This window comes from Vibrio rhodolitus, from assembly GCF_003350325.1.
GTDB classification, from domain to species: Bacteria; Pseudomonadota; Gammaproteobacteria; order Enterobacterales; family Vibrionaceae; genus Vibrio; species Vibrio rhodolitus.
In genome coordinates this window covers 230,187-271,749 of record NZ_QLYZ01000005.1, presented here as the reverse complement: position 1 = coordinate 271,749, position 41,563 = coordinate 230,187, and the positions used below count along the sequence as shown (strand labels likewise).

Here is a 41,563-nt window from a genome sequence, read left to right as displayed (position 1 = left end):
GGGTTTTGCGTCCAATCCATTTTTCCGTGCTTTCTCAGCCAAGTTAAAACAGTTGAGCGACCTTGGATACCATAAATGGCTTGTGCTTGCTTGTAGGTCATTTCTCCTTTTTCTACGGCATCAACGACCTGCAATTTAAAGCCTAGTGTGTAATCACGCTGAGTGCGCTTAATGTAGAGTTTATTTGAAGTGGTCATAATTCGTCCTCAATGTGTAAACACATTTCAGGACGGGACATCAGATAGCAAAAAGCCCGCTAGATGTTAGCGGGCTTTTTTGAATGTGGCGGAGAGATAGGGATTTGAAAACTATCTACACTGAGACCTATAAAAATCAAAGTCTTTGACTCAATGGAGGTTTTTCCGTTGAAAATAGAAAAATCAGATATACGTCAATGAATCACACTAGATCTTACAGAGTAGAGCGTAAATTGCAATTATTTTATTGGTCATTTATGCGCTGCTAAGTTCTAAAATACCCAAAACACAACAATCACCTGAATTATCCAACAAATCATTAATGTAATTTTTGTAATTTAGCGATTACAAAAATTAACTCTTATGTAATTCCGCCTCAATATTGATCTATATCACATGCTTGGGCCAGTCAATACATAAACTGCATCGATTTTTTACAACTAAACTATTTGGTGCATATGAAAGCTAAATTACTAGCAACACTTGGTCTAATCCTTTCTCTTTCTCTAACGGGATGTGCGAATATTCAGCACTATGAAAACATCAGCGTAAACCAAAACGTAAGTCTACAGACCTCTATCGGTGGTAGCGTATTTCGCTTACAGAAGACTAAAGATCTCCCTAACGCTTTCGGAGGTGCTGATATTTATGGCGGCAAAGTTAATACGGGTTACTCTGATTTAAGATTCATGGGTATGTCTGACAATAATGAAGTGGTTTTTCGATTCACAGATGTTGTCGTTGAAAGTAATGAGACAACGATGTCTCGCTATGGCTCGGATCGTACTTACATGAGTGCTGATGCTTGGGGGAACGTATCAGCGACTACATACCGTAAGCAAGATGCTCAATCGACTCAATTACCACCAAATACAGTTGAGTTTAAAGTACCTATGACGACGAAGTCCTTCCCTATTGGTGGTTACAATATCGTGATTGAGCAAGCGACAAGTTACAGTCTGCAATACGTAGTAACTAAGTAAGGCTGATTGAATTAATGTTTAAGAAAATCATATTAGCGACTGCCTTACTTGTTATTTCTGGCTGTGCGAATGTTGGGCAGCCTGAAAAGATGCGTTCTAATGCGACTTTGGAGTGGGCAGATGGTTTCACTGAGCGTGCACTAGTCTCTGGCTCAAAGCGCTCTATTACTGTGCCATTTGGAGATCAAGTATTTGTTTTCCTCATCGATGAGCAAAGTATTGGTAAAGACTGCCTAGTTTACAGCTATAAACACGTTAGTGGTGGTGTAGCACAAGCAGATATCTGCTTTGGTAGTGAAATGACTCTATTTTTAAATGGTCAGGTGCTTAATAGTGGTCACATTTATCTAGATAACGGACAGACTTTTACTGAGGTTGCTCAGACTCGTGAATACGCTGCGAAATTAAAAGTTCAAGAACAGTTAAAACAAGAACAGGATGAGAAGCAAAAGGAACAAGCTGCGAAAGCTCTAGAGCAAGACTTAAAAGCTAAAGAGTTAGAGTTATTCATCATTGAGCAACAAAAAAAGCGTGTAATTGCTGAGACGAAGGCAATTGAAACTCATAGTGATAAAACTGACGAAAAAATTGATGCTACAAATGATCTAATCCGAAGTGTTGGAAAAGGTATTGAAAATCACGGTGTCAAATAGTTAATAAAAGTTAACGAGTAGAGCCTCATCAAAAGATGAGGCTCAAAAATTTAAATCGAGTTAATTTCTACAATTAGAATTTCATATTCTATTTCGATAGCACTAATCTAATGCATGTCCCATCTAACCAAGCATTAATGCGGAAATCTGTATGGCTAAGATCTATCCTTCCTGGAGCAATATTGAAAGGCTAACTGTTAAACCAACTGAAGGTGAACTGTATCTCCTGAAAAAAATAGATGAAAGTCTTGATGAATCATATGAGGTGTTTTTTAACGCATTTCTTGATGGAGACAGACCTGACATAGTTATCGTAAAAAGAGATTACGGGGCTATTATTATAGAGGTTAAAGATTGGTCAGTTAATAACTATGTAGTAACAAAGGACAACAAGTGGTTAATCAAAGATCGCGTCATTCGCTCACCTCAAACACAAGTTTTCAGATACAAACAGAATATGTTTGAATTGCACCTCCCTATTTTAGGTTTAAAAGAGCTAGTAAATAGAAACTTTTATAATGTAATTGGTACGTATGTATATTTTAACTGCGCAAGCAAGTTAGAGATTAAGGAGCTATACCAAACTCCAGAAAATGAAGTAAGAATGGAGTTGAATTTATTAAATTCTTCTATAAAGAACAGAGAGATAGAACATTTTGAGTATGATAAAAAACAAAAGTATTTAAGTAATAAGATAAAACAAATTTCTCGCGACGCTTACATCTCTTATGGTAAAGATAATATTAATGATCTTGTATCTAAAATAAAGGGAATGAGGAAGAACAATCTTTTTACGAATGACATATATCTTGACTTCATCCGTAGGCTATCTCCTCCTACTCACATTTTAGACCAAGGTTTACCTATAGTATTTGATAGAAAGCAAGAATCTTTAATTAATAGCGTATCTGAAAAACGTAAGGTAAAAGGGGTGGCTGGTTGTGGAAAAACTTCAATTCTCGCAAAACGAGCGATAAGTGCCTTTGAACGGCATGATAGTGAAGTTTTAATTCTCACATACAACATTACTTTGAGGCACTACATTCGCGATAAGATTTCGCAGATTCAATGCAAAGGAGCAGGTAATCAGTTTGAAATCATGCATTACCATGGTTTTATCAATAATAAACTAAATGAGTATGGTTTAGATGTAGCTCCGTTGTTAGAAAAATACCAAGGCACAGATAAAGAGAAGCTTGAAAAACTGTATAAGGATCGAAACTTATTTGAGTCTCTGCCTATAACTGAAAAATATAAAACAATATTTATTGATGAGGTACAAGATTATGAACCAGATTGGATAAAGATTATTCGAGATTGTTTCCTTGAACCTAATGGTGAAATGATTTTATTTGGTGATCAATCTCAAAATATTTATGAGCGTGATGATAATAAAAGAGAGTCAGCGTTAGTACAAGGCTTCGGACGTTGGGTTAAGTTGAGTAAATCGTATCGATCAGAAATTGATACGCCTTTAATTCAGCTCTTCAAAAGCTTCCAGGAAGAGTTTCTGGTAAGTAAATATAGTGATAGTGATGTATTTGAATCGAATTATATCCAAGGAAGTATGAACTTTGACTTACTAGCATATGAATCTTATGGCTCGAGTATTAATACAGAGAATGTTATTGACTTGATCAACTCTTATGTAAAAGAGAAAAGTATAAATCCAAATGACATAGCAATAATATGTTCTAAGGTTGAACCTCTTATTTCCATCGAAAAGAAAATACGTAGTGTTGAAAAAACTAAAATTATGTTTGAGGATGAAGATGATTTAAGGCAGATAGAACATATTACAGGAAAGGAACGTGTCAATAGAATAGAAAAAATCAGACGAAGGAAGAAATGCTTTTTCATGCAGAACTCTGGCGTTATAAAAATGTCTACTACCCATAGTTTCAAGGGGTTGGAGTCAGACACAGTATTTTGCATTTTGTTAAATGATGATCACGAAGAAATGGTATATACAGGTATAACTAGAGCAAGGAAAAATTTGGTTATTTTTGATTGCTATGATAGTAGATATAAAGGATTTTTCAGTAGTAATATAAAACAGTGATAACCAATATTACTAATTACTATTAATTGTGAGTATAAACATGAAAAGAAAAAGTATAAATCAATTTAAGAAAGATTTTGTTATATTTCCTTTCCCTGGAATGGGGAAAACTGATTTCACTGATTTTAATTTTGACATTTGCTATACTGCTATAGGAAAGTTTAAAGCTATAATTGCAAATCTGCCGATAATCATTATAAATTATTGGCACGTTACCTTATTAGGTAGGGAATACCTTAAACCATTAAAGGAGTTGGAGCTTTCAATTAGTTCAGTTCGGGATTCAATAGGTGAAGCAGTAATAAAATCGAACTATATTCGTAACAATAATAAATTTGTTTGGTTAATATTCATAACCTTCGCGTCACTTATGATTCTGTTAGCAAGTCCGATTTTATTTGCTCACTTTCTTTTCTCAGTTATCAAAGTGTTCACTGCAATCATTAAACAGTTGATAAAGGGCATTTTTGTTGAAAAACATGTGCTTGGCCATGTATCTCCTGTTAAGGGGAATCTAATCTTTATAAATAATAAAGGCAGCAAGCGTGAAGAAAGAACAATTTCTCACGAGCATATGCATTTGGTTCAGTATTCAAAGAGCGATTTGGCTGAAGTTATATATGAAAATAGAACTAATCTTGAGAGATTATTATTGTCGAATAATCCTTCTTCTCATGAGTCATATCTCTTCTCGAGATTAGAATTAGAAGTTAGGCTTCATGAGTTTATTAGATTTAATTACCATAACAATGGTAAAGTACCTATGTCTCGTGATGAATTCTATAATGAGATTCGTTGTTTCATGAATAATGAACACGACGAAGATGTATTAGGAAGTGATATTATAAAAATGTCTAATGTAATTAGTCTTTCGGCATACGAATTTTGTCGTAATGAAAATGGTTACATAGAATTAGATGAGCGGACGTTTAAAGAGTTTCTTGATATTGAGAATAAACTGTTAGATAAGTTTGTGCTTGAGATACTTTTTGTAAGTTATATAAAGCTAATGCGGTATTATGGTTATGGTGATTTATCCAAAAAACTTGGTAGCGAGGTGATGTTTCCAAATTTATATAACTTTACTTACGGCTCCTAACTTTGAACTGCATTAAGTGATTTATTAGTAAGATTGTTATAGATTACTTACTCTTGGCTATTGTCACTAAGTCAAATAGCAAATTTTTACTGATATTGGTACCACTTATTCACCAATCCAGCTTAGAAATTTCGTGCTTATAGCTCTCACCCTTAGCTAGTTTCGGCAACAGGTGAAGCTCTAATTGATAGACTCTAGCTATGCGCAGCAAGGTTTCGATCGAGCAAGATGCTGGGTCATTTTCGATTTTAGATATCGTTGCTTGCCTTAGCCCACTTAACTCTGAAGCCTGCTTTTGTGTCAATCCACTGTTTTGCCTTGCTTCTCGCATCCAGTTTGCCAACGCTAATGGATCACTCACATACATCTTCTATCTTCCTTTTACCCAGTAATTCAAATCCTCATATACTCTATGGCGTATATTTTCTGTTTATACGTTAAAGAGTATATTTGAGCCGTCAGCCTTGGGCGGATAGGTACTTGTAATACGTTGCTCTACCTACACCCTGTGCTTTACATGCAGCACTGACGGTTTCACCGTCAGAAACTAGCAAATGAACAGTTCGGCACTTTTGTGCGGTCTCTGCGTTAACAGGTCGTCCTTTATAGCGCCCTTCTCTCTTTGCTTTTGCTATACCTTGCTGAGCACGTTTTTGGCGCGTTTCGTAGTCATCACGAGCCATAGCTGCGCCCAGATCCAACATGAAGTTGGTTAACGCCTGCTGAATTGCCGATACTGACACATCTACATCAGATAGAGACTGGTGGGTCATAGGTTGATCGACAACAACGATTGATATCCCTTTAGCTTTGATTCGTGCTTTCAGTGTTTCCCAGACTTGAAATGGCAAGCGTGTCAATCGATCCATTTTTTCAATCAATAGAACATCACCATCTTCAGAGTCTTCAATGAGCCGATCTAGCTCAGGACGATCGGCTGCTGTACCAGAGATATTCTCCTGGTAGAAAGACGCAATCTGTAGATTATGGGATTTTACGAATTCTCGTAACTCTTGTTTTGCGCGAGAGGAGTCTTGCTCATCCGTCGAGGCTCTTAAGTAAGCTCTTATCATTTTACACGTTCCTGAAATGGCTATTTGTCTACTTTAAACTGTCCATAATGTAGTGTCTATTTTAAACTGTTTTTTAAATGGAGATTTGTGAGGAGTGACCTGTCTCTTTTAGGTATGGTTAAAAAAGACAGGTTTTTGTTAGGAAAGTTCGTTCTCTGAGATAGAAGCTCGAAAGACTTTCTCCGCTTTCTCGCTGGTCATTAGAGATTGAGCAGAAAGTGCTAGTGGCTGCAAAAAACCTGGTAGGTTTTCATTAAGGTTGTCGATAAACATACTGGTGAACTTTTCAACCAATACAGGTCTCTTGTTTGCTTTCATCACTAGCCGCATAAAACTAGCTTCAACCAACGCCACTATCGTTGTTTTAACTTTGGCAGTGACCTCTGCCAACTGGCTCCTCATGAGTCCCAGAGCAGCTTTAACCTGCGCAAGCTCCTCAGTTTTGGTGTTGATTTCAGTATCCAAGAAAGATAGCTTGTCGTTTCTCTGTTTTGTCTCAATATCAAATCGAACCAACTCTTCAGCATGTTTCATTTGCACCATGAGTAACGCATCTTGCTTCTTCGCTAATTGATTCTCTGTCGAAGACAGTAATTGCTGAATCTTAGCTAACGCCTTTCGTTCGTTTGCGACTTCTTCTTTAACCATACTCTCAAGGTTAAAGCTGCGTTGTGCCTTGGGTAGCGTCGATTGAATATTCATGGCTCTACGCTGCTGTGAACGTCGCTCAGCTTCAGGGCAAAATTCTGCCGATATGCCGAGGCTATTCAGATAGCGAGCATTCACAAACGAGTAAAACATCCTATCAAATTCAAATTGCGAGTTAGATACCTGCCAGCCTTGCAATTTTCCATCAAAAGGCAGTAACTCAGTCCTATGCACTGGGCCGAACGAACGTTGAAATTTCGCTGTTTCGATACGCTGCTGTTTTAGTAAATCACGTTTCCTGGTTTGTTCATTTAGCGTAGAGACATACACATGACAATGAGCACCAGTATCCGTATTAAGTAACCTTTCGTCATGATGACTTAAGACTAGGATGACATCATAATCGGGAAAATATTCCCTATAGAATGCCGTTACCATTTCGGAGTATTGTTCCAGTGGAACAATACTAGTATCAACTTTCCACCTATGTGGAATTTTGAAAACGACCTCTTGCAGATAACCTTGGTTGCTTCGAGGCTCGGCCGAACATAACTCGTTGTGCAGATCAAAATACTCAGTGAGCATTGACATACGCTGCTTAACTCTCGCCATAGCTGGTGGGTTATCACGAAGCTTGCGCCACCAGCTTGGCGGAATCGCTTGATCATCACGCACTTCATGCCAACGTTTCATTAAGTTAGCAGCATCGTGATTACCAAGGTTCAGCTCTGATGCAATTGCATTTTTTAGTCTGCGTTTAGATTGCGCCCGTTTCTTTAATTTAACCTCACGGTTAGCGACCCTTGGTTCTGGTAGGAGATTATATAAAATCTCCTCCTTTTCTTCATCGTTGAGCTGAGACAGCTTTTCCGTTTTCTCATAGCGAGTAATCAGGTTACAACCAGCAAGTTCATCACGCCATTCCAAAGTCTTCACCTGCAAAAGGGGTATACGCAAAGAGTGAGCAAGTGAGTTTTTAAGGGCTTTTCTGTCTATTGAACTATAAGTAAAGTTAGCGATACTAAAGAATAAGCGTATAGGCTGCATAGCTCCTCCTAGCACAAATAGCCCTCAACGCAAATTCAAAACCACCATGCTTTATAAACAGGTATTGATACGATGTAGGTTTCTGATTTCTACTACCAGCCATTATGCCACCTCATCAAATAGATCTTTACCGTTCGTGTTAGCGGCTTTCTTCTTAAAATGCAGATCTAGTATGTTGGTTTGGTCTTCTGCATCTTCGACTATCCACTTCGCATAAACTTTATCAATCATTTCTGTATCAGCATGCCCCATGACTTTCGCCAACCAATCCTTGTTCACTCCCGCTGTCAACGCGTGACTAGCGAATGTGTGACGCATCTGTGAAATACCCCTTGCTTCGATCGACTCACAGTATGTTTTCAGATGCAATTGATCCGCGTCTTTAATGAACTTCTTCCAGAATTTTTGAGTGACATCTTTTACATCTCTAAAATGATTTCCATTTTGATCAGTAAACAGAAAAATACATTTCTCTTGAGTGCGAGTTTTACCATCGCGGCCTACGCGATTTAATTTCACTTCGCTATGGTTAGCTGCACGTTTGAGTTGCTCTCTTAAAATAGTATGTAAACTACTATTGATTGGGATCTTGCGTTGTGAATGTACGGTTTTTGTACATTTCAGTTCACCCATTACCATAGAGTTTTGAACTGTAAGGGTCTTATTTTTCAGATCTACATCTGAAGTTCTTAAGGCGATAGCTTCACATGTTCGCAGACCGCTATATGCCATAACAAGGCAAAGGGCTTTACCACTATCGATAGCCGTCAACGTTTTTTCAAAAGTTCTTAGCTCTTTTAAGGTAAATGGGAATGCAGAGTCATACTCATCTAAGCTCCTATTTTTAATTCCTGCCATTGGTGACTCGGTTATGTTTTTATTGTGTAAAGCAACATTGAAAACAGCTCTTAGCAGGCGAAAATACTCATTCAATGTTTTGTTTTTATAACGTTTTTTTTCTTCCACATCATACATCCACTCTAGGATATCTACATGCTGTATATCTGCGATATCGTACTCACCGAAGACCTGGTTCAACTGATTTAGCTTCGAATCGTCCGCATTTTTCGTAGACTTCTGGTGGGCGTTTCGAACACTTCGTTTGAAGACTTCGACAAAGTCAGAGAAAGTAATGTAACGCTGTTTTGATTTTAGTTTCTGATTTAACACGATTTTATCCTCAGTAGGGAGTTGACTTGAGCGCACTCTAACCAACACGGGAAAAACTGTAAATCTGAAAAATTCACAGAAATCAGCCACTTGCAAAAAAGCACATAATAAATCAAATGGATTCACATCAATAATATTTTATTATTATATAGTTGAAATTTAATAACTAAATGTTATTTATCGATATTTACACATATAAATGAAGTGTTTATACAAAAAGAACTAAATCACCCAAAATCCAAGCTGATCCTGTTTGTAAAACTGAAAGCTATGGTAGCAGTTAACCTAGATCCACCTATTGGCAGACGAAATGTCAAAACTGGCACTCAACGTGCCAAGACTGGCAGTTGATGTGCCAAAGTTGGCAGAAGAACTGCCAACAAGCCCGAATCCGTTCTATATAGGACTTCTTGTTGTTCATGGTTGTAAAAGAGATACCTCAATCAATATTTGTAGAACTGGAGCGCGGCAAAAGCGTGTGGAAGTTGAAGAGTGTATTGCGAGAGAAAGGCAGCCCCGCTGATGCGAGGATACATAACCTACAAGCAATCAAAGACAAGACGGCTGAGAAGCTACAAGATAGAATGCAGAGAATTCTAATAGATTAGAACCTTAACAGAACGTTCCAGCCATAAAGCCTGGCACGTCGTCAGTTTAATGGCTTTGAATTGATTTTGTGCAGAAACGTACTGGGACTTTTGCACTAACAAGTTTCCTCTTGATGAGAAAAGGCATCTTGAAACCTAAAATACTTGCTATGTGATATTTACAAAGTAAGGAACTATCACAGTGAAGAGAACACTAGCGACAAGATGTAGTAGAGATATAGCTATTAGCGAAAGTGCCTTTGCCTTTTTCTTAATAAGACCATTAAACTCTGCAATCACGTACCAACACCTTAGCATCCAAACTACTATTAACATCGACGCTATAAATGTAATGAATCGATTGCCACCTTGTTCAAGGTAAATTTGAAATGGAAGTCCAATAAAACTATTAAGCAGGTAAAGCATGCCAACAAACAGAAACGTCAACTTTAGGTTAGCTAAGTAACTTCTTGTTGAACCTAAAATATGGAAACTTAGCTGAAACATCGCAGCCAAAACAAACACATAAATAGTTTGAAATAGCCCCATTGAAAATAAGGTAGGCTCACCTTCAATTAGGTGAAACCGTACGATAAGCGAGTAAATATATAGAGACATTGATAACAATGAGAAATAGATTCCCATCGTGGTTGACCAAGTCGGCAAGTTGTTACCCATCATTTGCGTGATCGCTTGATGTCTAAGTAAGATAAGACCATACATTGGTACAAATTGAGCCTTAAAATAATGTATCAAATTTTTCAAAGATACTCCTTTTCACATAACGTCGCCTTCTTACGAATCACCTAATAATTTCAATATAAAACCATGAGTAGGCGCACATCACTCATTTCGATCTAATGAATTTCGCCAAATAAATGGACTTAATAAGAATACCTAACGATGCGCGATGTTCAAATACTACAGCAAACTATCGAAAAACAGTGCCTAAACCTTCACAAAAACGACGTAGATCTCTGATGCAGGCTTTAGGAATACATGGTTTCATCAAGTTGCCGATAAGGGTTAGCAGCGGCGAGACCGCGATAAGAGATCTTCAATATGTGTTTATCGTAAGCAATACTTAATGACCGAAATGACAAAGCGAAGTAGATAGCTTTGTTGTTCGAAGAGCATTGGCTACTCACGTAGCCAAAAAGATGTTATTGCCTATTGACAGGCAGAAGGCTCATATGTGTTATAAATAATTTACAAAAGTGTGTGGAGATACTTTTCTAGCCATTCACAAAACTCGTCTTTTATATGCTTACTTGTTAACCCAACAATATCGGGGTTGTTTATATTTACTTCTAATGTATGCCAATCTAGACATTTCGGGAGTGTATGAGAACTCCAGTCTGTCTTATCTAGGCGTTCATATGAATAATGTACTACACACTTTTTGTTTGAATATATAGAGACCAAAAATAGAGAAACAGGTGGAGATAAATCATTATTTGGTTCAAATTTTATTCTAAGCATTTGTTTATCTGCATTGTGAGTGTACTCAAATCCAGATATCACATTTCTGTACTTAGTGACCGTCTCCAACTTGTACTCTGTATCGTCATAATCACCGAAAGCAGCCATACTTGCTGCAAGACTAGCAATACCTAAGCCAGAACGACTGGGATTTTTAGGCAAAGCTTTATACTCTTGCTCTTCATAACTAACACTATCATAATCTGGACGTACAAAATAGCCGACATTATTATTGTCCTTAATCCATGAACCTATTCGCTTAGCATTTGGGACGTTCCAAGCCACACTCAATTCTGATATATCAACAGAATATAACTTGATGACATCTTGTTCCCATTGAGAGAAATCATCAAAAATTCCACTTAAGAAAGTCTGAATTGAATCTTCACTGAAGCAACTATTACTAGCTTTTTCCAATATTAATCTTGATAAATTTTGGGGATCTTTTTGTGTTTGTACAACATCATCGGTTTCAGTTTCATCACTATCAAATCCAAACTCACCATAAATCAAATCTTGTACAGTTTGTGTTACTAACCCAAACTTTTCAGTGTTATCTGCTTGACTAATAAAAATAGGTGCTGGTGCATCCTTAGATGCAAAGTCATCCGCTACAAATGCCATCATATCTCTATATCGAACTTCACCAGTTCGCTCAGTTAAAGATAGCAGAATACTTTCTGTAAAATGACTAAATTCTTTTCCAGCTAAAGAGCTTTCATTTTCGCGAGACGAGAACCAAAAATATAGATCTTTTAGCTCATTCTTACTTGCCGACTTTTTAAACTCTACTTCTGTATTAGACTCACTTTTAATGTATTGAGTGCCACTGAAGCAAGCATCCACAATTTTTACACATAATTTTGGCGAAAGTTTTTTGATGAGACCATCAAGTTCTGTATTTCTTAAACCCGTTGATTCTTTTTTTGAACGGTCAAAATCAGACAAAAGGTAGAAGAAGTCATCATTATAACGCTCGCCATGCCCACTGAAATAGAAAGTCAACTCTGATACATCAGAACTAGAGTAATTATCTACAAAATCTGCGATTGCATTTTTTACATCATACGCACTTTCGTTTTCATTAATATACAAAATATCATTAACATCTTTTACATTAGAAAGTACATCTCGCATGACCCTTGCATCATTTTTACATGCACTTAGATCATCAAATAAAGGTGATCTATATTTTTCGACACCAATAACAATTGCTAAATTCAAATTTTACTCCTTATTTATAACGCCAAATTAAGGTGTGAAGCACGCGACCACGATACTCAATTTGACCACCGTAAACACTGAACTTAACCCAAACCAAAACTGCCAAGCTTGCTGAATCACTCTTAAATTGTTTGATAGCTCACGGCTGAAATTTGAGAGCTTAGCCGATTGAGTGGTTGGAATTCTGCCAAAAATGCCTCGTTTAGATAAGCGATGAGTTCTTTTGACGACTTATACATAGCCTTAGCTTTTTCTAAAGTACACTGTTCTTGCCAACCAGCAGTAACCGTCGGTACTGCTTCAGATACCGATAGTTCATCATTTGACTTAAAATTAGTGTCTACATATTCAGTTCTACCATGTGCAAGAGCATTTCGTGCATCAAAAAGCTTATCATTCACCTGAAGTAACTTGTCATATTCAGCTTGTGGAGTACCACATGCTTTGAGAACAGATTTAAGCTTGTCTTTCGCTGAAAATTTGTACTTACTCTCGATTACATTAAACTCCTTACAATCGAGTAGGTCTTGGTCGAATGAATCTCTCTGCTTTTTATGCACGGATTTCCTTAATGATTTCATCATTATTTGTGCTTGTGCCGTATAGCCTAAGACTTCAGCAAGCCTGGCATTAAAAGACAACTCTTTATCCGTAGTTTTCATCGCTTGCAGTCTTTCAACAATATCTTCTTGGCTGTAGTCATCTAAATACTTAGATACACGCCCTTCAATAAGGTAGATATTTTCACAGAGATAATTTAAGTAACTTTCAACCATGAAAGCAGTCAACGCTACGGTAGTTAACCCAGCAAATTGATCACCAAAATTACCCGCAGATAGAGTTCTTTCTACTGAGGCTGAAAAATAAGCATGAGCATACACTGTGCCTTTTGATTGACCTTCCATTTAACCCTCATAAGAATAATTATTGTATAGTGGGCTCATCACGCCACGTTACGGTGAACAACGTTATTACACAGCTTAATTAGTGTACCTAAATCAATGAACTCTAATTATGTACTGAAGCCACCAAGCGTTAAGAATCACTCTTGAACACTTTTTTACGCAACTGAGATTCGATATGAATATTTTCTAGCGATTGCCAACGCAATACTTGAAGATCGTTGGTAATGAAGAGTTCATAGCGACCGTCCCACTTAGATAAACCTAATTCACTCAAGAGTGAAGTATTCATTTGAACTAGTACTTCGGGGTTCTCTGTATCATTCGTAAACCCAATGACCGAAACTTTTACTGACTCTCCAGGCGGCTTAGGATTCTCAATTAATACCGAATCACCAACTTTGTACAAGTGACCTTTTTCATGTTGCTTGTTAATCTTAATGTTGAATGTTTCAAGCGAAGAAGAACTAGAATAAACGGCAGTAGCTCGAAACCTATCAAGAGTTTCTTTCCTGACCAATACATCTTGCTGTTGTGCCCAATATCTAAACGATGATATCCACTGATTAACTTCACTTACTTGTTTGAGGTTACTCTCTACAGCAGTTGTTAATTCTGTGGTTTTGTATTCAAAGTCACTTTTTAGAGATGATGTACCCTCAATGTGATCGACTCTAGAAAGCCAGTTTTCGCCAAAATGTTTAGTTAGTGCTTTTTCATAAGCCACATTCTGCTTTTTTAGTTCTGACACTTCATCAGATAAGGACTGAAACTCACTGTAGGTAATGCCTGCCATATAGACAACGCCACAAATTGCTATTAAAGAAGCTGTTATACCAGCCCATTTTGAGATCTCATCTGACACTTCAATTCCTTTTACATATCCTGTCTTGGGCGATTATACCAGATGGTGGTGATAAGTTGCTCTACGCCTTGTTAGGGTGTGAGCGACGCAATACAGATGCCGCGGCAAGCCACCTTAAACTAAACGCAATGCATAGCGAGAATGCCACGCATTGCGAATCACTCATAAACAGATTGCTCTCACCTTACTAAATGTATTAAGAATTATTTGTTTTAAATCCCCAAGCCTTTTTTTCGCTCTCAGACATAGCAGTATAAATAGGAGAAAAAGTACTATTTAGCTCAGAGCTAACATTCCCAAAAGCAGCATAGTTTGTACATAAGTAACGCTTTACTGTATTCGGCCATTTTCCGAGTTTTGCTGCATCTATGATGATCCCTTTCGCATCGTGGTAACTAGCACCTTTTCTAAGCTCTCCAAGTCGGCATTCAAATTGACCAAAACTCCAGTTATCTGTGCGTTGCTCGAATTCATCTAGTAATTGTGTTTTATATTGTGCCAGTGCCATTATTAACCTCTAAACCAGTTAGTTATCTTAAAATTAAAGACTCATAATATATGCAACAAAGCTTTTATCAAACATAATTATATAGTGTAAATAAGTAAAATTCTGAGTAGAAAAAGGGGGAATCTGTGTTACGTCTTTGTCTATCCATAAGCGTAGCGATTACGATGACTCATTTTCTTTTTAGCAAGCGAAAAGCTTCCATCATCGTTCTAAGTCCAGGTGACACTATCACCAGATCGACCTCTTCTAAAAATCACAAATCGTTAACTAGCAATATAGCTGCACCATACAAAGCATACCTGCCTTAAGGCAGGAAACTCGAAAAACGCTTAATCGATGATTAGGTGAACGTTACGTCCAACACGTTTCAAATCACGAATAGCAGTCTCTTCGGTTGCGACACGAAGTGGCCTACTCACACGTCGAATACTATCGACAATGTCGGGAACCGATTTTTTCGTATGAGTAAACTCAATCACACCGTATCGAGTTTTGTATTCACCTTTTCGGCCTGTTGTCATAACAGTCAAGCGATCTACAGGGATTTGTGAAATAACACCGTATTCTGACAATGCCGATTCTAGGCTGACATAACTGTATTCACCTCGTCTTAACGTTTTAGCGATAATCTCTAATGTGTTCGCACTAAATCTATCTTTGGATAACGTGTACAAGTAAATACCGCGAGCAACTCGCTCTAGGATCTGGTTTTTCACTAACCGCTTCAACGTCTCATTCAAATTCCTTTCAGTATCTTCGTGGAATATTTTCTTGAGATCTCGATGTTGAAAGATGTAGCGCCCTTCCAGATCCCATTCGTTCAGGCGCAGGATTGCTTCACTTTGCTTCATGATAGGTAAACACTTATATCCAATTTAACTAGTATAACTGTCCACTAGTAAATGGTGAGTGTAGGTGTTCACATTTTCTAACTCGGCTCTTAACTAATACTTTTGGCAGAACAGAGCCATTGAAAATGTGAGATCATGATCTCAATTTCTAGAAATCAGGAAAATATGTTTACAGTGATACCTTACTAAGTTTTTACCCAAAACATCGCTTATCCATAGGTTTGATAAATAAACGTAAATCTAAAATCTTCTTTTACCTGTTATAGATAAAACAACTATTAAGTCATTAATTTTATTAAAAATATTAATGGCATACATATTTGACGAATCTTTTTCACCATCGTACTTTGCTCATAAAGGCACCAAAGTTAGTTTGTTCTGAACTAACTAACAAACCAATTAGGTGCTTCTAAAACGAAAGTAAAGGTGAACAAGATGGCTAGGCCGAAATCATATTCAGAAGAAGAGTTAATTAATGTAGCTAACGAGCTACTAAACAAGGGGATCGAACCTCGGGGCTGGCGCATACGTGAGATCCTAGGGCGTGGTAAAACCACTTCGTTTGACTCGGATATAAAACGTCTAACTGAAAGTGGTCAGCTTCCAGAATATATCAAACCATCAATTACAACCGAGGTTCTGCCAGCACGCAGCGAAACTGAACATGCACAGCTACCATTGGAAATTCAGGATGCATACAAGATCACGGAAGCTGAGCTTTCAGAGTCGATATACGCGCTTCTTGTAAGGTTAAATGACATTACCGCATGTCATTATGAACAGCTCACTAAAACAAGACTTCAAAGTGCGCTCAGCGAGAAAGAAAGCGCTCTTGAGGAGAAAAGATTAGCTGAAGAGCAAGTTATTAAAACAGAAGAGCGCGTTCGCGCTCAGGTAGCGAATAATGAAGAGCTTGAACTTCAATGTGAAGAATTGGAACATCGATATTCTGAGCTTGAACAAGCTCAGGCTAATATTTCATCCGAATTGATGCAGTTGAAGCGCGACAACGTAAAACTGTGCGAGGATGTTAGGTTATCTGAAATCACTATTCAGGATCTTGAAGAACAAGTTCTTTCCCTCTCAACTGCCAACGCAATTCTAGGCACTCAGCTTGAGGAAAGGAACTTACAAAGCATCAAGTTAGAAGAACGTTATTCAGACTTGGAAAACCAGCTCGATACGACAAAGCAGCAGCTAACCGTTGCAAACACTAGATCTGACAGCATCCAAATGGATTTAGCTAAAACAGATGAAATCATATCTTCGTTACGTTCTGAGCTATTAGAGACCAATAATCGCGTACAAGTGGCAGAGAATAAAACTCAACTCCTATCGCAAGAGAACGGGCATCTTCGCTTCGTTAACAAAGAGCTAAGCCGTAAGCATGGTGGTTTGGTTGAGCTACAATAGGTCTACATTAAACAGAAATGATTTTTGCAGATTACAGTTTCCGCCATTCCAAGATTTATATATCCCCTGCTGAAAAATAAAGCTGGCATTCACCAGCTTTATTTTATTAGTCAACGTAGTTTCTAGTCGATCAATTCTTGAACGCCAGTAAAGTCCAGATTACCAATTTTCCCATCTTTAACGGTTACTAGAATCGAACCATAAATGCGATCAACATCCGCACTTACAGGAGCCACTACATATCCATCATATTCACCATCTGGAACATTAGGAAGAAATGCGTACTTTGATTGATCTCGAGAAATTGAGCCTTTAGCAACAGCATCTTCAGTTCCTTTTCTCATTAATAGCACTTGGTCAACATCTAGGTTAACGTCATCTATATACGATCCTGAAATCTCTTTAGCATTCAATTGCGCAATAACATTGTTACGGTATAGAGTCGAATCGTCTTTAAGATCTGTATACGCTGTCTTAATATCAAGCTCACGCTCTAAATTAGCCATAGCGTTAACAAAGTTATAGCCAATAGAGTTCTCCATTACGGTAAACATCTGTTCAAAGCTCATACCACTGTTAACGTAAAATAGAACATTGTTCTGATACATATCATACATATCATTAAAGTATGCAGTATGAATCGCACTATCTTGCATTAGGTCAACTTCATCTTGCCAAGTTTCAATGCCCATTGGCGTTAATGATGTATCACTAATGAAGTCATCCATCTTATGCGTAGTGTTCTTTAGTGGGCGACCAGCAAAGAACTCGGCAGAGCCTTCCATGAACCAACGAGGCATTTCAAAGAACTGAGCGCTGTCATTTAGCTTCTCGTATTGGAATACATGGAATAATTCATGCTTCGCTAGAATATAAGAATCAGCAAAGTCACTATGATTAACATCTAGAGTGCTAGGCGAGAATACAAATAGGTTAGCATAACCAGTACCAGTGCCTTTCTTTGCGTCGTTGTAGCACGCCACCCACTTGCTGCCAGATGTGATGTTTAGGTCACTTGACGGATTTAGCTTGCTGTGAGCAATAAGCTCATTAAAGCCTGCCTGAGTGATTTTAGCAGACTGAATCAACTCATTCTTATCAAAACGAGTAGAATCATCGGCAAAGCCAACCATGAAATGGTCTGTTTCAATGTACTCTTGGTTGCGATCACACAGCATCATTGAAGTTCCAGTTGTAGTTGCAACATTAGCTATTTCGCTTCTGACCTTGGACAAAGGCCAATGTTGAATAAGGCTTGTTGATGGAGGATTTGTTACGCCCCCGCCATTACCCCCACCATTATTATCTGACGAGTTTGAGCCACCATCATCGCTACCACATCCAGAAAGCGCCAACACAACGCCTAATGCAACAAGGTTTTTACCTTTCATACTTACCTTTAACAATCGTTGTCTATACTATAATTAATTAGTTATTGCACCCATACGGGTGCAATTCGGTATGATAGTATCTGCGATATTGATTGCACCCAAATAGGAGCAATCATAAACATGAGAGAGATCACGGTTCGAAAGAACATAACTGGTTCAAAAGTTAAAAGTATTAGGTTATCCAAAGAATTATCCCAACAAGATGTTGATCGTATTGCATCATTGCAGGGGATAGACCTAACTCGTAGTAAACTGGCAAAAATAGAATCGGGAATGATACGTGTTACTGATGAAATGTTACGCGACCTTGCTGTAATACTTAAGGTCAATGTTAACGACTTTTTCGAAGCATCTATGTTTCCAGAACGTTTTGAAGGAACTCCTGATAAGTAACCTACTTTGTTGCTTAAATCGCAGAGCTACAATTGGCTCGGTTACATTCACTTATCGTTATCCAAGTCTCATTGCAACACAGCTACCTTAATGCAGTTCTGCACCTTAATAGAACGTGTCCCTGACCTTTGTAACTGTTACGAAAGCGTTAGTTAAGCTAGAGACGAACTGACCTGATAGCGCTATAAAGCATCAGGTATCAAAGCTATTTCAGTCGGCAATTCCAAACACGAAGGTCCCTCCAAACGAATTAGCAACAGGTAAGCAATCCTTACACTTAACAGTTGGCACTTAACAGTTGGCACTTCGTAACTCAGAAGTGCCCCAAAGTTGCGTAGCTCAGCAATCTTGACTTACTTCTTACGACATTAGTTGACCTACTTTTGCTAATGATTAAATATGTACCCAGTTTACTATGGTGCGTTGGGCAGATAAGGTCTGATTTTGAACCAAAGTGAGGCTTTACTGTTTTACCAAAGCCTTCAATAGTCATTGAAAATGATATCGTTCAATATCAGTTAGTACTTAAAAAGGGTTGAAGTAAAATTGATTAAGACAGATTGGGAAATATTTAAAGCAAAGTTTTCAACAAATCCACAAGACGCTTTTGAATGGATGTGTTATCTCCTTTTTTGCAATGAATTCCGAGTGAAAACTGGTATTTTTCGATATAAAAACCAGTCGGCAATAGAAACCAATCCAATTTCATCAAATGGAGTCAATATTGGCTGGCAAGCTAAATTTTATGCAACTGCATTATCTAGTCACAAAAATGATATACTAGAAACAATTACAAAAGCAAAACGTGATTACCCTGATTTAAATAAAATAATTTTTTACACAAACTCAGAATGGGGGCAAAACAAAGGAAAAGAACCACAAGGAAAGATAGAAGCAGAAACAAAGGCAAAGGAAAATAACTTAGAAATTGAGTGGCGATGCTGTAGTTTTTTCGAATCGCCGTTTGTTGTCGATGATTGTAGTCGGTTCATTTCGTACTTTTTCACTCAATCTGACAATTTGTTTGGGCTTTTGGAGTCGTTTGAGTCTCATACAGGTACAATTTTGGATGATATTGAAACTTCTATAGCCTTTGGCGACCAAGATGTTTCAATCGATCGCTCTAGTATTATATCTGAAATTGAAAAGTCAGACACTAACGCGTTAATTATAAGTGGTGAAGGCGGAACAGGGAAAACATCTCTCATAAAAGAACTTTATGGTAATAAGGGGGCGAATGATGCCTTTTATGTACATAAAGCGACAGAGTTTTCCGTTAGCAACTTAAATGAATTTCTATCAGGTGTTTTTTTAAAGGACTTTATTGAAGCACATGAAGGGGCTGACAATAAAACAGTTGTTATTGATTCTGCGGAACACTTAATTGCTTTAGAAAATACGGCTCCTATTAAAGAGTACCTTTCTAGCTTAATCAAAGCTAAATGGAGGGTGTGGTTCACTACGAGAAATGCCTACCTAGATGACTTGGTTTTTCAATTATATGAAGTGTACAAAATTAGTTTTAAGCCGATACATTTAGAGAATCTGAACGAAGATACATTATTTGAACTTGCCAAAAAACATGATTTTGTCATCCCTGATGATAAAAAGTTCAAAGTGCTCATATTAACACCATTTTATCTCAGAGAATATTTGAGGCATTATCAGGAGAACAAAGGTGCAAGCTACTTTGAATTCAAAGAGTCTTTATGGCCAAGAGTCATTGCGAAACGATCCCCACAACGAGAGCAATTTTTTATACATCTTGCCGAAGAAAGAGCTAATTCAGGAAGATTTTTCGTCATTCCAGACTTTAGCTACTCAAATGAAGCGGTAGAAAAAGCATTAGTTTCCGATGGAATAATCAGCTATGAGCCTACTCGTGGGTATTTTATTACTCATGACATATATGAAGAATGGGCGCTTGATAAATTCGTAGAGAGCAATTTTTTAACTTCAGAAAATTCAGAAATATTTTTTGAAAAAATACAAGAGTCTTTGGCCATAAGAAGAGTTTTCAGGCGGTGGTTATCAGAGAAACTTAGCGCGTCCAATGAAGATGTTAGCCACCTTATTATGGAAACCTTGTCATCTTGCAAAATATCTAATTTGTGGAAAGATGAAGTTTTAGTCTCTATGCTTCTGTCCGATTATTCCGATTACTTTTTTAGAGTGAATAAAGATTCACTATTGGAAGACGATTTCCAACTTCTCAAGCGGTTATCCTTGCTGATAAGAATAGGATGTAAGGAGGTAGATAATAGCCTTTTTGACAAGTTTGGTGTCAGGGCGCCAGATATTTTATCAATGGAGTATGTAATTACTAAGCCGAAGGGAAACGGGTGGCATTCGCTTATCAAGTTCATCTATAATAATATAGAAAATATAGGTGTTGATAATATTAATTTTGTATTACCCGTTCTCCATGACTGGAATAGTCACAATAACTCTGGTGATGCAACAAAATGTGCTAGCCTAATTGCTCTAGCATTTTACAAGTCGGCAATCGAAGATAGAATTTATATTGGAGATGACAGTTTTTCCAAAAATTTGATTCTAACTATTCTTTATGGAGTCAGTGAAATAAAAAGCGAGCTTAAAAAGATCATTGATGAAGTAACTTTAAACAACTGGAAGCGACATAACGATCCATATCACTTAATGAGTAAATTCATTTTAACAAGAATGGAATGTTTTAATGTTGCTACTGAAATCCCAGAAAAAGTAATATCTCTAGCCAAATGTTTTTGGATATATGAACCACAAAAGAATGATTGTTTTTATGGTTCAAGACTAGAGATAGAGCATGAATTTGGTGTTGAGTCTAGTCACCAAGACTATTATCCTGCTAGTGCTTATCAAACACCTATATATGCCTTATTAAAGGCCGATTTAAAACTAGCACTAAATTTCATTACCGACCTAATAAATTATTCATCAAAAACATATGCTGTATCTAGCCTTGATAAAGGTCAAGTAGAGACTGCAATACTGTATCTAGATAATGGTAAAAATGTCAATTTACCTATTTCAAGTCGTCTTTGGTGCATGTACCGAGGAACACAGGTAACCCCTAATCTACTTGAATCAATACTAATGTCGCTCGAACGTTTCTTTCTTGAGAGAGGAAAAAGTACTAAACCTGAAGTACTTGAATATTATCTAAATTATATCCTAGAAAGAGCTGAATCTTCTGCGCTTGTGGCTGTTGTTGCAAGCATAGTATGTGCGTTTCATGAGAAAACATTTAATGTTGCCAAAACTCTATTTAGAACGAGAGAGTTTTTCTTTTATGACTCTTCTCGAATGATTCTGGATCAAACACATAAGACTCAACTTACCTCGCTGAAAAACTTTAGTATCAATCCAATGAATGAGCTTCATGAGAATGAAAGGATAAGTGCCTGTGACAAAAAACATAGGCAACATTCACTAGAAGACATAGCACTCCAATATCAATTTTTTAGAACTGAGGACGTAAGTGAAAAGGAATCAGAAAAACGACTTCAGGAAATTTGGGAAATTCTGGACTATCACTACAAGAATTTACCAGCTAAGGAACACGAAAATCATCAACATAAAACATGGCGTTTATTTTTGGCTCGCATGGACAAAAGGAAAATGGCTCCTGAAGCGAAAAAAGTAGAAAACGGTATAGCAATAGAACTCAATCCTGAAATTGCTCCAGATCTCAAAGAATATAGTGAAATGTCTCAGCGAGAAGCAAATAAGCCTTTTGTACATTTAGCTTTAAATACTTGGGCCGATAGCAGGCTCTACGATAGAGATAGTTACAATAAGTATGAGTCTTATGAAAATGAGCCATTGACTGCTTTGAGTGAGGCAAAAGAAATATGGAATAAGCTTTCTGAGGGCTGTATGACGGAGGGATTGCTGTTCGATCGAGCCACACCATCGTATGTATGCACTGTGTTGTTGAGGGACTTCAAAGAAAAATTAGGAAAAACCGAGCTAGAATTTTGCAAGGAAGTCATATTTGAATATGCAAACATCGTTAACAATGATGATTACATACATCAGATTGGTGACGGCCTTGTTCCTGCTTTATTTGTTCTTCCAAGGTTAATAAAAGATTTTCCAGATGAAAGATTTACTATCAAGCTTATCTTAATTAGAGCTTTAATGAGACATGACTCGATATCGATGATGGGAATGGATAGGATAAATTCAGTAGCTATTCAAGCTGTGCAGCACTTATGGAACGACGACCCTGAGTTCATGAAGTCTTTGTACATTGGGTATTTGGTAGTTGCTCAAAAATATAGAGTTGTTCAGGATCGTTTAAGGCAAGAGGCGTATGAACAGAAAAAATATGATATTGATAAAAATGACTTTGAACAGGAGTTGTTTAAAGAACTAGAGAGTGTAATAAAGAGTATAGAAGATGAAACCATCAAGGAATCCGCAATCGACAATATTGAAAGCGTAGATAGCGATATATTGATAACTGCTTTTCAGCTTTTGCCATTAGGTAATGTACTTAAAGAATCTTTGCCCTTTGTCGAGGAAATTATTAGGGTAATTTCACAACAATTACTCTCACGTGATAGAGAAGAGCGTCTTGATTATGCATTTAGACATGAGTTTTTGAAACACTATGCTCGTTTTGTCCTTCATCTAGATAATGACAAAAAAGATAGATACCTGAAATATTTTACGGATAATTTCACCTTGAGCGAAGGTACGGCAGATTTATTAAATGAATTTGTTAGCGCTGAAGACTCGCTGAATATGCCAGACTCATTTTGGTATGTATGGAACCGATTTAAAAGCTACATCGTTGATTCACTTAGTAGTCAAGGTTGGCGGCATGATAAAGAGCGCACAATCGAATCCTTTCTATTTGCAAGAATCCCTTGGAAGGACGATGCACTGGCTTGGCATACCTTTTCGGTTGAGAATAAAGTATTTTTTTATGACCTGAGCGGTAAAATAGGTGGAGAGCCTTCTTTCATCTATAGTATCAGCAAGCTACTTTGTAGCATTGGAAGTGAATTTATAGATGATGGTATTTACTGGATCTGTAATGCAATAAAAACCTTTGACATCGACTTGTCGCAAGACAAATCAGGAAATACACTATTTTACTTGGAAAGATATATGAGAAGATATCTATTCAAAAATCATGATAGAGTGAGACAAACACCTAAGTTAAAGGTACAGGTATTGGTTGTGTTGGATTTCCTAGTTGAGCAATACTCCATTACAGGTTACCTCCTTAGAGAGGACATAGCCTAGCTAATAACCATTGTAGCCGAGGTATGAATTCTGGTGGACTAAACTAAGTTCACCAGAAGACTGTAGCCAAGGTTACTGTGCCGTATAACAAATGCTTAGGGTTTCAACAGACTTTTTCTAATCTGACAGAAACGGAATAGAGCTATGCGTCTAAATAATATCTGTCCAGTTATGAGTTACGATGCGTTCAGACCAACCACGTCCATACATTAGTGTATGTATATTAATCTAGTTCAATTTAACGCCAGCAACTCTTAACAACATTATGCACCTAATATCTATTTTGAGCATCGGTAGACGATGTAACTCAAACAGAAAAACTTAAGCCAAGAGTAATGCCGCGTTGATTGAACCGTAAGCAAGGTGATTCTATAGCCTGCCTCGATCTACTCCTGATGCTTGCTTTGGTTAAGTCTCGCCAAAGTGGTGTTTATCCGAAAATTAGAGCACCGCAAGCGGTGCTCAGATAGCAATTGGATTTACTCAACCTGTATTGAGATTGACCATCCATTTCCTCTTGTTGTAACGCTCACGTCCAAACCATGGCTTTGCACAAAATCAATTAGTTGCAAAAGCTTTTCTTCCCTTTCAATCTCTTGAGAAAGCACACCGTAACCAAGCATCTCTTTGAATCCGTAAAATGAATCCACAACAGCGTAGAGTTGATTCACATGCTGGATGTAATTCGCCACCGTTAAATCACTATTTCGCTTTAACGCCGTCTTCAGGCGGTACACAAGCCGTATGGCTTCTAGGCTAATCCCGCATGCGACTAGATTTGAGAAATCATAAACCTGCGTGAATTCAGCATGGTCTAGAGCACTTATTACAGACTTCAATTCAAAGTGAGCGAGCTTACGCATGGCAATCTCCTTCTAGAGTAGGAAAGGTATTCACCGCTCCTTGCAGCTTAAGTAGATCAGTATTTTTGCCGTATCGCCCGTAAGTGATATTTGGGTGAGCATGACCGACGATTTCCGACACAACGTGCTCAGCAACCTCGGCCATTTTTAGCTCATCAATAAAAGTATGCCTAAATGAGTAAGCTGTAGGTCGCTCCTTGGGCTTCATTCCAATAGCAGTTTGTACCTTGCCTAAGTGTGTTCTATAGCGGAAAGACCAATCATGGTTCTTACCGTGGGGTTTATAGTCGAATAGTTGCTTCAGGCGCTTACGGTTACGTTCTTCGACATATTCAATGAAACCAGAGTCCACTAACGCACGATGGACAGGAACTAAACGATATGCATTTTTGGTTTTAAGACGTTGCCTCTCGTTAGAGTCAGAACAGGTGATGCAATAGATCCCACCGACCTTCTTAACGTCTGTAGTCGATAACTGGCACGCTTCAGCGGGCCTCAAGCCATGATAGATCTGTAATCTCGTTACCCAGTCAAATTGCTTATCCCTACTTAGATACTCACTTGAAGAAAGTAACTTAGTGAGTTCATCTAATGTCCATCGCGAACGCTCCTCAGAAGCTTTTGAAGCTTTAGATTTGGGAGCTTTTACTGATTGGAATGGATTACTGGCAATCGTTTCTCGCTGTACACACCAAGTAAAAAACTGCCTGAGCGCCGCGAGGTAGTCTTTGATTGTCTTAGAACCCAGCCCCCGAGCTAGTAGGCTGTCTCGATATACCATAGCTGTTTTAGGCGTTACTGGTAGCTTTCGCTTTCTAACAAAAAATATGAAGTCTGTACAACGCTGCTTTAGCTGAACAGAAGATAGATGAGTAATATTTTCAAGGCTTTTCGAGCGAATAAAGTCATCTAGTTCATTTGCGAAGAACTTCGAGTCTTTCGAAGGCTGTTCAGGCAAAGCTTCCACAGGTGCTGGTGGCGGAGTTTCGACGGTAACTGGCGCATGATGAGGCTCCATCTTCGAACTCGTCTTAAATTCCTCGCGTACACGCTTTATCAACACCAGGAGAATGGCTTTAAACGTCTTGTACGGCATGTACTGATTGAGTGCTCTATCGAACAGAGAGCAGATAGCACTAGCTAAACGAGTGTTACGCTTAATCGCTTCACGACGCGTTTTAGTAAGCAAAGAGAAGCGAACTTCCTTCGGATAGTCATGTGAGTTTTGTAGAAAAACAGGGGTGGCAATACGTGTGTAGTACACGCCAGAAGCCAGTTTTATCAAATACATATGTATCACCTATCTGTGTTAGGTGACTTTTCTATGCTTCAGATACGAAAAAAGCCTTTGATAATCAAAGGCTTTTTTCTAAGAATAAGTGGCGGAGAGATAGGGATTTGAACCCTAGATACGCTATTAACGTATGCCGGTTTTCAAGACCGGTGCTTTCAACCACTCAGCCATCTCTCCGTTGCGGGACGTATATTAGTGACAGCCGATCCGCTTGTAAAGCAATAATTCATAGCCCGTTGTTCAATCGCTCACAAAGCCAGCGCCGGTTTGGGCTGAATTAACTACTAAATGAGCGACTTAATATGCAACTCAATCAAGCAAAAGCTCTAGCTGATCACATTACAATAAAATAGTGTTTTATTGTTATTTTATTGAATTATAATAACTTTATAGCTTTAAGAGAACACATGTACGCCCGAAAGTAATTGCAGTTATTTGTGAAGTACTTCAAAATTAGTGCAATTAGCGCCGTCTATGGTCTTTTTCTGAGGTTTTTATGAAAGTCGCTGACTTATTTAAACATCGTGGTGAACACGACTCCAAGCATCAATCTGAATTCATGCAATGGATGTCCCCTGCTGTACGTGAGTACTGGGGTGAGTTTCTGAACAAAGCGAACAACCGCCACCTATTTACTAGGTTGCGTGACCTTCAGCAACCTGCTGTTAACGACGAGCCGCCACAGCCAAAACCAATTGAAATGAAGCCTGAAGCACAAGCGCTTTACATGGAATTGGAACAGAAAATCGATACTGTGATTCACACTGGCGAGTGGGTACACGTTTCTCAAGAACGTATTAACCAATTCGGTCAAGTTACTGAAGATATGCAATGGATCCATACCGATCCTGAGCGTGCAGCGGCAGAATCACCATTTAAGACCACTATCGCACACGGCTTCCTGACTTTGGCATTACTACCAAAAATGACGGACAGTGTTGATCCGGAAAACACTTTGTTCCCAACGGCGAAAATGGTGGTAAACCTTGGTTTGAACCAAGTACGTTTCCCATACCCAGTAAAAGCGGGTAACAATGTTCGCGCAGTGAGCACTCTTTCAAAAGTGACCCCGATTAAAAAGGGTTTAGAAATTGAGCGTGAAATCAAAGTGGAAATTGAAGGCGTACGCCGCCCAGCAGCAGTAGTCGTTTCAGTTATTCAACTGCACTTCTAAACTGTTAGCAGTTTGACGATTTATTGAGAAAGGAGAGCGGCGCTCTCCTTTTTTATTGCCTATTTTTTGCATCGATATTGGCTAGTTGATTACTTAGCTGCGGTGTAGCCGTAATCAGTGATCAGTTGCTTCGCTTGTTGGCTATCAAGAAAGTCGACAAACTGTTTCGATTCAGCATCTAACTTGTCATTTTTGTACAGCACCAAAAACGGGCGTGCAAGTTCATAACGGTTTTCAATCACGTTCTTGTTCGTCGGCTCTACCCCTTCAAAATTGATTGCTTTGACTGAGCTATCAACCGATCCCATTGAAACAAAACCAATCGCTTGAGAGTTATGGTTAACCAGTGTTTTGACCATGCTGTTGCTGTTTACCACTAAGTTATCAGGGTTCACATCAGACACCATTCTGCCATTTACGATTTTGGTTAAGCCGAGTAAGCTTTCAAAGCTATATTGTGAGCCTGAAGAGGCTTCACGCGTTACCACGGCGATTTGTTGATCCGCCCCGCCTAACTGTTTCCAGTTGGTGATTTTGCCTTTGTACACATCGTAAAGTTGCTCACGAGTAATATTAGTTACTGAGTTAACTTGGTTCACGATGACCGCTAAACCATCCATAGCGATAGTTTGTACCGTCATAGATTCATCTAATTCACTTTCGGTCAAATAGCGTGAACTCATACCAAGTTCCGCAACGCCCTTTTTAACCAGCGTAATGCCTGCTGTTGAACCGATGCCCTGAACGGCAATGTATGTGTTTGGATTTGCTTGGTTATATTGCTCGGCGAGCACATCCATTACACGAGCAACAGAAGTCGAGCCTGAAATATTGATTTCGCTGGCTGATACAGAGAGTGTCATCAAAGGTAGTGAGATTAGCGCAGCTAAGGCGACTCGAATCATAAAGTTCTCCATTTACTAAAGTGGTCATTTACGCCTGATAACCAACAGAGTGCGATTTGCACAATTCGGCGGTTAACAAACCAGCATTAGCATATGGCGATTTGATGACAATTTTGTGAAAGGGGGTGCAGACGCCAGCAAATGTAAGCCATACTATAACGGTAGTAACGATTGTTCTGGAGAGGATATGGGGTTAGTAAGTTTGCTGCAGCGTCAGGTGGAAAGCCGCGCTGAAACTATCTGTCGTTTCCGCAATCAAAACCTTCCTGCCGAATTAGGTAAGGCAAGCTTTGAGCCTATTACCAATGGGGTGGTGTTTTTTAAACAGCACTACCTTTTGGATTCAGCGCACTGCGATTACACGTCGCAAGTCGCCAAAATTGAGTGGGATGATAGCGTCAACTCGTGGTGCTTATTTGTCGCTGATGAACAAGATGACGAAATATGGCTTCCCTACCCCTATTTGCCACAAAGCAATGACTTAACCGCACTCATGCGCGAGTTGGATAAAGATCCTAAATCTTTGTTCTGGGATGATTAAGCCTGTTGCTTGGGCAAGTGAAACATTCCTTCTGTCAGCAGTTTAATATTGTGCTCTAACAGCTGTTCAAGAAACTGATCATTCAGCTGAACACCATGAATTGCTAGCATAGATGGCGGGGCGACGAATGGAAACACCATCAGTGAAATAAACGAGACTCGGCATAAGTTCGGCTCAAGATCGCGGCGAATCACACCATTTTCAAGTAGTTTATCAAACATTATCGTCTGGATTGGTTTGGCAATATCATCAATAACTTTCTCTAACAGACGACGCTGAACCATAGACTCTGGCGTATTCATCACCTGCAAAATCAAACGCGGAAACTGCGGGTTTTTACTCATCTCTTGATAGTAAGTTCGCATAATGCTGACCAAGTTGCCTTGACTGATTTCCTTTTGCAGTTTTCCCATTCGTTGATTAATCGGCTCTAGGGTTTCTCGCAGCATGGTTTCGAACAAACCTTCTTTGTTGCCAAAATAGTAGCGGATTAAAGAGCTATCGACTTGAGCTTTGCTAGCGATTAAACGAATGGAAACTTTGTCATAAGCCATAACGGTAAATAGCTCACGCGCAGCGGTGATAAGCTTGTCACGCGCATCAGTTTTACTACTTGGTCTACCGGCTTTACGTTTATTCATGCGTTTGTTCTATCCCTCTGACATTTAATAAAAAAGCACCGCGAGCGGTGCTTTCAGCTTATCTGATTTTCATCTCTAACACGATAGGTTAGGTATCATGTAGGAAGACGTTTTCATCCACCAAGGTAGACAGCATTTGCGACTGGTTAGAGGTATCAAGTGTTAAACTCTGTGCTAAGTTTTCTACCACTATGGTTTGCTCTTCACCACCGACGATATCACCTTCTGGTTTGATGGTCAGGGTGACATCATTGTTCTGCACGCCAACCTCAATATGGTCTAGTAGCTCATTGATATCAACACTTGGTGATTTCAATTCAGGTAGTACATCTCGCAAGTCGATCTTGTCTTCTTGAAGAGTAAAGTCCGTGATCGTATCAACAGCGCCATCGGAGATTTCATTCCAGACGAACACATCTTCACCCGTGCCACCGGTAAGAATATCCGAGCCAAGTCCACCCTCAATAATGTCATTGCCCGCGCCACCGATGATGGTGTCATTCCCTTCACCACCAAACAGCACATCGTTGCCATCACCGCCGACAATGCGATCGTCACCCTGACCAGACTTGAGCTCTACTCCACTATCATCACCGATCAGCTGCACGTCATCGACTGCGGCTGATTGGTCAATATCGCTACCATCGGCAACCACATTGAGCGCGATATCTAGTGGTGTCGATTGCGCCGTTTCGCCATCATCATTAGAGACTGCGACTAACTGGATAGTGTGATTACCAATACCCGCACCGACGATCTCTATGCTATCAATCTCATCAGCATCAATGGTGTAGACGCCATTAACCGCAGTCACTTCTCCTGAAGAGGTATTAACCGTCGCCCCCGCAGGCACCTGAGACATCTCTAACGTAAGGATCTCGTTAATATCTGTCAGCGCGGCAAGAATACCGACAATGGCAATACCATTGTTGCTGGCCGCGAGGTTGGCAGAAATGTTACGCACATAGTCAAAGCCCGGTTTCACTGACAAAGTCGGCGCATCTGCCACCGGATTAACCGTAATTGTATGATCTTTGGTGGTTGTCAGTGGAATACCCGATGGGTTACCAGAATCTGTCGCCGTCACCGTCAACGTGATATCAGCAGCAGTGGCAAAGCTGGCATCCAGCATCACCCCTTCACCACTGTTTGGCGTATCTAGTAAGGCGTTAACCTCATTGAGCGGTCCAAGCAACGTAATGCTGCTGCCCGTTGCCGGAGTAACAGTAATATTGCTTGGCGTTGGCAACACCACACTTAACTCACCGTAACTGACCTCTAGCTTCACGCTAATCAAATCACCAGCATAAGCATCAACGTAATCCACATCACTTACCATAATGCCCGAGATTTGCTGCGCAGCGGCTTCATCAATGGCTGTCGTTGCAGAATTCACATCGACATCTGGAGCATCGTTGACACCTTCGACCGTCAACGAGATGGTTCCCGTGTCAGTGAGGAAGTTGTCCACTCCGTTATCCGTACCGTTATCTTCAATTTCATAGGTAATTTGCACATCACCATTGAAGTTAAGCGCAGGTTTGAATGTCCATGTGCCGTCGATATTTTCCACAATCGTGCCTTGATCGGCAGGGACACTCATCGATTTAATGATAAGCGTCTGTCCTTCCGGATCAGGGTCGCTGCTTAGCCCTGGACCAATCAACTGCGAAGGGCTAATTTGAATCGAGTTGTCTTCATCAATCGTGCCTAGATTAACATCAACCGCGTTTGGCTTGTCGTTAAGCTCAGAGACATTAATAACAAACTCAGCCTGATTCTCATTGTCGGTCGCTGGCGTACCATCAACTAACCCAAGGTTGCCGTTGTCATTCACAGTTGCCGTGACTTTAACACCATCAGGGTCAATCAGATTGTTGCTATTTAACGCTGGGGTAAACAGTACCAAATCTTCGCCCAAGGCTTTGTTTATCTCCGCAACCGTACCTTGAATCTCAATCGTGTTACCACCTGTGATAGTCACGGTTAAACCATTCGCTGCTGCTACCGTGGCATCTTGCGCAATCGTGCCACTGTCGACGGTTAACGTCAGTGTGTAGTTAGCGCTTGGGTCGTCCAGTGTGGCGTCGATGTCATTGATGGTGAAACCTTTCACCGCAACCGTGGTATCTTCTTCGGTTTGCAGATCGCCAATGCCTTCAAAGTATGGACGGTCATTCACTGCCTCAACCGTCACGCCGACTTCAAACTCGCTCACTGGTCCTAAGAACTTATCACCATTGTATTTGGTATCCACTGACTGAACTTTGATAGTTAAAGAGTCTGGGTTCCACGTACCTTGGTTTTGTTCACCAGAATTAAACACAATTTTATCTAATGACTGGGCATTGACCTCTAGTTGCCAAACGCCGCCACCAAGATTGGTTGCCAGTGTCGTGCCATCAGGGAAATAAATTTCGCCGCCGTCTGGAACGTTTTCTACCGTCACAAGTAGAGTCTCGGGTTGGTCTTGGTTTGCATCACCCGGCAGCAAGTCGACTTTATCTGTCACGCTAGCGTTGATGGCGATTTCAATATTCTCACCCTCATTGCCCGTTACGCTCGCCACTGGGTCTGTATCAACCACATCGCCAACCGGTGTCACATCGATTTGGAACTGTCCGGTATGTTCAACAGGCACACCTAACAACTTCTCTTCGGTATACACCACAATGCCAATATCAGCCTTGCCACTAAAGTTTGCCGCAGGCTTAATCGTGATATCCGAGAGATCAATGCTAGTCACGTTTGGATTATTCAATTGAATCGTCCATTCGCCACCACCGTTGTTCTTAACCACAAAATCACTCGACGAGCTGTTTACAATAAAGTCATCTGGTAATCCTGTTAGCTTGACCGATAAGAACACTTCTGAACCATCGGTGTCATTTAAAGCAATGGTCAAGCCAGAGCCACCAGCACTAAGATCAATATCAGTATCTTCATCGCCGACCACAACCACATTATTGCCATCAGGTGCGGTAATCGGGTCAATCACTGGTGTAATTTCAAATGAAGCATCAACATTAAACGTCCGATCCGCCTGACTGTTTGGCGTTTGCGTCGTGGACGTATCATCAAAGGTTGTTTGATCGGTAATTGTTCCTGTTACCGATATTCCAACAGTATTGATATTGTTGCCCGTTGGATAATTCTCTTTCGGTACAAAATAGATCTCTTGAAGCGCCGCTTCGATAACTGCCGGATCGGTCGATTCAATCACCAATTTACCCGGCTCAGTGGTTGAAAGTGGCTGACCATTAATATCAGCAAAATAACCAAGATCGCTATCTGCTAATTCAATTTCAACTTTAGTAAGAACTTCACGACCTTCATTCGTGGCATTGCGTTGGTCGGCCAGGTCGATATCAACCACCAATTTTATCAGGTTGTCTTCTAGTGCTTCACCCGCAACTTGCGCCCCTGTGCCTTTCTCTACCGATGTCGCGCTGACACCAACCGAAGGAGTGACATTATTATCACTTGGCTGGGCTGTGCCGCCATCCGGTTGGCCAGTGACTGGAACATCAACCAATGGGCTAACCGCAACAGGTACTTTATACAATATCGAGTTTTCATCCCCTGACTGGGTATCTGTCGTCACCACGGTCATTGGGATAAGGAAATCACCCGCGTAATCGTCTGGCGTGGTAAACGTCAGACCCGGCGGGAAAGTCAAAACACCACTTGCGTCAACTGAACCTTGGAAGATGTATAGCTCGTTGGCAAAGTCATATTGTGCACCGCCAATTTGCAGCCCTTTTACCTCATCAGGAATGTCAGCTGCTGCAATCACGACCGTCACCTGATCAGGTACTGTATCCGCGGTATTCGGTTCTATTTGGAAGATCTTTGACAGCTGTGAGCTTACATCGAAAACATTATCTTCGGTGCCAATCACAATCGCAGCAGCATTCTCAGCAAGAGTGATCTCATCAATCTCAGCAGCAACACTTGGGGCTGGTGTCACCGATTCTGGGAACACCAAATCAATCGTTGTGCTTACTTCTCTTGGCGCACTGCCTTCGTTTTCATCACCTTTGTCGATAACTTGCGTGACAAACTCAACGCCGATGGTGTTTTCACTCGCCGAAGTGCTGTATTTCAAACCGTCCGGAGCTGAAATGGTAAAGTTTTCTTCGTCAATAATGGTCCATGAACCGTCACCATTGTTGATACCACCGAAGACATACAACTGATCCATCACATCATCAAAATCTTCACCCGCTGGTACTTTAAAGCGCACCACTACTTGGTCAACGACTTCATCTGAACTTGGGTCTAAATCTTCAAAAACGACAACATTGGCATCGCCATTTTTATCATTGATGGTAAAGACAATTTTACCGTCATCCGAACCATTATTGGTTGGATACTGATCATCACGAATCACAGTGACTGGATTGCCATCTTTATCTTCGATACGCAGCGTACCATCTGGCTCAACGACAGGGTTCACCACCACAGTGATGTCACCTTTCACATCTGCCGTTTTAATTAAAGTCGGATCGTCTTCATCAATCTCTTGAATCGTAACGGTCGTTTTCAACGGGAAGTTTGTACTTGAATCCTCTGGCGGCTTAACACTAATACTTGGTGCCGCTGTCGATTGATCTAACCCAGTGATGGTTAATGTCGAACCGTCAAAACTCGCACCAGGGAAATCACTCCAAACTTGGTTATTAATTTCAACATCACTGCCCGGAGGAAAGCCTTCTATCACAACTTTGGTAACGTATTCGTAGTCTCTGCCATTAGCCGTTGGCTGACTATCAGGCGCATTGTCCGGATCGGCAGTAACATTCCATGGCACTTTGATAAAGGTGTCTTCACGGCCAGTCACCGAGGCGTCATAAGTGTGCGTCGCGCCACCGGCTTCAATGACAGGTTCGATATTAACGCGAAGCTTGCCATCAATCTCACGCACATGACCATCATTCTCTGTAACAATCACTTTGGCATCAATGATGATGTCGTCAGTCGAGTATTTTGTAGGGCGAATAGTAATGCCCGCGTCGTATTCATCTTGCGTGATATTGGCTTGGTAAAGCGAGCCATTAGGACCTTCGCCAACATACACTAAGTCGATAGTACCGCCGTTCGCATCAAGCAGCTCAACATCATCAGGAATATTACTCAAGATCGCAGACAGTGACTCTGACTTATCAACCACGCCATCTTGCTCTTCACCAGACAATACCGCGAAGCTTATTTTCGCCTCCGTGCTTTCATCAATCGTCACCTGCGCGCCGAAAATCCCAGAGCCATCGTCATATTGGTACCATTTACCCAACTCCGGCCCTGTTGCTGGCTCCTCTGGCACATCAGGCAGATATGGGATATCAGCAACCCCTTTGACTGTCACGTTGACGGTTTTCGGATCTGCCATTGGCTTGATATCCACCGCTTGGTAAGGGTTACCAGCAGGATCGATTAGCGTCGCGGTATCTTTAACGAAGCCTTGTACGTCAAAGCTAAAGTTCTCATTGCTGTGCAATGGCGGCTGAACTTCCACAAATCGCAATGCTTCTTGTGGGATCTGATAAACACCTGGTGAAACCTCAACAATTGGGTTATCGCCAGTGCCAATCCAGCGCACTTCATACCCCACCAGCGGGTCACCATTTTCTTGGACAAAGTTGGTTAACTCAACAAACTGGCTTTCAGAGTTGTCACCAACGGTATCAATATCATCGGTAGAACCTAGAGTGATCACTTTATCCAAAGTGAAATCTAAATGATCGGTTTCAGGGTCAACCGTGTCTTGATTAGCAGCATTGTCTTCAAAAATAGTGATACGGCTGACACTAAACGACCCTTGGTCAGCGCTTGGTGCAACGTTGATAACTAACTTTTGCACTGCCGATTCGGCAGTATCTTTGGTCGCCAGCGGGTTATCGTTCTCTTTTGTTAACGCATAGACATCAAAGGTAATCGCCCCAGCAAAATGATCCACAGGATTAACCTGAACATCATCAATATCCACAGCTTCGATAATATAAACGCCCGGAGATACCTCGCTAATTGGCTGTCCTGCCCCATTTTCCAGAACAAAGTCACCTTGACCTGAGGTCACTTCCAAGCGATAGGTGATCGTTTCCGGATCACTGGTGTCTTGAGTTTCAGCCTGAAGCTTAAGCACAGCATTAGCATCATCTTCGACAATCGAATAACGTTCTTGGGTATTGCTCGTATTCCAAGTCGCAATATCGGCGACTGCTTCTACCTCAATATGTAGCTGGGACGTCACGGTATGATCGGCTACACCACTATTTAAAATCGAGACAGAAATCGGTACATCAAAACCTGCATCGCTGGATGAGTAGTTTCTATCTGGCACAAAGTAGAGGTTATTTAACGTAGCAACGTTATCGCTGCCAATGGTTTGAACCACATCACCACTTGATAGCAATACACTGCCGTCAGCTTGTACCGTGAGCGCTTTGTAAGTTGACGTTGCGGCATCGTAGAAATAGAACTGACCGTTATAAGTGCCAGGGCCAATCACCACATCACCTATTTTTTCATCGTTATCAATATCAAACAAATCAACCGTTAAGGTAATTTTGCTTGGCTCAACGGCTAACCCAGTTTGGTTATCTTCGGCATTGCTGTTGCTAATCGCAGGATCAAAGGTGAGCGTATCTGAACGTCCTGAATCTTCGAACGTCGTCACTTCAGCGGTTTTTATTTCCGCATCTTTATCAAAGATGGTTACGGTATAGGTTTTCACCGATGTATCTTGGTCACCATCAGTGGCTGTGACATTGAGACTAAAGGTAAGCTCGCCACCATCATGAGCAAGGTTTGTGACTGGCGTAAACAAGAAGCGCCCACGCTGAGAATCGTCAGGGCGGATCTCAAGCGAACCTAGTTGCTCGTAATTAAAGCCACCGCTGCCATCAGGACGCATCTCTACCACAGTCACTGTCGTAGTGATGCTATTTGGATCAATGCTTTCCACATAGCTGCCATCAGCCAGTTGGAATCGGATTTGCGAGTCTGCGGTGCTGTTGGCTTCAACTAGAGTAATTTCTGCGCCATCCGCTCCTGGGCGACCAAACATATTAACGTTAGTGCTGCTCGTCTCACCCTCAGTGACTTCAATGCTGCGGTTAGCGATACGCGGCACATCATCGACCACATCGATCGTCAAAGTGGTTTCGCCTGTTTCATCACCATCAAAATCCACCGCTTTGATATCAAAATCAATCGGCTGTAGGTTTTGCCCTTGCACAGGCGCATGATCAAACGGCTGAACGAGGGTAAACGAATACGTATTGTTGGCAGTATCAAACACCAGAGTAAACACCGTGTCACCGCTAGTCTCAGTCACCGCGGTATGTGTTACCGTGTTGCCAGATTCAATTACTGTATCCCACACTAACCCTTGGTTATCAGATGAGAGTTGATCTAATACTGTATCGAGGTTGGTGATCTGGTAATCAGCGATAGTATCCGCGCCTTCGACCACGGTGAACTGACCACCAATGGTGGTGCTTTCTTTGTTACCGTCTGAGCCAATGCCTGGAATGTCATCTTCATCCACGCTAGTGTCACCAGTAGTGCCTGTTAACGACGGCTTGTCATCATTAATATCAACAAATACCGTTTGCTTACTGGTATCACCATCTTTATCTTCGGCGACAACGGTGAAACTGAGGGTCGTTAAATCCGAATTCTCAGCATGGTCAATTGGCGCCAGCAATTTAAAACTATAACTACCGTCAGCGTTTAGCGTGAGTTCAAACACATCAACACTGCCGGCTTTCGCCGTGTAGACATATTGGTTAGTAGTTGCATCGATAACTGGCGCGCCAATCGTCACATCCACTCCGCCAGATTTAAGCCCAGCGACGGGATCGGTAGTCGACTCAAGGCTGTATTTAATAACCGAGTCGGCACCTTGGGTGGTGTTAAAGCTGCCACTGTCAGTTAACGCACTAGCGTCAGGGCTTGAACCTGCTTTGAGATCATCTTCGTTTACGCTTAAACGATCTGCTGAGTTGATCAGTGGAATATCATCGATGACGGTAATATCAAGCGGCAGCGGCGCACTCTGGTCGTTATCAAAATCGACCACGCTAACTTCAAAACCAATGGAAAGGCTGTTTTGCGGGTCAGCCAAATCGACCGGATGGTCGAGCGCTTTAAGCAACGTAAACTGGTAACTTTTCGTATCAATATCAAATACGACAGTAAACACTGACTCGCCCGATGCAGTTTCTGCGGTGTAAGTAAACTGGTTACCAACCTGAACTGGTGAACCATCACTCCACTTGAGAGCTTCACCACCAGAGGTGAGTGAATCTAACACAGTATCTTGGTTAGCAATCACCACCGATTTAATCCCGTCAGCACCAGCGGTAAAAGTGAAGGTACCGCTAGTCGAATTCGATTCTGGGGTCGAGTCTGAGCCTACAGTAGGGATATCATCCTCATCCACATAAGCGGGTATAGAAATGCTGTCGATGGTCGGTGCATCATCATTGATGGTGACTGGCAGAATAATCGAGCTTAAATCCCCGTCGAAATCTTGTGCTTGAACGGTAAATTGAAGCTGCTTGCTGTTCTCGCTATCGGCATGATCAATCGGCTGTTTTAACTCAAAGGTATAGCTGCCATCAGCATTTAACGTCAGCTTAAACACTTCAACTGTGCCCGCTTTCGCGACATACGTGTAGCTATTGGTAGTTGGATCAATGACTGGGGAATCTAACGTAATTGCCACACCGCCCGACTCTAAACCTGCGATCGGATTAGTTGCAGGATCGAGGCGATAAAGTACTACGCCATCAGAACCCTCTGTGGTGGTGAAATCACCGCCAACTAGCAAATCACCGGAACCATCTGTACCTAAAGGTAGATCATTTTCGTCGACGCTAAGTGGCTCAACATTGGTGATCTCAGGAACATCATCTTTAACTTTAATGGTTAGAGTTTTCGGTGGACTGGTATCATTGTCAGAATCCGTTGCCGAAATATTAAAACCAATCTCGATATCGTTTTCAGCTTCAGTCAGGTCAATCGGGTGATCCAGTGGCTGAAGTAAGCTAAAGCTATAACTGTTATCACTGGTATCAAACACCATGGTGAACACCGCATCGCCAGAAGCCGTCTCTGCTGTATAAGTAAACTGAGTGCCAGCTTGCACAGGAGAATCATCGCTCCACTTGAGCGCCTCGCCACCTGACTTAAGCGTAGTGATATCTGGGGAGGTTCCTTCAATTTGGAAGCTCTTGACCCCATCGGCACCTTCAGCAATATCGAAATTGCCCTTGATTACGGTGGACTCTTTGGTTGGGTCTGAACCCTCGACATCGGCGGTAGTTAAATCATCTTCATCAACTTGGGTTTGACCAGTAAAACCGTTGATGATTGGCGCGTCATCGTTAATCGTGACAGGCAGAACAATTGAACTTAAGTCACCATCTTGATCTTGCGCTTGGATAGTAAAGTCAATTTGCTCGCTACTTTCACCGGTCACATTATCAATCGGCTGTTTTAACTCAAAGGTGTAGCTGCCGTCAGAGTTTAGAACCAACTCAAACACTTCGACTGTGCCTGCTTTGGCAACATAAGTGTAAGTATTGTTGCTGCTATCAATGATAGGTGTGCCAAGTGTAATCGCAATACCACCCGACTCTAAGCCAGATACAGGATTGGTCGTCGGGTCAATGCGATATAACACGACCTTATCGGCACCTTCAGTGGTGGTGAAATTGCCACTTGCGGTAAGACTGCCGGTTCCATCTGTGCCCTGCGGCAAGTCATTCTCGTCAACACTAAGCGGCACAACGTTGGTGATCTCTGGAATGTCATCAACCACAGTAATGGTCAGCGTTTGCGCCGTGCTGGTGTCGTTATCAAAGTCAGTAGCACTGATATTAAAACCAATTTCAATATCGTTTTGGTTATCAGCTTCAGGGTGATCAAGTGGCTTTAACAAGTCAAATTGGTAACTATTATCATTGGTGTCAAATACCATGATAAAGACCGCATCACCAGACGCTGTCTGCGCAGTATAAGTAAACAGAGTGCCATTTTGCACTGGAGAATCATCACTCCATTTAAGTGCTTCACCTCCGGATTTCAGCGTAGCGATATCTGGCGAGGTAGACTCTATTTGATAACTTTTAACACCATCAGCACCTTCTTTAATCACAAAGTTGCCGGAAATCGACGTTGATTCCTTGTCAGGGTCTGAACCTTGATGACTGGTGTTATCCAAATCATCTTCATCTACTCGCGTTTGCCCAGTAAAACCACCAATGACTGGCGCGTCATCGTTTATCGTGACAGGCAAGACAATCGGGCTAAGATCGCCATCTTGATCTTGCGCTTGAATAGTAAAGTTAACTAACTCGTTATCTTCTCCATCTTGGTGATCGATTGGCTGTTTTAACTCAAAGGTATAACTGCCATCAGCATTCAGTGTGAGCTTAAACACCTCAACCGTGCCCGCTTTGGCTACATAGGTGTAGTTGTTGTTGCCATCAATAGTCGGCGGATCAAGAGTAAGCGAAACGCCAGCCGTAGCTAAACCCGCGACTGGGTTAGTTGTCGGGTCGATACGATACAGTACTACGCCATCGGCGCCCTGTGTGGTAGTAAAGTCTCCACCGACAATCAGGTCACCCGTTCCATCAGTGCCTTGAGGTAAGTCATTTTCATCAACGCTGAGCGGCTCGACGTTTGTGATTTCGGGAACATCATCTTTAACGGTGATCGTCAGCGTTTTAGGGGCGGTGGTGTCGTTATCAAAGTCGGTTGCACTGATATCAAAACTAATTTCGATATCATTTTCACCATCAGCCGTTGGGTGGTCCAGTGGCTTGATTAAATTAAAGCTGTAGCTGTTGTCATTGGTATCAAACACCATGATGAACACGGTTTCACCAGAAGCGGTCTCAGCAGTATAGGTAAATTGTGTTCCACTTTGTGCTGGCGAGTCATCACTCCACTTCAGCGCTTCACCACCGGACTTTAAGCTAGCAAGATCCTGTGAGGCAGTATCAATTTGGTAGCTCTTGATCCCATCGGCACCCTCTTTAATATCAAAGTTGCCGGTGATTGATGTCGATTCTTTACTCGAGTCTGAACCTTGATGAGCGCTGGTGTTAAGATCATCTTCATCAACCTCGGTTTGCCCAGTAAAACCATTCAGCACAGGCAAATCATCATTAATCGTCACAGGCAAAACAATTGGACTTAAATCGCCATCTTGGTCTTGCGCTTGAATAGTAAAGTTAATTAACTCGCTGTCAGTACCTGTTTGATGATCAATTGGCTGTTTCAGCTCAAAGGTGTAACTGCCATCGGCGTTTAAGGTTAGTTCGAATACTTCGGCACTGCCTGCTTTAGCCGTATAGGTATAAGTGTTGCTGGTAGCATCAATCACTGGGGAATCTAACGTGATGGTTACACCACCCGAAGTTAACCCTGCAACAGGATTAGTCGCCGGGTCAATGCGATAGAGAACAACCCCATCTGCACCTTGCGTAGTGGTAAAATCTCCACTTGCAGTCAAGCTGCCACTACCATCTGTGCCAAGCGGTAAATCATTTTCATCAACACTTAACGGCTCAACGTTAGTGATCTCTGGAATATCATCGGTGATCTTGATCGTGAGGGTTTGCGGCGCTGTTGTATCGTTGTCAAAGTCCGTCGCACTGATATTAAAACCAATATTCAGCTCATTCTCGCCATCTGCCGTGGCATGATCAAGAGGTTGAGATAATTCAAAACGGTAGCTGTTGTCATTGGTGTCGAATATCAAGGTAAATACCGTTTCACCAGAGACTGTTTCCGCGGTATACGTAAACTGCGTCCCACTTTGAACTGGCGAGTCATCACTCCATTTCAGTGCTTCACCGCCAGATTTAAGCGTGGTGATATCTGGGGACGTGGTATCGATTTGGTAACTCTTTACGCCATCTGCTCCCTGTTCAATCACAAAGTTACCGTTGATGATGGTCGTTTCTTTGTCAGGGTCAGAGCCCGGAACCGAAGAAGTGGTTAAGTCATCTTCGTCCACCTCAGTTTGCCCAGTAAATCCGGTGAACTGAGGCTTATCATCAAGAATAATGATAGGCAGTAAACCTTGTGCGGTATCACCATCAAAATCTGTGGCTGTGATAGGTAAACTGATCGTGGTGGTATCACTTCCTTGGGCGTGGTCAATGGGCTCGAGTAAGCTAAAGGTGTAATCCCCGCTTGGCTCTACTTCAATGGTAAACACCGGACCTGACGATGTTGCGCCAGTATAAGTAAAACTTGAGTCGCCATTATCTACTTCGGTAATGACTATCGTCTCGCCGTGAGCTTTGAGAGCCCCT

Annotated in this window: 26 protein-coding genes and 1 tRNA gene (1 of these 27 running past the window's edge); 9 read left to right on the top strand and 18 right to left on the bottom strand. The window is 40.9% G+C overall.

Annotation, left to right across the window (positions count from 1 at the left end; all coding sequences use genetic code 11):
* Positions 1-197, bottom strand: a 197-nt coding sequence (locus DPF93_RS07875; RefSeq protein ID WP_164675337.1) for a helix-turn-helix domain-containing protein, incomplete at its 3' end; no start/stop codon positions are given.
* A gap of 458 nt (positions 198-655) precedes the next feature.
* Between DPF93_RS07875 and DPF93_RS07870 the strand changes: the two genes are divergently transcribed.
* The 4 genes from DPF93_RS07870 (at position 656) to DPF93_RS07855 (ending at position 4,994) form a co-directional block, all read left to right on the top strand.
* Positions 656-1,180 carry a hypothetical protein gene (locus DPF93_RS07870; RefSeq protein ID WP_006742005.1) on the top strand — a complete coding sequence of 175 codons (525 nt, stop codon included), beginning with the start codon at positions 656-658 and terminating at the stop codon, positions 1,178-1,180.
* A 14-nt stretch (positions 1,181-1,194) separates the two neighbouring features.
* Positions 1,195-1,833 carry a hypothetical protein gene (locus DPF93_RS07865; protein ID WP_114765659.1) on the top strand — a complete coding sequence of 213 codons (639 nt, stop codon included), beginning with the start codon at positions 1,195-1,197 and terminating at the stop codon, positions 1,831-1,833.
* A gap of 151 nt (positions 1,834-1,984) precedes the next feature.
* Complete coding sequence (locus tag DPF93_RS07860) at positions 1,985-3,895, top strand: nuclease-related domain-containing DEAD/DEAH box helicase (RefSeq protein WP_114765658.1); 1,911 nt, start codon at positions 1,985-1,987, stop codon at positions 3,893-3,895.
* Positions 3,896-3,935: 40 nt separating this feature from the next.
* Positions 3,936-4,994 (top strand): hypothetical protein, encoded by a 1,059-nt coding sequence (locus DPF93_RS07855; protein WP_114765657.1) that lies wholly within the window; start codon positions 3,936-3,938, stop codon positions 4,992-4,994.
* Between the two features lie 109 nt (positions 4,995-5,103).
* Here DPF93_RS07855 and DPF93_RS07850 read toward each other — a convergent pair whose 3' ends face one another.
* The 10 genes from DPF93_RS07850 to abiEi form a co-directional block, all read right to left on the bottom strand.
* Positions 5,104-5,361: a helix-turn-helix domain-containing protein gene (locus DPF93_RS07850; protein WP_114765656.1), complete on the bottom strand. Its 258-nt coding sequence runs from the start codon at positions 5,359-5,361 to the stop codon at positions 5,104-5,106.
* Between the two features lie 91 nt (positions 5,362-5,452).
* Complete coding sequence (locus tag DPF93_RS07845; RefSeq protein ID WP_114765655.1) at positions 5,453-6,067, bottom strand: recombinase family protein; 615 nt, start codon at positions 6,065-6,067, stop codon at positions 5,453-5,455.
* A gap of 138 nt (positions 6,068-6,205) precedes the next feature.
* Positions 6,206-7,762 (bottom strand): hypothetical protein, encoded by a 1,557-nt coding sequence (locus DPF93_RS07840; RefSeq protein WP_114765654.1) that lies wholly within the window; start codon positions 7,760-7,762, stop codon positions 6,206-6,208.
* A 102-nt stretch (positions 7,763-7,864) separates the two neighbouring features.
* Positions 7,865-8,932, bottom strand: coding sequence for a tyrosine-type recombinase/integrase (locus tag DPF93_RS07835; RefSeq protein WP_114765653.1), 1,068 nt, complete (start codon positions 8,930-8,932; stop codon positions 7,865-7,867).
* Between the two features lie 755 nt (positions 8,933-9,687).
* On the bottom strand, positions 9,688-10,284 hold the full coding sequence (locus DPF93_RS07825) for a hypothetical protein (RefSeq protein ID WP_114765651.1): 597 nt from the start codon (positions 10,282-10,284) through the stop codon (positions 9,688-9,690).
* A 444-nt stretch (positions 10,285-10,728) separates the two neighbouring features.
* Complete coding sequence (locus tag DPF93_RS07820; RefSeq protein WP_114765650.1) at positions 10,729-12,225, bottom strand: caspase family protein; 1,497 nt, start codon at positions 12,223-12,225, stop codon at positions 10,729-10,731.
* Positions 12,226-12,347: 122 nt separating this feature from the next.
* Complete coding sequence (locus DPF93_RS07815) at positions 12,348-13,130, bottom strand: hypothetical protein (protein WP_114765649.1); 783 nt, start codon at positions 13,128-13,130, stop codon at positions 12,348-12,350.
* Between the two features lie 130 nt (positions 13,131-13,260).
* Complete coding sequence (locus tag DPF93_RS07810; RefSeq protein ID WP_114765648.1) at positions 13,261-13,992, bottom strand: hypothetical protein; 732 nt, start codon at positions 13,990-13,992, stop codon at positions 13,261-13,263.
* Between the two features lie 196 nt (positions 13,993-14,188).
* Positions 14,189-14,500: a hypothetical protein gene (locus DPF93_RS07805; RefSeq protein WP_208638776.1), complete on the bottom strand. Its 312-nt coding sequence runs from the start codon at positions 14,498-14,500 to the stop codon at positions 14,189-14,191.
* A gap of 329 nt (positions 14,501-14,829) precedes the next feature.
* Positions 14,830-15,351, bottom strand: a complete 522-nt coding sequence (gene abiEi / locus DPF93_RS07800; RefSeq protein ID WP_114765646.1) for a type IV toxin-antitoxin system AbiEi family antitoxin — start codon at positions 15,349-15,351, stop codon at positions 14,830-14,832.
* A 435-nt stretch (positions 15,352-15,786) separates the two neighbouring features.
* Between abiEi and DPF93_RS07795 the strand changes: the two genes are divergently transcribed.
* Positions 15,787-16,764, top strand: a complete 978-nt coding sequence (locus DPF93_RS07795) for a hypothetical protein (protein WP_114765645.1) — start codon at positions 15,787-15,789, stop codon at positions 16,762-16,764.
* A 122-nt stretch (positions 16,765-16,886) separates the two neighbouring features.
* On the opposite strand, the gene DPF93_RS07790 is transcribed toward DPF93_RS07795, so the two are convergent.
* Complete coding sequence (locus DPF93_RS07790) at positions 16,887-18,155, bottom strand: hypothetical protein (protein ID WP_114765644.1); 1,269 nt, start codon at positions 18,153-18,155, stop codon at positions 16,887-16,889.
* A 120-nt stretch (positions 18,156-18,275) separates the two neighbouring features.
* Here DPF93_RS07790 and DPF93_RS07785 point away from each other — a divergent pair, with 120 nt between their 5' ends.
* Positions 18,276-18,548 carry a helix-turn-helix transcriptional regulator gene (locus tag DPF93_RS07785; RefSeq protein ID WP_114765643.1) on the top strand — a complete coding sequence of 91 codons (273 nt, stop codon included), beginning with the start codon at positions 18,276-18,278 and terminating at the stop codon, positions 18,546-18,548.
* A 546-nt stretch (positions 18,549-19,094) separates the two neighbouring features.
* A complete protein-coding gene (gene avs4 / locus DPF93_RS07780) occupies positions 19,095-23,807 on the top strand; it encodes an AVAST type 4 anti-phage nuclease Avs4 (RefSeq protein ID WP_114765642.1) in 4,713 nt (1,570 codons plus the stop codon).
* Positions 23,808-24,286: 479 nt separating this feature from the next.
* Here the strand turns inward: avs4 and DPF93_RS07775 are convergent, their stop codons facing one another.
* From DPF93_RS07775 to DPF93_RS07765, 3 genes are all read right to left on the bottom strand, one after another.
* A complete protein-coding gene (locus tag DPF93_RS07775) occupies positions 24,287-24,670 on the bottom strand; it encodes a hypothetical protein (protein WP_114765641.1) in 384 nt (127 codons plus the stop codon).
* Positions 24,663-25,961: a site-specific integrase gene (locus DPF93_RS07770; RefSeq protein ID WP_114765640.1), complete on the bottom strand. Its 1,299-nt coding sequence runs from the start codon at positions 25,959-25,961 to the stop codon at positions 24,663-24,665. The genes DPF93_RS07775 and DPF93_RS07770 overlap by 8 nt, the downstream gene beginning before the upstream one ends.
* A gap of 89 nt (positions 25,962-26,050) precedes the next feature.
* Positions 26,051-26,141: transfer RNA gene (locus DPF93_RS07765), tRNA-Ser, on the bottom strand.
* Positions 26,142-26,460: 319 nt separating this feature from the next.
* Here DPF93_RS07765 and DPF93_RS07760 point away from each other — a divergent pair.
* The gene (locus DPF93_RS07760) at positions 26,461-27,138 is read left to right on the top strand and encodes a MaoC family dehydratase (RefSeq protein ID WP_114765639.1); all 678 of its coding nucleotides are present in this window, start codon (positions 26,461-26,463) and stop codon (positions 27,136-27,138) included.
* Positions 27,139-27,227: 89 nt separating this feature from the next.
* On the opposite strand, the gene DPF93_RS07755 is transcribed toward DPF93_RS07760, so the two are convergent.
* Complete coding sequence (locus tag DPF93_RS07755) at positions 27,228-28,043, bottom strand: phosphate ABC transporter substrate-binding protein (protein ID WP_114765638.1); 816 nt, start codon at positions 28,041-28,043, stop codon at positions 27,228-27,230.
* Between the two features lie 187 nt (positions 28,044-28,230).
* Between DPF93_RS07755 and DPF93_RS07750 the strand changes: the two genes are divergently transcribed.
* On the top strand, positions 28,231-28,584 hold the full coding sequence (locus tag DPF93_RS07750; RefSeq protein WP_114765637.1) for a DUF3024 domain-containing protein: 354 nt from the start codon (positions 28,231-28,233) through the stop codon (positions 28,582-28,584).
* Here the strand turns inward: DPF93_RS07750 and DPF93_RS07745 are convergent.
* Entirely contained in the window at positions 28,581-29,225 is a 645-nt protein-coding gene (locus DPF93_RS07745; protein WP_114765636.1) for a TetR/AcrR family transcriptional regulator, read from the bottom strand. The genes DPF93_RS07750 and DPF93_RS07745 overlap by 4 nt on opposite strands.
* Before the next feature lie 88 nt (positions 29,226-29,313).
* Positions 29,314-41,563, bottom strand: partial view of a retention module-containing protein gene (locus tag DPF93_RS07740; RefSeq protein ID WP_114765635.1) — the 3' portion only. It continues 1,169 nt past the right edge of the window; 12,250 of the gene's 13,419 nt are visible here — the last part of the coding sequence; its start codon lies off the right edge, out of view — the gene reads right to left on this strand; it ends in the stop codon at positions 29,314-29,316.

What these genes read in the sequence shown, in the direction of transcription:
- DPF93_RS07760 (WP_114765639.1), top strand. Translation starts at nt 26,461, where the DNA reads ATGAAAGTCGCTGACTTATTTAAACATCGTGGTGAACACGACTCCAAG.
- DPF93_RS07790 (WP_114765644.1), bottom strand. Translation starts at nt 18,155, where the DNA reads ATGAAAGGTAAAAACCTTGTTGCATTAGGCGTTGTGTTGGCGCTTTCT.
- DPF93_RS07805 (WP_208638776.1), bottom strand. Translation starts at nt 14,500, where the DNA reads ATGGCACTGGCACAATATAAAACACAATTACTAGATGAATTCGAGCAA.
- DPF93_RS07775 (WP_114765641.1), bottom strand. Translation starts at nt 24,670, where the DNA reads ATGCGTAAGCTCGCTCACTTTGAATTGAAGTCTGTAATAAGTGCTCTA.
- DPF93_RS07860 (WP_114765658.1), top strand. Translation starts at nt 1,985, where the DNA reads ATGGCTAAGATCTATCCTTCCTGGAGCAATATTGAAAGGCTAACTGTT.
- DPF93_RS07745 (WP_114765636.1), bottom strand. Translation starts at nt 29,225, where the DNA reads ATGAATAAACGTAAAGCCGGTAGACCAAGTAGTAAAACTGATGCGCGT.
- DPF93_RS07840 (WP_114765654.1), bottom strand. Translation starts at nt 7,762, where the DNA reads ATGCAGCCTATACGCTTATTCTTTAGTATCGCTAACTTTACTTATAGT.
- DPF93_RS07755 (WP_114765638.1), bottom strand. Translation starts at nt 28,043, where the DNA reads ATGATTCGAGTCGCCTTAGCTGCGCTAATCTCACTACCTTTGATGACA.
- DPF93_RS07750 (WP_114765637.1), top strand. Translation starts at nt 28,231, where the DNA reads ATGGGGTTAGTAAGTTTGCTGCAGCGTCAGGTGGAAAGCCGCGCTGAA.
- DPF93_RS07815 (WP_114765649.1), bottom strand. Translation starts at nt 13,130, where the DNA reads ATGGAAGGTCAATCAAAAGGCACAGTGTATGCTCATGCTTATTTTTCA.
- DPF93_RS07850 (WP_114765656.1), bottom strand. Translation starts at nt 5,361, where the DNA reads ATGTATGTGAGTGATCCATTAGCGTTGGCAAACTGGATGCGAGAAGCA.
- DPF93_RS07870 (WP_006742005.1), top strand. Translation starts at nt 656, where the DNA reads ATGAAAGCTAAATTACTAGCAACACTTGGTCTAATCCTTTCTCTTTCT.
- abiEi (WP_114765646.1), bottom strand. Translation starts at nt 15,351, where the DNA reads ATGAAGCAAAGTGAAGCAATCCTGCGCCTGAACGAATGGGATCTGGAA.
- DPF93_RS07795 (WP_114765645.1), top strand. Translation starts at nt 15,787, where the DNA reads ATGGCTAGGCCGAAATCATATTCAGAAGAAGAGTTAATTAATGTAGCT.
- DPF93_RS07770 (WP_114765640.1), bottom strand. Translation starts at nt 25,961, where the DNA reads ATGTATTTGATAAAACTGGCTTCTGGCGTGTACTACACACGTATTGCC.
- DPF93_RS07845 (WP_114765655.1), bottom strand. Translation starts at nt 6,067, where the DNA reads ATGATAAGAGCTTACTTAAGAGCCTCGACGGATGAGCAAGACTCCTCT.
- DPF93_RS07855 (WP_114765657.1), top strand. Translation starts at nt 3,936, where the DNA reads ATGAAAAGAAAAAGTATAAATCAATTTAAGAAAGATTTTGTTATATTT.
- DPF93_RS07785 (WP_114765643.1), top strand. Translation starts at nt 18,276, where the DNA reads ATGAGAGAGATCACGGTTCGAAAGAACATAACTGGTTCAAAAGTTAAA.
- DPF93_RS07865 (WP_114765659.1), top strand. Translation starts at nt 1,195, where the DNA reads ATGTTTAAGAAAATCATATTAGCGACTGCCTTACTTGTTATTTCTGGC.